The 57,671-nt window shown below is 61.5% G+C and carries 49 protein-coding genes and 1 tRNA gene (2 of these 50 cut by a window edge); 25 read left to right on the top strand and 25 right to left on the bottom strand.

The features are described 5' to 3' along the window. Positions 1–272: the 5' portion of a YbaN family protein gene (locus H6M51_RS03110; RefSeq protein ID WP_185808400.1), read on the bottom strand. Its footprint begins 91 nt before the window's first position; the window shows 272 of its 363 coding nt (coding positions 1–272); its start codon is at positions 270–272; its stop codon lies off the left edge, out of view. A 167-nt stretch (positions 273–439) separates the two neighbouring features. Between H6M51_RS03110 and H6M51_RS03105 the strand changes: the two genes are divergently transcribed. The 3 genes from H6M51_RS03105 (at position 440) to H6M51_RS03095 (ending at position 4,645) form a co-directional block, all read left to right on the top strand. Next, a complete protein-coding gene (locus tag H6M51_RS03105) occupies positions 440–1,693 on the top strand; it encodes an FAD-binding oxidoreductase (protein WP_185808399.1) in 1,254 nt (417 codons plus the stop codon). 285 nt (positions 1,694–1,978) lie between these two features. Continuing rightward, the gene (locus tag H6M51_RS03100) at positions 1,979–3,337 is read left to right on the top strand and encodes a glutamine synthetase family protein (RefSeq protein WP_185808398.1); all 1,359 of its coding nucleotides are present in this window, start codon (positions 1,979–1,981) and stop codon (positions 3,335–3,337) included. Between the two features lie 9 nt (positions 3,338–3,346). Further along, positions 3,347–4,645, top strand: coding sequence for an FAD-binding oxidoreductase (locus tag H6M51_RS03095; RefSeq protein ID WP_185808397.1), 1,299 nt, complete (start codon positions 3,347–3,349; stop codon positions 4,643–4,645). A 74-nt stretch (positions 4,646–4,719) separates the two neighbouring features. On the opposite strand, the gene H6M51_RS03090 is transcribed toward H6M51_RS03095, so the two are convergent. From H6M51_RS03090 to rirA, 3 genes are all read right to left on the bottom strand, one after another. After that, positions 4,720–5,247: a gluconokinase gene (locus H6M51_RS03090; RefSeq protein WP_185808396.1), complete on the bottom strand. Its 528-nt coding sequence runs from the start codon at positions 5,245–5,247 to the stop codon at positions 4,720–4,722. Positions 5,248–5,297: 50 nt separating this feature from the next. Further along, positions 5,298–6,962, bottom strand: a complete 1,665-nt coding sequence (locus H6M51_RS03085; protein WP_185808395.1) for a GMC family oxidoreductase — start codon at positions 6,960–6,962, stop codon at positions 5,298–5,300. A 187-nt stretch (positions 6,963–7,149) separates the two neighbouring features. Next, positions 7,150–7,626, bottom strand: coding sequence for an iron-responsive transcriptional regulator RirA (gene rirA / locus H6M51_RS03080; protein ID WP_185808394.1), 477 nt, complete (start codon positions 7,624–7,626; stop codon positions 7,150–7,152). A 170-nt stretch (positions 7,627–7,796) separates the two neighbouring features. Here rirA and H6M51_RS03075 point away from each other — a divergent pair, with 170 nt between their 5' ends. Beyond that, positions 7,797–8,834 carry a Fe(3+) ABC transporter substrate-binding protein gene (locus H6M51_RS03075; protein ID WP_185808393.1) on the top strand — a complete coding sequence of 346 codons (1,038 nt, stop codon included), beginning with the start codon at positions 7,797–7,799 and terminating at the stop codon, positions 8,832–8,834. Positions 8,835–8,937: 103 nt separating this feature from the next. Here the strand turns inward: H6M51_RS03075 and H6M51_RS03070 are convergent, their stop codons facing one another. From H6M51_RS03070 to H6M51_RS03050, 5 genes are all read right to left on the bottom strand, one after another. After that, complete coding sequence (locus tag H6M51_RS03070) at positions 8,938–9,996, bottom strand: M48 family metallopeptidase (protein WP_185808392.1); 1,059 nt, start codon at positions 9,994–9,996, stop codon at positions 8,938–8,940. Further along, positions 9,986–11,053 carry a YjgN family protein gene (locus H6M51_RS03065; RefSeq protein WP_185808391.1) on the bottom strand — a complete coding sequence of 356 codons (1,068 nt, stop codon included), beginning with the start codon at positions 11,051–11,053 and terminating at the stop codon, positions 9,986–9,988. The genes H6M51_RS03070 and H6M51_RS03065 overlap by 11 nt, the downstream gene beginning before the upstream one ends. A 115-nt stretch (positions 11,054–11,168) precedes the next feature. Then, the gene (locus H6M51_RS03060; RefSeq protein ID WP_185808390.1) at positions 11,169–11,561 is read right to left on the bottom strand and encodes a GFA family protein; all 393 of its coding nucleotides are present in this window, start codon (positions 11,559–11,561) and stop codon (positions 11,169–11,171) included. A gap of 322 nt (positions 11,562–11,883) precedes the next feature. Continuing rightward, positions 11,884–13,380 (bottom strand): CoA-acylating methylmalonate-semialdehyde dehydrogenase, encoded by a 1,497-nt coding sequence (locus H6M51_RS03055; protein ID WP_185808389.1) that lies wholly within the window; start codon positions 13,378–13,380, stop codon positions 11,884–11,886. Positions 13,381–13,485: 105 nt separating this feature from the next. After that, on the bottom strand, positions 13,486–14,391 hold the full coding sequence (locus H6M51_RS03050; RefSeq protein WP_185808388.1) for an NAD(P)/FAD-dependent oxidoreductase: 906 nt from the start codon (positions 14,389–14,391) through the stop codon (positions 13,486–13,488). A gap of 139 nt (positions 14,392–14,530) precedes the next feature. Here H6M51_RS03050 and H6M51_RS03045 point away from each other — a divergent pair, with 139 nt between their 5' ends. The 6 genes from H6M51_RS03045 to H6M51_RS03020 all read left to right on the top strand — a co-directional run bounded on the left by H6M51_RS03045 (position 14,531) and on the right by H6M51_RS03020 (position 19,332). Next, positions 14,531–14,992, top strand: a complete 462-nt coding sequence (locus tag H6M51_RS03045) for an Rrf2 family transcriptional regulator (protein WP_185808387.1) — start codon at positions 14,531–14,533, stop codon at positions 14,990–14,992. A gap of 33 nt (positions 14,993–15,025) precedes the next feature. Next, positions 15,026–15,907, top strand: coding sequence for a LysR family transcriptional regulator (locus H6M51_RS03040; RefSeq protein WP_185808386.1), 882 nt, complete (start codon positions 15,026–15,028; stop codon positions 15,905–15,907). An 80-nt stretch (positions 15,908–15,987) separates the two neighbouring features. Beyond that, complete coding sequence (locus tag H6M51_RS03035; protein WP_185808385.1) at positions 15,988–16,593, top strand: HupE/UreJ family protein; 606 nt, start codon at positions 15,988–15,990, stop codon at positions 16,591–16,593. Positions 16,594–16,751: 158 nt separating this feature from the next. Then, positions 16,752–17,855: a branched-chain amino acid aminotransferase gene (locus tag H6M51_RS03030; protein ID WP_185808384.1), complete on the top strand. Its 1,104-nt coding sequence runs from the start codon at positions 16,752–16,754 to the stop codon at positions 17,853–17,855. A gap of 164 nt (positions 17,856–18,019) precedes the next feature. Then, the gene (locus H6M51_RS03025; protein ID WP_185808383.1) at positions 18,020–18,883 is read left to right on the top strand and encodes a DUF6671 family protein; all 864 of its coding nucleotides are present in this window, start codon (positions 18,020–18,022) and stop codon (positions 18,881–18,883) included. 161 nt (positions 18,884–19,044) lie between these two features. Further along, positions 19,045–19,332, top strand: a complete 288-nt coding sequence (locus H6M51_RS03020; protein ID WP_246780360.1) for a DUF6074 family protein — start codon at positions 19,045–19,047, stop codon at positions 19,330–19,332. Here the strand turns inward: H6M51_RS03020 and H6M51_RS03015 are convergent. The 3 genes from H6M51_RS03015 to H6M51_RS03005 form a co-directional block, all read right to left on the bottom strand. Then, positions 19,319–19,621 (bottom strand): hypothetical protein, encoded by a 303-nt coding sequence (locus H6M51_RS03015; protein WP_185808381.1) that lies wholly within the window; start codon positions 19,619–19,621, stop codon positions 19,319–19,321. The genes H6M51_RS03020 and H6M51_RS03015 overlap by 14 nt on opposite strands. 179 nt (positions 19,622–19,800) lie before the next feature. Further along, a tRNA-His gene (locus H6M51_RS03010) sits at positions 19,801–19,877 on the bottom strand. Between the two features lie 163 nt (positions 19,878–20,040). Further along, positions 20,041–20,481 (bottom strand): phasin, encoded by a 441-nt coding sequence (locus H6M51_RS03005; RefSeq protein ID WP_185808380.1) that lies wholly within the window; start codon positions 20,479–20,481, stop codon positions 20,041–20,043. Between the two features lie 247 nt (positions 20,482–20,728). Between H6M51_RS03005 and H6M51_RS03000 the strand changes: the two genes are divergently transcribed. From H6M51_RS03000 to H6M51_RS02990, 3 genes are all read left to right on the top strand, one after another. Continuing rightward, positions 20,729–24,475, top strand: coding sequence for an ATP-binding protein (locus tag H6M51_RS03000; protein WP_185808379.1), 3,747 nt, complete (start codon positions 20,729–20,731; stop codon positions 24,473–24,475). 35 nt (positions 24,476–24,510) lie between these two features. Then, positions 24,511–25,152: a LysE family translocator gene (locus H6M51_RS02995; RefSeq protein ID WP_185808378.1), complete on the top strand. Its 642-nt coding sequence runs from the start codon at positions 24,511–24,513 to the stop codon at positions 25,150–25,152. A gap of 202 nt (positions 25,153–25,354) precedes the next feature. After that, positions 25,355–26,929 carry an iron ABC transporter permease gene (locus H6M51_RS02990; RefSeq protein ID WP_246780380.1) on the top strand — a complete coding sequence of 525 codons (1,575 nt, stop codon included), beginning with the start codon at positions 25,355–25,357 and terminating at the stop codon, positions 26,927–26,929. 248 nt (positions 26,930–27,177) lie between these two features. On the opposite strand, the gene H6M51_RS02985 is transcribed toward H6M51_RS02990, so the two are convergent. Then, positions 27,178–29,130, bottom strand: a complete 1,953-nt coding sequence (locus H6M51_RS02985; RefSeq protein WP_185808377.1) for an acetoacetate--CoA ligase — start codon at positions 29,128–29,130, stop codon at positions 27,178–27,180. A gap of 74 nt (positions 29,131–29,204) precedes the next feature. Between H6M51_RS02985 and H6M51_RS02980 the strand changes: the two genes are divergently transcribed. Further along, complete coding sequence (locus H6M51_RS02980) at positions 29,205–31,166, top strand: AsmA-like C-terminal region-containing protein (RefSeq protein WP_185808376.1); 1,962 nt, start codon at positions 29,205–29,207, stop codon at positions 31,164–31,166. Positions 31,167–31,251: 85 nt separating this feature from the next. Then, positions 31,252–31,494: a DUF6460 domain-containing protein gene (locus H6M51_RS02975; protein WP_348644384.1), complete on the top strand. Its 243-nt coding sequence runs from the start codon at positions 31,252–31,254 to the stop codon at positions 31,492–31,494. 21 nt (positions 31,495–31,515) lie between these two features. Here the strand turns inward: H6M51_RS02975 and H6M51_RS02970 are convergent, their stop codons facing one another. From H6M51_RS02970 to H6M51_RS02950, 5 genes are all read right to left on the bottom strand, one after another. Continuing rightward, on the bottom strand, positions 31,516–32,337 hold the full coding sequence (locus H6M51_RS02970; RefSeq protein WP_185808375.1) for an ABC transporter permease: 822 nt from the start codon (positions 32,335–32,337) through the stop codon (positions 31,516–31,518). A 10-nt stretch (positions 32,338–32,347) separates the two neighbouring features. Next, entirely contained in the window at positions 32,348–33,253 is a 906-nt protein-coding gene (locus H6M51_RS02965; protein ID WP_185808374.1) for an ABC transporter permease subunit, read from the bottom strand. Positions 33,254–33,263: 10 nt separating this feature from the next. Beyond that, on the bottom strand, positions 33,264–34,418 hold the full coding sequence (locus tag H6M51_RS02960; RefSeq protein WP_185808373.1) for an ABC transporter ATP-binding protein: 1,155 nt from the start codon (positions 34,416–34,418) through the stop codon (positions 33,264–33,266). Between the two features lie 84 nt (positions 34,419–34,502). Next, the gene (locus H6M51_RS02955; protein ID WP_246780378.1) at positions 34,503–35,582 is read right to left on the bottom strand and encodes a polyamine ABC transporter substrate-binding protein; all 1,080 of its coding nucleotides are present in this window, start codon (positions 35,580–35,582) and stop codon (positions 34,503–34,505) included. A 157-nt stretch (positions 35,583–35,739) separates the two neighbouring features. Continuing rightward, positions 35,740–37,167, bottom strand: coding sequence for a short-chain fatty acyl-CoA regulator family protein (locus H6M51_RS02950; RefSeq protein ID WP_185808371.1), 1,428 nt, complete (start codon positions 37,165–37,167; stop codon positions 35,740–35,742). A 241-nt stretch (positions 37,168–37,408) separates the two neighbouring features. Here H6M51_RS02950 and aceA point away from each other — a divergent pair, with 241 nt between their 5' ends. Next, positions 37,409–38,698 carry an isocitrate lyase gene (gene aceA / locus H6M51_RS02945; protein WP_185808370.1) on the top strand — a complete coding sequence of 430 codons (1,290 nt, stop codon included), beginning with the start codon at positions 37,409–37,411 and terminating at the stop codon, positions 38,696–38,698. Positions 38,699–38,860: 162 nt separating this feature from the next. Further along, on the top strand, positions 38,861–39,109 hold the full coding sequence (locus tag H6M51_RS02940) for a hypothetical protein (protein ID WP_185808369.1): 249 nt from the start codon (positions 38,861–38,863) through the stop codon (positions 39,107–39,109). Positions 39,110–39,219: 110 nt separating this feature from the next. On the opposite strand, the gene H6M51_RS02935 is transcribed toward H6M51_RS02940, so the two are convergent. Further along, positions 39,220–40,095, bottom strand: a complete 876-nt coding sequence (locus H6M51_RS02935) for a LysR family transcriptional regulator (RefSeq protein ID WP_185808368.1) — start codon at positions 40,093–40,095, stop codon at positions 39,220–39,222. Positions 40,096–40,184: 89 nt separating this feature from the next. Here H6M51_RS02935 and H6M51_RS02930 point away from each other — a divergent pair, with 89 nt between their 5' ends. Continuing rightward, a complete protein-coding gene (locus H6M51_RS02930) occupies positions 40,185–40,406 on the top strand; it encodes a hypothetical protein (protein ID WP_185808367.1) in 222 nt (73 codons plus the stop codon). 64 nt (positions 40,407–40,470) lie between these two features. Here H6M51_RS02930 and H6M51_RS02925 read toward each other — a convergent pair whose 3' ends face one another. The 3 genes from H6M51_RS02925 to H6M51_RS02915 all read right to left on the bottom strand — a co-directional run bounded on the left by H6M51_RS02925 (position 40,471) and on the right by H6M51_RS02915 (position 44,741). Continuing rightward, positions 40,471–42,981, bottom strand: a complete 2,511-nt coding sequence (locus H6M51_RS02925) for a methyl-accepting chemotaxis protein (RefSeq protein WP_407073539.1) — start codon at positions 42,979–42,981, stop codon at positions 40,471–40,473. Between the two features lie 256 nt (positions 42,982–43,237). After that, positions 43,238–43,387, bottom strand: a complete 150-nt coding sequence (locus H6M51_RS02920; RefSeq protein WP_185808366.1) for a hypothetical protein — start codon at positions 43,385–43,387, stop codon at positions 43,238–43,240. A 172-nt stretch (positions 43,388–43,559) separates the two neighbouring features. After that, a complete protein-coding gene (locus H6M51_RS02915) occupies positions 43,560–44,741 on the bottom strand; it encodes an NAD(P)/FAD-dependent oxidoreductase (protein WP_185808365.1) in 1,182 nt (393 codons plus the stop codon). Positions 44,742–44,865: 124 nt separating this feature from the next. On the opposite strand from H6M51_RS02915, the gene H6M51_RS02910 reads away from it, so the two are divergent. The 6 genes from H6M51_RS02910 to H6M51_RS02885 all read left to right on the top strand — a co-directional run bounded on the left by H6M51_RS02910 (position 44,866) and on the right by H6M51_RS02885 (position 53,989). Next, a complete protein-coding gene (locus tag H6M51_RS02910; RefSeq protein ID WP_185808364.1) occupies positions 44,866–46,302 on the top strand; it encodes a glutamine synthetase family protein in 1,437 nt (478 codons plus the stop codon). Between the two features lie 13 nt (positions 46,303–46,315). Next, on the top strand, positions 46,316–47,602 hold the full coding sequence (locus H6M51_RS02905) for an FAD-binding oxidoreductase (protein ID WP_185808363.1): 1,287 nt from the start codon (positions 46,316–46,318) through the stop codon (positions 47,600–47,602). A gap of 186 nt (positions 47,603–47,788) precedes the next feature. Beyond that, entirely contained in the window at positions 47,789–49,261 is a 1,473-nt protein-coding gene (zwf, locus tag H6M51_RS02900; protein ID WP_185808362.1) for a glucose-6-phosphate dehydrogenase, read from the top strand. Between the two features lie 11 nt (positions 49,262–49,272). Further along, the gene (pgl, locus tag H6M51_RS02895; RefSeq protein WP_185808361.1) at positions 49,273–49,971 is read left to right on the top strand and encodes a 6-phosphogluconolactonase; all 699 of its coding nucleotides are present in this window, start codon (positions 49,273–49,275) and stop codon (positions 49,969–49,971) included. Between the two features lie 126 nt (positions 49,972–50,097). Further along, complete coding sequence (gene edd, locus H6M51_RS02890; protein WP_185808360.1) at positions 50,098–51,915, top strand: phosphogluconate dehydratase; 1,818 nt, start codon at positions 50,098–50,100, stop codon at positions 51,913–51,915. A gap of 277 nt (positions 51,916–52,192) precedes the next feature. Continuing rightward, positions 52,193–53,989, top strand: a complete 1,797-nt coding sequence (locus H6M51_RS02885; protein ID WP_185808359.1) for a methyl-accepting chemotaxis protein — start codon at positions 52,193–52,195, stop codon at positions 53,987–53,989. Positions 53,990–54,036: 47 nt separating this feature from the next. On the opposite strand, the gene H6M51_RS02880 is transcribed toward H6M51_RS02885, so the two are convergent. After that, positions 54,037–54,744 carry an anti-sigma factor domain-containing protein gene (locus tag H6M51_RS02880; protein ID WP_185808358.1) on the bottom strand — a complete coding sequence of 236 codons (708 nt, stop codon included), beginning with the start codon at positions 54,742–54,744 and terminating at the stop codon, positions 54,037–54,039. Continuing rightward, positions 54,741–55,292 (bottom strand): sigma-70 family RNA polymerase sigma factor, encoded by a 552-nt coding sequence (locus H6M51_RS02875; RefSeq protein WP_185808357.1) that lies wholly within the window; start codon positions 55,290–55,292, stop codon positions 54,741–54,743. The genes H6M51_RS02880 and H6M51_RS02875 overlap by 4 nt, the downstream gene beginning before the upstream one ends. Before the next feature lie 260 nt (positions 55,293–55,552). On the opposite strand from H6M51_RS02875, the gene H6M51_RS02870 reads away from it, so the two are divergent. Next, positions 55,553–56,338: a DUF4394 domain-containing protein gene (locus tag H6M51_RS02870; RefSeq protein WP_185808356.1), complete on the top strand. Its 786-nt coding sequence runs from the start codon at positions 55,553–55,555 to the stop codon at positions 56,336–56,338. A gap of 91 nt (positions 56,339–56,429) precedes the next feature. Here H6M51_RS02870 and H6M51_RS02865 read toward each other — a convergent pair whose 3' ends face one another. Beyond that, on the bottom strand, positions 56,430–57,671 hold the 3' portion of the coding sequence (locus tag H6M51_RS02865; RefSeq protein ID WP_185808355.1) for a DUF2778 domain-containing protein. 90 nt of this gene lie beyond the right edge of the window; the window shows 1,242 of its 1,332 coding nt (coding positions 91–1,332); the start codon falls outside the window, past its right edge — the gene reads right to left on this strand; it ends in the stop codon at positions 56,430–56,432.

Below are 57,671 nucleotides of genomic sequence, written 5' to 3'. Positions count from 1 at the left end.
CCGAAAAACACGACGATCCCGTAACTTGCGGCCATCAGCGATACCGAGGCGATCTTTGCCTTTTTCGAGATTGCACCTTCGCGGCGCCAGTCGATCAGCGGCTGCCCGAAACGCGGATGATCCAGCAGCCATTGCTCGAAACGCGGTGAAGAGCGGGCGAACAGCGCTGCCGCCAAGATGATGAAGGGTGTCGTGGGCAGGACCGGCAGGAAGATGCCGATGACACCGATCCCGACCATCAACCAGGCAGCCGCTAGAATGAGCAGGCGCATCAAGTCCCCTTCACTGGCTGCCGTCGCTTCGACCTGAGATATGGCATGATTCGGGATCGGCCAAGGATTTTGAGGATTGCGGCAAATGCGGCGATTTTTCGTTTGCGCCGCAGTAGGCGCAAATGCATTCTTCCCGCCGTAATCCCACCTGCAGGAATTCAACTCCCATGTCCAAGGTCACCCTCGTGCTCGGCGCCGGCATCATCGGCGTATCCACAGCTATCCATCTTGCCCGGCGCGGGCGCGCGGTGGTGCTGGTGGATCGCCGAGGCGCCGGGGAAGAGACTTCCTTCGGCAATGCGGGCCTGATCCAGCGCGAAGGCGTGGTGCCCTATGGCTTTCCACAGGACCTGAGCCTGCTGATCCGCTACGGCTTCAACAACCGGATCGACGCGCATTACCATGCGAGTGCCATCCTCAAGCTCGTGCCCTTCCTGTCGCGCTACTGGTGGCATTCGAACAAGAGCCGCCACCAGGCCATTGCGCGATCCTATGCACCGCTGATCGAGAACTCGGTTACGGAGCACCAGGATCTGATCCAGGCCGCTGGTGCCGACCATCTGATCCGCAAGGACGGCTGGATGGAGATCTTCCGTACGAGGGAAAAGCGCGACGCGGATCTCGCCGAGGCCGAGCGTCTCGCTCGCGAATACGGCGTCAGCTACCGGGCCCTGAGCCGAGAAGAGCTGGCCAAGGAAGAGCCGCATATTCGCGGTGACTTCATCGGAGGCTTGAAGTGGAATGATCCGTGGTCGGTGACCAATCCGCATGGCCTGACGCAGGCCTATCTCAGCTATTTCCAGTCTCTTGGCGGGCGCTTCGTCAAGGGCGATGCGACGACGCTTGCAACCGGGGCCTCGGGCAAAGGCTGGCGCGTTAAGACGGACGACGGTTTTGTCGAGGGCGACGAGGTGGTTCTGGCGCTCGGTCCCTGGTCGGAAGAAGTCACCCGTAAATTTGGCTACCGCTTCCCGCTGGGCGTCAAGCGCGGCTATCACATGCATTATGCACCGGCCGGAAACGCGGTCCTCAACAACTGGACCATGGATACCGAAGCCGGCTACTTCCTGGCGCCGATGGAAAAGGGTATCCGCCTGACGACAGGCGCGGAATTCGCTCATCGTGATGCGCCGAAATCGCCGGTACAGCTCGCGCGCGCCGAAAAGGTGGCACGCGAGATCTTCCCGCTTGCCGAGCGGCTGGACGCCGAACCCTGGATGGGCGCCCGCCCCTGCACGCCGGACATGATGCCGATCATCGGCAAGGCACCGCGTCACGAAGGCATGTGGTTCGCCTTCGGCCATGCGCATCATGGTCTGACACTGGGGCCGGTCACCGGCCGCCTGATCGCCGAGATGATGGACGGCGAGAAGCCGTTCCTCGACACCAAGGCCTGGGGGCCTGAGCGTTTTCGCCCCTGATTACAGTCGTTTCACTGGCCCCCTTCGCAGGGGGCTAGCCTTTTCTGCGCCAAGGTGCTACTCACTCCTCCAGAATTTGATCAAATTGTTTCCCAGCGGAAACGGGCCGGGTCGACAGACGTGCCAGCAGCACGCAGCCGGTCAAGGGGATCAGGAAGAGACGGACAGTGGCATGCGCCGGTGTTTGATCCATAACGCGAAAAGCGTCTATCGTTAGCGGACCAGCATCCGCTCGCGCCCCTTTGCGCGTTTCAAACCCAAACGACATTATCCATACGGTGATCCATGGACATGGCCGAAGAGGCACGCGAATTCTTCGCGGCAAATCCCGATATTGAAGTACTTGAAGCCTTCGTCATCGACGTCAACGGCGTGCCACGCGGGAAGTGGATCCCACGCGAGCGAGCCATCGACGTGCTGACCAAGGGCATGGCCATGCCGCGCTCTGTCTACGCGCTCGACGTCTGGGGCCGCGACGTCAACGCCGCTGGTCTCGCCGAGGGCACTGGCGATCCGGATGGGATCTGCTTCCCGGTTCCCGGCACGCTGTCGCGCGTCACATGGCTTGCGCGCCCCACGGCGCAGGTGCTTCTGCAAATGCATACGCAGGAAGGCGAAAGCTTCTATGCCGATCCTCGTCAGGTCCTCGGAAACGTGCTGGAGCGTTTCAAGGCTGCCAAGCTGACGCCAGTTGTCGCGACTGAACTGGAATTCTACCTCATCGATCCTGTGCGTTCGGCGCTGGATCCTGTTAGGCCGCCCAACACGCGTGACGGGCGCTGGCATACCGGCCAGACGCAGGTCCTTTCGATCTCCGAACTGCAGGATTTCGAAGAGGTCTTTCATGGCATTTCGACGGCTGCCCGCGCACAGAAGGTCCCGGCCGACACGACGCTGCGGGAAAATGGTCCGGGTCAGTATGAGATCAATCTCAACCACGTGCCGGATGCGCTGGCGGCTGCCGACTACGCGGTCCTGCTGAAGCGCATCGTCAAGGGTGTCGCCCGCGCCAACGATCTTGACGCCACCTTCATGGCCAAGCCCTACGGCACCCAGGCCGGTAGCGGCATGCATGTGCATTTCTCCGTGCTCGACGAAAACGGCCGCAACATCTATGTCGGCGAGGACGGCCCTTCGGAGTCGCTCTTCCATTCCGTCGGCGGGCTTCTGGAAAGCATGGGCGAGAGCATGGCGATCTTTGCGCCGCACCAGAATTCCTATCGCCGCCTGCGTCCCTCCGAACATGCCCCGACCTACGCATCCTGGGGTTTCGACAACCGCTCGGCTGCGGTGCGCGTCATCACCGCGTCGAAGCCGGCAACCCGCATCGAACACCGCGTCGCCGGTGCCGATACCAATCCCTATCTCGTTCTTGCGATGATCCTTTCGGCGGCGCTCGCCGGGATGAAGGAGAAGCTCTCGCCGGGTGGTGCGATCTCCGGTGACGACCATGCAGTCAGCCACGAGCCACTGCCGACCAACTGGGACTACGCGCTGCAGCGCTTTGCCAAATCGAGCTTCGCCTATGCGGCGCTCGGGCCGAAATACCGAAGCCTTTATACCGCCTGCAAGCAGCAGGAACTCTCGGAGTTTTCGCTGCGTGTGACCGATGTCGAATACGACGCCTATATCCGGACCGTGTGAGGTGAAGCCATGACAAAGTCGATCGGACCAAATCCCGGCCATGCGGCCTCCTACTATGCAGCCTCTGCCCGCGACAAGCGGGTTCGCCCCAAGCTCGACGGCCAGCATACGGCCGATATCTGCATCATCGGCGCCGGCTTTACCGGCATTTCGGCGGCTCTTGAGCTTTCCGAAAAGGGCTATGCCGTCATCGTGCTGGAAGCCGACCGTATCGGCTTCGGCGCGTCTGGGCGCAACGGCGGCCAGATCGTCAACGGCTATAGCCGCGACCTCGAGACAATTGCCCGACGCTACGGCCAGGACAAGGCCGACAAGCTCGGCGAGATGTCGCTGGAGGGTGGCCGCATCATCCGCGAGCGGGTGGCAAAGTACGGGATCGAATGCGATCTCGTGAACGGCGGCTTCTTTGCAGCCTTCACCGACAAGCAGGTCAAAGAAATGGCCGAGGTGCGGGCGCACTGGATGAAGCATGGCCATGACGGGCTGGAAATGGTCTCCAAGGCCGAGGTTCAGAAGTACGCCAAGACCGACCGTTATGTCGGCGGCATGATCGACCGTCACGGCGGGCATATCCACCCGCTCGACCTGGTGCTCGGCGAGGCAGCGGCGGCCGAGAGCCTCGGTGCGAAGATCTTCGAGAACTCCAAAGTCGTGCACCTCGACACCGGCCCGCAGCCTTTCGTCTGCACCGAGGGCGGCATCGTCAAGGCCAAGCACATCCTCGTTTGCGGCAATGCCTACATGGCCGGTATCGCGCCGAAGGTGACCGAGAAGATGATGCCGGTTTCCAGCCAGGTCATGGCGACCGAGGTGCTGGATGCCAAACTGATCGAGGAACTGCTGCCGTCCAATTACTGCGTCGAGGACGCCAATTACGTGCTCGACTACTACCGGCGCACGGCCGACAATCGCCTGCTTTATGGCGGCGGTATCGGTTATGGCGGCCAGGATCCGAAGAACCTGACGGGCGTCATCCGGCCGAACATGCTCAAAACCTTCCCGCAGCTCAAGGACGTGAAGATCGACTTTGCCTGGAGCGGCAATTTCGCGCTGACGCTGACGCGCATTCCGCATATGGGCAAGCTTTCAGACACCGTCTACTTCTCGCATGGCGACAGCGGCCATGGCGTGACGACGACCCATCTTCTCGGCAAGATCCTTGGCGAAGCCGTGCATGGCCAGATGAGCCGCTTCGACGTCTGGTCGTCCTTGCAGGCTTATCCCTTCCCCGGCGGGCGCATGTTCCGCGTGCCGTTTACCGCGCTCGGTGCCTGGTATTACGGTCTGCGTGACCGGCTCGGCGTGTAAAAAGATATCAGAGGACCGGTACCGGCACCGTCGCCGCCACGCAGATGGCCTACGGGCTTCGCAGGTACTCAACCTCAGGCATCAAGATGGTCGAGGGCGTCGGCAACAATGCCCTCGACCGGTTGATCGATGGATACGGTGACAACACCGGGTTCACCGGTCGGGATTTCCAAGGTGGCAAGCTGGCTCTCCAGCAACGTCAGCGGCATGAAATGGCCGGTGCGCGCGCCCATGCGGCGGCCGAGCAGTTCCCGCGATCCCTCCAGATAGACGAAGGACAAGCGGCCGGCCGTCGCGGCGCGGAGGTGGTCACGGTAGATCTTCTTCAGCGCAGAGCAGGACACGACGATTCCCTCCCCTCGTGCCAAAGCGTCGGCCATGCGTTCGCCGATCACCGTCAGCCACGGCCAGCGATCCTCGTCGGTCAACGGTGTCCCAGCGGCCATCTTCGCGACATTGCTTTGAGGATGCAGCACATCGCCTTCAACGAAGGGGAGCCCGAGGCGAGATGCGAGCATCTCGCCGACGGAGGTCTTGCCGCAGCCACTCACACCCATCACGATCACCGCTCGCGCGGTGGCTGGCTTGTCTTGCAGTGGCATGCGCTTCCTCTTCCTGCACCCTCATCCAAGGGCCGCGACAATAGGAAGGTTCAGGCGAAATGCAATCCACTCTTGCTGGCCGCATCGCGTGGGGCGCCTCGCTGTTTCGCTGGTTGCTGCTCCGCGCGGATGGATGCGGCGATCTTCTCTGCCATCATGATCACCGGAGCATTGGTATTGCCGCCGATCAGGCGCGGCATCACGGAGGCGTCGATGACGCGCAGTCCCGCGATGCCTTTGAGTCTCAAGGCCGGGTCAACGACCGCGGCCTCGTCCGAGCCCATGCGGCAGGTGCCGACCGGATGGTAGATCGTGTCGGCGCGCGCGCGGATAGCGGCATCGAGCTCGCTATCGGATTGGCCGGCGGGGTAAAGTTCTGCGCCGCGATACTTGTTCAGGGCAGGCGCTTCCATGATTTCAGCCATTATCCTGGCTCCCTTGCGCAGGGTTTCGATGTCGCGTGGGTCTGACAGGAAGCCCGGATCTATGAGCGGGGCGACCGAGGGATCGGCGCTTGCCAGACGCACCGTGCCACGCGAATGCGGACGCAGCAGGCAGACATGGCAGGAATAGCCATGCCCCCAATGCATCTTGCGCACGTGGTCGTCGACCATGGCGACCAGGAAATGCAGCTGGATATCCGGACGATCAAGGGCTGAATCCGTCTTCAGGAAGGCACCAGATTCCGCGCAGGTGGACCTCAAGTGGCCCATGCGCTCGGTGCGCCACTCGTTTGCAGCGCGAAGGATGTCGCGTGTTGCCGTAATGCCGAGGCCAAACATGTCGGTATCGGGCGAGCGGAAGATCATGGTGTAGTCGAGGTGGTCCTGCAGGTTCGATCCCACCTCCGGTCGATCCGCCACCACGCTGATGCCGAGCGACGTCAGGTGATCGGCGGGGCCAATCCCGGAGAGCATCAGGATCTGCGGTGACTGCAGCGCGCCCGCGGAAAGCAATACTTCGCGACCGGCTCGGACGATGCGCTCCTCTTTGCCGAAGCGATAGGCGACGCCCACCGCCCTGCCCCGCTCGATGACGATGCGCGTGACATGCGCCTCGGTAACGACCGTCAGATTGCGGCGGGCCATCACGTCGTGAAGATAGGCGGCAGCTGCCGAGCAACGCTCGCCACGCTTCGGGCCGTTCCAGAACTGGGTCGCCTGGTAGACGCCGGCCCCTTCCTGTTGCGGTCCGTTGAAATCGTCATTCTGGCGGTACCCGCTCTGCTTGCAGGCCTTGAGGAAGGCCTGGTTGATGGGGCGCGTCCAGTTCTGGTCGCAGACCTGTAGAGGGCCGCCCCGTCCATGCAGATCGTCGGCACCGCGGATATTGTCCTCCGATTTCCTGAACCATGGCAGGACATCCTCCCATGACCAGCCGTCACAGCCCAGTGCGGCCCATTCGTCATAGTCCTTCGCGTGACCACGGACGTAAAGCATGGCATTGATCAGGCTCGATCCGCCAAGGCCCCGACCGCGTGGCTGATAGCCGCGGCGTCCGTTGAGGCCCGTCTGCGGCACGGTTTCGAAACGCCAGTTGCCGCTCTTTACATGGCCCGGCACGACGGCCGCCGCCGCCATGGGCACGCGCGCGAAAATGCTGTCTCCGCGTCCGCCGGCTTCAAGCAGGCAAACCGTGACCGCCGGGTCTTCGCTCAGGCGGGCGGCAAGCACGGAGCCAGCCGAGCCGCCGCCGATAATCACAAAATCGTACATGCCCTGCCCCCAGAGACCTGCACACCGGCGCCCATTTTCGCCACCCCTCAATTAAGCAGATTTAATCTGCCGTGAACGTAAGCGTAGCAGAGTGCCGCAAGGAAGCAAGGCGGGAGCGAAACCCCTGACCTTCAACGAAAAAACCCGCCTTTCGGCGGGTTTCGACTTCAAGAGATGGACCTGGGCTTCAGGCCGCCGGGGCGGTTGCCACACGGCGCGGCTGAAGGTCGTCAATACCGAGCAGGAAGTTGATCTGCGGGCGCGCCTTGACGAGGTCGTCAATCGTGTATTCGGACAGTACGTCGAAGAACGCGTTCAATGCCTTGCGCAGCGCCGAGTTCAAACCACAGCTGTCGATCAGCGGGCATTCGACGTCACCGTCGTCCTCGAAGCACTCCGCCATGGCGAAACTGTCTTCCGTGACCTTCACCACATCGAACAGCGTGATCTTGTCGGCCGCGCGCCCCAGACGGACGCCACCGTTTCTGCCACGCACCGTTTCGACAAGGCCGGCCTTGTTGAGCGGCTGCAGAATCTTGAACAGAAAGAGTTCCGATACGCCGTAAGCCTTGGCGATTTCCGGGATACGGCTGAGCTGGTCGGTGTTGGCGGCGCAATACATCAGCATGCGCACGGCGTAATTTGTCTGCTTTGTCAAACGCATGCACGATTCCTCTGTTTTGTTGAGGCTTATATAGCGCCTTTTGCAGTTTTGAACAATTCCAAAATACTCAAGTTCTGGGCTCACGTGTCTGTGATTAAAGTCGAGTGTAATTGACAGCTTAAATGAATTCATGAATATACGCCTCAACAATCCACGAGGGAGGCCCTGCCATGACATCCATCCGTACACTCGCGCTCGGTACCGTATCCGTTCTTGCCGTTTCGGCCGGCTCGGCTCTGGCCGATGGCGAAGTCAACATCTACTCCTATCGTCAGCCGGAACTGATCCAGCCGCTGATGGACGCCTTTACCAAGGAAACGGGTATCAAGACCAATGTGCTCTTTCTGGACAAGGGACTGGTCGAGCGCATCACCGCCGAAGGCGCCAACTCCCCGGCCGACGTGATCCTGACCGTTGATATCGCTCGCCTGACCGAAGCCAAGGACGGCGGCGTGACGCAGTCTCTGAACGACGAAGACATCAACAAGCAGATCCCCGCTCAGTATCGTGATCCCGAGGGCAACTGGTTCGGCCTGACGACCCGCGGCCGCGTGCTCTATGCTTCGAAGGACCGCGTCTCCGAAGACAGCATCACCTATGAAGAACTTGCTGATCCCAAGTGGAAGGGCCGCATCTGCATGCGTGACGGCCAGCACGCCTACAACATCGGCCTGTTTGCCTCGATGGTCGCCCATCATGGTGCCGAATACACCGAGAAGTGGCTCGCCGGCCTGAAGCAGAACCTCGTCAAGAAGCCGGATGGCAACGACCGCGCCCAGGCGAAGGCGATCCATGCCGGCGAATGCGATCTGGGCCTTGCCAACACGTATTATCTTGGCCTGATGAAGACCAACGAAAAGGAGCCGGAAGAGAAGGACTGGGCGGCTTCCGTCAAGGTGCTCTTCCCGAACGCGGGTGATCGCGGCACGCATGTCAACATCTCCGGCATGGCGCTGACCAAGAACGCCCCGAACAAGGACAATGCCGTCAAGCTGATGGAATTCCTGGCGTCCGACGAAGCCCAGACCATCTATGCCGAGCAGGTCTTCGAATATCCAGTCGGCCCGAACGCCAAGGTTTCCGAGATCGTTGCCGGCTTCGGCCCCATCAAGGCAGACCCTCTGCCGCTCGCCGAAATCGCTGCAAACCGCAAGACCGCTTCCGAACTGGTCGACAAGGTTGGCCTGAACGAAGGCCCGACGCAGTAAGTCTCGGCAGAAACCACACGAAGCGGAAGGGGCGGTTCATGACCGCCCCTTCTTGCATTTGTGCTTTCGTTGCCGACGCCCGGCGCCAGCTCTCAGCCGCTGATCAGGACCCGCCGGCACCGATTGCCTTTGCGTGATCGTCGATCGCCTTGCGGCGTTCCGCGGTGCCTGGATGGGTGGAGAGGAAGGACGAGTCGCCGTCCAGGCCAAGTTTCTCCTCCAGCCGCGCGAAGAAGCGCCCGATGGCACGGGGATCGCGTCCGGCTTTTGCCATCAGCTCGACCGAGATTCGGTCCGCTTCGTTTTCGGCATCGCGCGAATGGGAGAGCGACATCAGGGCAGCACCATTGGTGAGGATGTCTTCACCGGCTGCACCGACGTCACCGGCGATCAGCATGATCAGGCCTGCCATGCCGGCGGCGCGATAGAGCTGGCGCAGCGAATGCTCTTCCTCCACATGGCCGATCTCGTGGGCGAGAACACCGATAATCAGGTCCATGTCGCCCTCAGCCAGTTCGATGAGTTCGTCGGTGATGACGAGCGTGCCATCCGGCAGCGCGAAGGCATTGGGGCCAATGACGCCGCCTTGGCGGAAATTGAGATTGTAACCTGAGACACCCCGCGAGGAGAGTGCTGCGACTTCGTTGAAGGCGCTACGGATTTCGCTCTGTCGGGCTGCCGGCAGGGCGGTCGCGCTGAACACGGCCTGGTCGAGCGACAGCAGCGTTCCGCTTGCCATCCATTGCGTCACCGCCGGGGGCGTCACCAGAACCGCAACTTCGACGAGGGCTGGCACGGCGTAGCGATAGATCAACCCGGCGAACAGGAATACGGCCAGAACAATTGCCAGCAGGCGCGGGTGGAAACGCTCAAGCTCGTGGACAAAGCCCCGCTTGCCATGCCGTTTGAGCCAGCCGTCGACGGCATCATTGTCTTCGGTCTCAAACAGCGAGCCATCGGCGAAGGTGATGCGACGTGGCACGCGTCCGACACGGGCCGAAATCTCCGTGCGGGCGAGATCGCCCACGGAGACCGGATCACCGCCAGCTGCGAGCCGAACATAGAGCGTCTTTCCCTCGCCGAGCAGCAATGCGGGTTCCGCCCGGCTCGAACCGGGCGGATGCCATCGACCGGAGGCGATGCGCTTGTCGTCAGAAGCCAAAGTCGAACCCTTCGAGATCGAGATACTCCGCCGTTACGGCCGAGCCGGATGCCTGCATCGAGGATACCACATCGTCGAGTTCGCCATCGACCACGATGCCGGAATGCTCGATCACATAGCGGTGCTCGCGCACAGCCGCCCAGGGTCGCATGAGGCTGAGCGTCAGGACGGTGACGACCAGGTTGGAGACGACGATCCAGAAGTAGCGCAGCCGTCCGAGATCGGAGAAGAGGCTGTGGCGGCCATCGAAACGGGCCGCGTTCATCACGACATTGCGAACGCCGATGCGGTAAAAGATTGCGGCAATACCCCAGAGCAGGAAGGTGGGGATGAGCGCTCCGTAGATCGCGAGGATCAGCTGGATCTCCGGGTCGGCCGAGGAATCCTGGACACCCTCAGCGCCATAGAAGGCGAACATGCCGATCACTGCACCGATGGCGCCACCGACCAGCATCAGCAAGAAGGCTGGCAGCCAGACGCGGTAGAGCGCGCCGATCTTCGGATCGGTCTCGAAAGCGCGGTCGCCGTAGCGCAGGTTGTTGAAGATGTAGCGGTAAAGCCAGCGGCTGGCGAAGGGCGCCAGAATTCCGAGCGAGAAGAAGGAGACGAGGCCGCCGACGATGATGGCAAAGAAGGCTCCTCCGGTCTTGCCGACGAAATCGAAGCGGATGTTGCGATAGCTCGTGACGCGCGCGTTGAAACGCAAGCTGCGCATGACGATCCATGGGAGCAGAACCAGCATCAGCAGCGCCAGGATGCCCCCGGCGATCGGGCTGAAGGTCAGGAGCACGTTGTAGGCGATGATGTATCCAAAGACGATGGCCCGGCCGATGAAGATCTGCAGGCCCTTGGCATGGTAGTCGAAGGAGTGACCATCGACGAAGGAGTTGCCGTAGAAATAGCGGTTGCGGCGGACCTTGGCCCAAGCCGAGTAAATGCCGACCGTGATGATGGTCAGCAGGATGTTGACGATCCAGATGCCGAAATACTCGCCGGCGCTGCCGCGGAACTCACCGCGACGCAAATTGCCTGCGCGGCCAAAAACTGCCTCTTGCATGAAAAATATCCCTCATGAAATCACATCGCGTGACGCTATCCCCCGCGTCACATCCGACATTGATCACGAGAGCGTCATGCACTCAAGTGCGCTCGGACACTTGCAAGGCAGCGCCTCAGGCTTCGCGGATCTCGATGCACCACCATTTCGGCCGTCCGCCCTTGTAGGAATGATAGGTGGGCTTGAGATCGGCAGCACTGGTGCGATCGAAGGCGCCGAGCAGGAGAGCCACGGTCGGCTGATCATCGATTGCGCCGAGCGAGGAGCCGCAGGTCGGACAGAAGGCGCGCGAGGAGAAGTCCGACGAGCGCCACGTGGCCGGAACATTGCCGGGGCCGATCCAGCGAACGGCTTCGCGCGGGAACTCGACCCAGGTTGCCGTGAGGCTTCCCGTATGGCGCTGGCACATCTTGCAGGAACAGGTGTGTGGCTTGGCGGCTGGCGCATCGGCCTCGAAACGGATCGCCCCGCAAAGGCAGCCACCGGTATGCAGTTTCTTCTTTGGCATTCTCAGCCCTCCCCCTTGGAGAAGCTAGAGTATCCGGGTTCCGGCTGACAAGAGAACGCCACCCCGTCTTTCGAGGGGGTGGCGCGAAAGTGATCGAATTGCTGGTTCGCTTACTTCATCGTCGGCATGACGAATTCAGCACCGTCCTTGATGCCCGCCCGACGCCCGCAGCAAACGAAGTGCCGCGAGGACGTCGAGACAGGACATCGTCCGGCATCACTTCATGGTCGGCATGACGAACTCGGCACCGTCCTTGATGCCCGCCCGACGCCCGCAGCAAACGAAGTGCCGCGAGGACGTCGAAAAAGGCAATCGTCCGGCATCACTTCATCGTCGGCATGACGAACTCGGCACCGTCCTTGATGCCGGACGGCCAACGGCTGGTGACCGTCTTGGTGCGGGTCCAGAACTTGATCGAGTCCGTGCCGTGCTGGTTCAAGTCGCCGAAGGACGAGGCCTTCCAGCCGCCGAAGGAGTGGTAGGCGAGCGGAACCGGGATCGGCACGTTGATGCCGACCATGCCGATGTTGATGCGGCTTGCGAAGTCACGGGCGGCATCACCGTCGCGGGTGTAGATCGCAACGCCATTGCCATATTCATGCTTCATCGGCAGTTCGAGGGCTTCCTCGTAGTTCTTGGCGCGCACGACCGAGAGGACCGGGCCGAAGATTTCGGTCTTGTAGATGTCCATATCCGGCGTGACGTGGTCGAAGAGGCAGCCGCCGACGAAATAGCCGTTCTCATAGCCCTGGAGCTTGAAATCGCGACCATCCACCACGAGCTTGGCGCCGGCTGCAACGCCGCTGTCGATCAGCGACTTGATGCGGGCCTGGGCTTCCTTGGTGACGACGGGGCCCATGTCGGCCTTGTCATCGGTGTATGGGCCGATGCGCAGGCTTTCGACCATCGGGGTCAGCTTTTCGATCAGACGGTTGGCGGTTTCCTCACCGACAGGGACGGCGACCGAGATCGCCATGCAGCGCTCGCCGGCCGAGCCGTAGCCAGCCCCCATCAGCGCCTGGGCGGCCTGGTCGAGGTCGGCATCGGGCATGATGATCATGTGGTTCTTGGCGCCGCCGAAGCACTGGGCGCGCTTGCCGTTCGAAGCGGCCGTTCCATAGACGTAACGGGCGATCGGGGTGGAGCCGACGAAGGAAACGGCCGAAATGTCCGGATGGGTGAGGATGCCATCGACCGCCGACTTGTCGCCGTTGACGACGTTGAGGATGCCGGCCGGCAGACCTGCCTCGATCATCAGTTCTGCGAGGCGGATCGGAACGGACGGGTCACGCTCCGAAGGCTTCAGGATGAAGGCGTTGCCGCAGGCGATGGCAGGGGCAAACATCCACATCGGGATCATGGCCGGGAAGTTGAACGGCGTGATGCCCGCGCCGATGCCGACCGGCTGGCGGATCGAATACATGTCGATGTTCGGGCCGGCACCTTCGGTGAACTCGCTCTTCGACAGATGCGGGATGCCGATGACGAATTCGCAGACTTCCAGACCGCGGACGATATCGCCCTTGGCGTCTTCGATGGTCTTGCCGTGTTCGCGCGACAGCGTCTCAGCGAGGCTATCCATGTTGTCGTTCAGCAGTTGAACGAACTTCATGAAGACGCGAGCGCGGCGCTGCGGGTTGGTGGCCGCCCACTTGGCCTGGGCAGCCTTCGCGTTCTCGACGGCGGCGTTTAGTTCCTCGGCGCTGGCGAGCGACACTTCGCCCTGCACTTCGCCGGTGGCCGGATTGAAGATGGCCTGCTTGCGGCCCGACGTGCCGGCGACATGCTTGCCGCCGATGAAATGACCTACCTGGTACATGGGTTTCCTCCTGGATTGTTGTGGAGGCAGTATGCGCTTTGATTTGCACAAATCAACGCGATGATTTACGGATCTGTTGTGCACATTTTAAAGCAATCTAGTCTTTCATGGCCAGAGCGAGGCTTCGATCAGGGCTCGATGAGCGGCAATCCCGGCCATGACACCAGAGGCGCTGGCCAGCGTCGCGTTGTGCATGGGGCTTGCCGCATCGCCGGCAGCGAAGACACCCGGCTGGCTGGTCACGCCCATCTGGACCTTGATGTGCAGACCCTGCGGCCCTTCTTCGAGCTCCAAACCGAGTTGCGACGCCAAGGGCGACGAGATCGAAACCTTCGACTGAGCAAACAGGGCATGGATCTCAACCATTCTGCCGTCTGCTAGACGAACAGCCTCCAGACGCTCGCCTTCACCGATCAGTTCCACCACACGCTCGGCCTCCATCACTACGCCCCGGGCGAGCAGCATTGCGTGCTGCTCCTCGTCGAAGCTAATGCCGGGTTCAACGAACATGGTCGTCCGGCCCCAATCCGGCAGCATGCTGCCCTGATGGGCTGCAAGCGGCGAGGAGGCGAGGATGCCGATCGGACCGCCGCCGATCTCGTAGCCGTGGCAATAGGGGCAATGCAGGACCGTCCGGCCCCAACGTTCGGCAAGTCCTGGAATCGTTGGTAGGGTATCGGTCACGCCCAGCGCCAGGATGAGCACCGACGCCTCTATGCGAGCACCATCCGCTATGGTGAGCCTGAAGCCACCCAGGCATCGCTCGGCCGAGGCCGCCTGCCCTTCCAGAAGCGTGAAGTTGGGATAGCGCGCGAGTTGCTGGAGGCCGAGCTCACGAATGTCTGCGGGGGCGACGCCGTCCTGTCCCAGAAAGCCATGCGAGGCTTCGGCAAAGCGATTCCGCGGCTTGCCGGCATCGATCAGCAAGACGCGCCGGCGCGCCCGCGTGAGCTGCATGGCGGCCGAGAGACCCGCGAAACTCCCACCCACAACAACTGCATCATACTTCATCGCACACTCCATCATGTAACTTTTAAAGTTATGTATCTTGTTAAGTTACATGATGCAACCATGTCAAGTGATGTAACTCGACTTGTTGCAAGAGCTGGCATGGGCTATCGATGTCCGAGAGCAAGCCAAGGAGAGACCCATGCGCGGGGATAGCCGCCTGTCCCGCATGCTGCATGTGCTGATCCATCTCGGACGGCGCAGCGAGCCTGCGACCTCCGAACTGATCGCCAAGATGCTGAACACCAATCCCGTGGTCGTGCGCCGTACCATGGCGGGCTTGCGCGAACGCGGCTATGTGCATTCCGAGAAGGGGCATGGCGGCGGCTGGACGCTTACCAAGACCCTGGACGAAATCAGCCTGCTCGATGTCTATGACGCGCTTGAGCGGCCGGAACTCTTCTGCCTGGTCAGCGCGTCGGACCACGCGGGTTGCCTCGTCGAGATATCGGTCAATGAAGCACTTGAGGATGCGCGGCGGGAGGCCGAGGCTTTGTTGCTTTCCCGGTTTGCAACAATCAAGCTCTCGGATATTGCCGGCGAATTCGACCGACGGATGGACATGCTCAGCTTAAGCAGCGGCGCACAGGGCTTCGAGACATGACGCGAGGACCTGCGGAACGGAGGATGCTATGGCATGAACTGGGATGATGTTCGCATCTTTCTGGCCGTCGCCAGAACCGGCCAGATCCTGGCGGCGTCGCGGCGGTTGGGGCTCAACCACGCCACGCTCTCGCGGCGACTGACGGCGCTGGAGACAGCACTCAAGACGCGGCTTTTCATCCGCCGCACGAATGGCTGCGAGCTGACCGCCGAGGGCGAAGCGTTTCTCGCCTCTGCCGAGCGGATGGAAACCGAAATGCTGGAGGTTCAGGCACGCCTCGGGCGCACCGATACGCAGGTGGCGGGCACGGTGCGCATCGGCGCGCCCGATGGTTTCGGTGTCTTCTTTCTGGCCTCGAAACTCGGCGCGCTCATCGAGCGGCATCCGGAACTGAAGGTTCAGCTGGTCCCGGTCCCGCGTTCGTTCTCTCTGTCGCAACGCGAGGCGGATATTGCCGTGACACTGGAGCGCCCCGATCAGGGCCGGCTGGTCTCGTCGAAGCTCGTCGACTACACGCTCGGGCTCTATGCGTCGAAGGCTTACGTTGAAGGGAACGGTTTGCCGAGAACGCCGGAGGAGCTCAAGGCTCATCGCCGGATCGGCTATGTCGAGGATTTGATCTTCACGCCGTCGCTGAACTTCACTGGCGAGGTCATGCGCGACTGGAACGCCGGTTTTGAGATTTCCTCGGCAATCGGCCAGACGGAAGCGGTGCTGGCGGGCGCGGGTATCGGCATCCTGCACAGCTATATCGCCCGCCAGCATGAGAGCCTGGTTCGCGTGCTACCCGAGATCACCATCCGGCGGGCCTACTGGACGACATTTCACGAAAGCGCGCGCGAACTCGTGCGCGTGCGTGCGGTCGTACAATTCCTGCAGGATGCGGTGGAACAGGACCGAGCGATCTTCGGGTGATCCGAGGCCGTGAAGCAGCGCTTTTCTGCCACAGTCGCTCGCGATAGACTGCCGTCATCGCATCACCAATGGATATTCCCATGCGTCAGCCTCTCGTTCCCCTCGGGCTCTATGCGGCCCTGCTCGCCTTTCTCTCCGCCATGCCCGCTCACGCCCATGTTATGGACGGGCCGCTTGGCGGCTTCGGGTCGGGCTTTGGCCATCCGCTCGCCGGTTTCGACCATCTGCTCGCCATGCTGGCGGTCGGTCTCTGGGGCGCGCAGATGGGTGGGCGCTCGGTCTGGACGCTTCCGGCCACCTTCCCGATGATCATGTGCGTGGGCGGGATCATCGGCATGACCGGCGTCCTGCCGGACCAGCCGATCGAATACGGAATTGCGCTCTCGGTCATCGTGCTTGGCGCTGCAATCGCAGCCGCCTGGAAGGCGCCTGAATGGGTGGCGCTGGCGCTGATTGCCGCCTTCGCCCTCATGCACGGCTATCCGCATGGGGTTCTCGCACCCCGCGCCACCGATCCGGCGGCCTTTACCGTCGGCTTCGTCGTCTCCACCGGCGTCATCCATGTGATCGGCATTGCGATCGGTGCGGCGCTGAAGCCGATCGGCGGCGGGCGGCTGGTGCAGGCCATGGGTGCGGCCATTTCGCTGGCCGGCTTCTGGTTCCTGTTTCAGCTCCTGACGGCATGAACCAGCTGCCGACCTTACGGCACAAGCGTTTTGCTGCATCGCGATAGCATGGTTTCTGTTGACAAATCCGGATCAAACCGCACAAACGACGGCACCGGTCACGACCGCCAAGGCGGCGCGGCCCGCGCAACCGTGAACAGCTCAGGCACAGGCTCTCCATGACCACGAATACCGCACTGCTCGACTTCCAGATCGTTCCGAATGCCTCGCCCATGCCGGAAGCCGAGCGGCTCGCGGCATTCGAAAATCTGGGCTTTGGAACGCTGTTCACCGACCACATGGCGGTGGTGCACTGGCATGTCGACAAGGGCTGGCACAGCCCGGAGGTTTCGGCCCGCAAGCCTTTCCAGGTCGATCCGGCCGCGAGCGTCCTGCACTATGCCCAGGAAATCTTCGAGGGCATGAAGGCCTACAAGGGGGCCGACGGTCGCATCACGCTCTTCCGTCCGGAAGAAAACGCCCGCCGCTTCAACAAGTCGGCCGAGCGCATGGCGATGCCGGAAGTGCCCGAAGAGCTTTTCCTGAAAGCTGTTGAGGAACTGGTCAAGATCGACGCCAAATGGGTTCCGGAAGGCGAAGGCAGCCTCTATCTGCGTCCCTTCATGTTTGCCAGCGAAGCCTTCCTCGGCGTTCGCCCCTCGCGCGAATACGTCTTCTGCGTCATCGCCTCGCCTGTCGGCCCCTACTTCAAGGGCGGCAGCAAGCCGGTCACGCTCTGGGTCAGCGAGCATTACACGCGCGCAGCCCCGGGCGGCACGGGCGCTGCCAAGTGCGGCGGCAATTATGCGGCCAGCCTTCTCGCCCAGAAGGAAGCCGCAAGCCGTGGCTGCGACCAGGTCGTCTTCCTCGATGCGGCCGAGCACAAGTGGATCGAGGAACTTGGCGGCATGAATGTCTTCTTCGTCATGGACGACAATACGGTCGTCACACCACCGCTTTCGGGCACGATCCTGCCGGGCATCACCCGCAACTCGATCATCAAGCTTGCCAATGAAAACGGTCTCAAGGTCATCGAGCGCCCGTACTCGTTCGACGAATGGATGGCGGATGCCCGCAGCGGCAAGCTGCGCGAGGCCTTTGCCTGCGGCACGGCTGCCGTCGTTGCCGCCATCGGCACGGTGCGCCATCCGGGCGGCGAATTCGTCATCGGCAATGCCGGCACGGGGTTCGAAACGGAAAAGTTGCGCAACATGCTGACCGGCATCCAGCGCGGCTCGGTCGCCGACACCCACGGCTGGGTGAAGGAAGTGACGCGCCTCTGACGGTCTCGAAGATAGGAGTATTGCGAACCCCGTCATGCCAGCATGGCGGGGTTCCTCGTTTCGGCGACTGTTTCAGAAATTGGAATGGTTCTGTCCGAACAATGAGTTTTTGGAGCTTGCTTGGCTGCGGTATCAGGCAGCGCACGGCCGCTTTGGGATAGGATATGCGGGATAACAGCACAACTTCAAAGGTGGTCCTGCCAAAGCAGCTGGCGATGGCGACCATGCATGGCAAGGAGCAGGCCCTAACGCCCGCCTTTGCCGCTCTGGGCCTGGAGCTTGTCCTGCCTGTTGGGCTCGATACCGACCAATTCGGTACATTCAGCCGCGATCGGCCCAGGGCCGGCACGATGCTGGACGCCGCAAGGGCCAAAGCGGAGGCCGCGATGGAGGCAACCGGGCTTCCTGCCGCTATTGCCAGCGAGGGGTCCTACGGCCCTCACCCGACCGTTCCTTTCCTCGCCGCCGGTCGGGAAATGCTGCTTTTCGTCGATCGGGTCAACGGGTTCGAAGTCGTCGAAATGACGATCGACGAGGAGCCCAGCTTCGGTCACTGCGAGGCAACGTCGATCGAGCAGCTTGCAGGCTTTCTTGATCGTATCGGTTTCCCGCAGCACGGGGTCATTGTCGCACCGGCGGGTCAATTGAACACGCCGGTGGCAAAGGGCATCATGGATCAGGCTGGTCTGACGCTGGCAATATCAACAGCAATAGAGCGCTCGCCGTTACAAATGGCGCATGTCGAAACGGACATGCGTGCCTTCATGAACCCGCGCCGGATGGAGACAATTGCCCGGCTTGGCGTGCGATTGGCCGCGCGCCTGTCGACCCCCTGCCCCCATTGTGAGCATCCCGGCTGGGGACTTGCCAGGACGGAACGCGGCCTGCCCTGCAGCCTTTGCGGCAGTCCGACATCTCTTCCGCGGCAGGATGTCTACGCCTGTGTCTCCTGCGACAACGAGGAGACGCGCGAGCGATCGCCCGGCGGTTCGGCGGACCCCGCCTACTGCCCGCTTTGCAACCCCTGACAGAGCGAGACAGGCGTCAGATGAAACTCTGGGGAAAGATGTCAACCGAAGTTGACAATCAAATTTGCTTTTTATTAATTTCTAATCCACCAAGTCCGTGTTGCCCACCGTGTCGCAGTCGCCATGCATGACGCATACACCTCGCACCGATGGAGCTGACTTTGCAGGCAAACCTCTACGCCCAAAAGCCGTGTACGCTTAACGTCTTTCCCCTGACGCATCGCAGGGAGCTTGTGCTTCAGGCCGCCATCGCGCTGGACCGACTGCACGGCCCGAGCGCGGACCAATACTGGATCTCGCAATGCCGATCGCTCGCATCCCAGCTATCGGCCCTTGGCTGCCCGGAAGACCGGGTCCGCGTCGAAATCATGGCCTTTCAGGAGGCGGTCCTCTCGACCCTCGTCGACATGCAAACTGATCTGACAGCCCAGATCGTCATGCGGGCATAATGGATCCGCTCTCGCCGCCGAAGCGCCGGGAGATCGCGGCTGTTTTGGGATTTCTGATCCGGGCACCGATCACGCCGGGGTGTGACCAGATCACTTCCCCATGCAACACGCCGAAACGGCTGCCGTGGAGGATGAAGGCCTCGCAGCGTGGCAGTTGCAGACCTTCGCCCAGCACCAGCCTGAAGCCTGTGCGGCTCCAGTCGGCGATCGATGTCTGGAAATGGCAGCCGAACATCAGCAGCAAAGCGCTCATCTCGCAGGGTGAACGCAGCTCGTGTCGACGCTCCATGGGACCTCCGTGGCAGAGGACCTAACTGAGCATCATACGGAGGAGCGGGAAACCGGCAAATCCGGAGACCCTTTCATTGACGTTAAGCGAATCGATCGAATTTTATCGATCGCTGCCAATACAAGTCTGCGCGCGCTTCATCGCGCTAGACCAGATCGGATTTGATGAAGGGAAGAGAGTGGTACGGTTGAGTGGAGTTGAACCACTGACCTCAGGTGCCACAAACCTGCGCTCTAACCAACTGAGCTACAACCGCACACGGAGCGTCTAAGACGTCGTGGGGGCTCACATACGAGGAGCCGGGAAAATTTTCAAGCCCTTTTCTGCGCAACCGCAAAATGGTTCTTACCTCATGCAAAGGGCCGGGCGCGATGCCCAGCCCCTCATCCTTGGGAGGATCTTGTCTGTGACCTGAAAATTCAGGCGACCTTCAGCGAGGACATGACCTTCTCGGCAGCTTCCTTGCCCGGCTTGGCAACGGTTTCAGCAACCTTCTTGGCAGTTTCCTGGATGGCCTTGGCCTGCTCGATCGTTACTTCAGCCTGCTTGCGGATGAAGGCGGTCTGCAGCTCGACCAGTTCAGCCATGGACTTCACGCCGAGAAGCGCTTCCATGTGGGAGAGCGAGAGATCGGCGTTGGTGCGCATGGCGTCGATGGCCTTGAGGCCGAGTTCGACGGTGCCGGCCTGGGCGGTCTGGACGGTGGCTTCAACGGTCTTGGTGGCTTCTTCGGTTGCAGACTTCATCTTGGCATAGGCTTCCTTGGACTGAGCTGCGCCCTTTTCGGCGAAGTCACGGAAGCTTTCCTGCATCTTCGAGGGATCGAAGGAGGAGAAAGAGAAGATATCCTTGGTGTTCATGGCGCATTTCCTCTGTCGCGGGATCTCGGCGAACCCATGTGTTTCATTCATGAACCCTATATAGCATCGACTATTGTGCATTGCAATATGATTGTGCGGTGCACAATTAGATTTTCTGCATGTTGGGAAATCCTGCCGGATTAACCTTACCAATTGAAAGGGTCCCGACTTTCTGGACCCGAAGGCACTGCCTAGCTATTAAAAATCTGTTAATTTGCTCGCAGGCCATGAAGCGACAGGTCCAGGAATGCCCGCTCAATACCCTTTCATCGATGTCGCCGTGCACGACCTCATCCGACCGCGTCTGGCGCGAGGCGAGGCGCTTGTGCTGTTTGCGGCGGGTCTGGAGCGGGTTCTGTGGTGCAATGGTGCAGGTGCCCGCTTCTTTGGCGCCGATTCGATCTACGACTTCCTGGAGGAAGGTCCGAATCGCTCAGACATCACCTTCCGTCAGATCGAGACCACCACCCGGCAACTCTCTTCCGTTGGCGACAGCCGAAGCCTGATGCTGCGCATCACCTCCGGCTTCCAGAAGGTACCGGTGACGGCCACAGCGGAGCTTGTCGAGATCCGCAAGGGCGAGCCTGTGCTTCTGCTGGCAGTCCCCGCCCTCAAACGGGTCGAGGGCAATGGCTCTCAGCTTGCGCTCGAACTGATGAGCGGCTTCGACGATCCGGACACCCACATGGCTGTTCTGGATGGCGAAGGTGGGCTCGTGGCTCACTCAGACGGCTTTGCCGGCCTCGGCATCACGCCGCAAACCGCGCGCATGCTGATCAATCTGGTGGAGGCGGATGCAGACCGACTGGTCAAACGCCCGATCCCCACCGGCCGTGGCTATCTGCCGGCGGCCATCGGCAAGATTGCCGATGCGCCTGCACTGCATCTCTTGTTCGCTGTCGAGACAATCCTCGGTCAGATGGATCCAAGCGACGACTTCGCCGAGGATCAACAGGATGATCTACCCGCAGCCGTCGCCGAGCCCATGCGCGCCGACGATACGATCGAGGACGAAGCAGAAGCCGAATTCGGGACAGATGACGATGCCGAATTGGATGTCGTAGCACCCGAGATCGAGAGCATCGAAGATACGCGTGTGGAAACCGAAGCAGCGGCCCGCGTATCCGAGGAACTGCCCTCGCCTGCCGCTCCGTTCGAAAGCGTGATCGCGGCGATTGTCGACATCGAAGAGATCGAGCCGGAGTCGGATGAGCTTGCCGATCGCGACGACGGCCTAGATCGCGAAGGAAGCGAGACAGCCCGCGAAAAGGATGCAGCGTCTGTCGCGGAGGAACCCTCAACGGTTGACGGTTTTGCTCAAGAGGCTGTGATCGAAGAGGTCGCGGAGACAGCCGAGCGCGGCGTGACGGTCCCCTCGCAAGGCCCGGAAATCGCCAGCGCTCCCATTGCTGCACCGGCATTCACGGCGCCGGAACGTGCGCAGGAAAGCGAGAGCTTTGTCTTTCGTCAGGATCGCCGTGCCACGCGCTTCGTCTGGAAGATCGACGCAGAAGGACGGTTCAGCGAGGTGTCCTCGGAATTCGCCCAGGCAGTCGGTCCTCGTGCGGCGGACATCCAGGGTGTCGCGTTCTCCGATCTTGCAGCACTTTTCAATCTGGATCCGGAGGGCAAGATCGTCGAGCTCTTGAAAAAGCGCGACACTTGGTCTGGCAAAACGATCTACTGGCCGGTCCAGGGCACCACGCTCGTCGTGCCCGTAGATCTGGCGGCATTGCCGACCTACACCCGCAACCGTGAATTTGACGGCTTCCGGGGCTTCGGGATCGTGCGCGTCGCGGATGCACAGGAAGATCCCGACGCCATAGGGATGACTTTCTTGCGTGCGGAGCCTGCAGCCGACCCCGCTCTTGAGGAGACGATCCCAGTCGATGCTGATCGGGCGGAGGAACTGGACGAGTTCCTGACAGAACTCAGCGAGGGCGAAAGCCATCCGCCGGAAGATTTCATCGAGGATCAGATAGCCGAAGCTGGCCAGGACACGCTTGACGGCCTGATCGAGGCGCGTGACGAGGACGAGGACACCGAACTCGGCATCAAAGGGCCGAACATCGACGCTGGCGAACCGAGCGCGAAACCGGCGGGTTTCGAGCCGCCGGTGCTCCGGATCATGGAGCCGCGCAAGCCGAACCTGCCGAGCAAGGTCGTTCAGTTGCAGGATCACCGTGCACGCCAGCGCGACAGCCTGACCCCCGGCGAGCAGGCTGCTTTTCAAGAAATCGCCCGCAAGCTCGATCCGCTCGGGCTGCGCGCCAAGGTCGAGGAGTCGCTTGGCCCCTCCGAGCCGCCGGTCCTGCGTTCCGAACCCGCAGCTCCCAAGGCACCAGAGCCGTCCAATCCCATTGCGGCTCCGGTCCCGAGCGTAGCTTCCGGGCCGCAGCCTCCTGCTGCCCCGGCTGAGGTTGTCCTGCCCGACCAGCATGGCGAGCGCACCGCGGTGAAGCGCGAGCGTTGCCTGACAGCCGACATCATCGATCTCATGCCGGTTGCACTTCTGGTGCATGTCGGTGATCGGCTGATCCACGCGAACCCGGAGTTCTTCAATCTCACGGGCTATAAAACGCTCGGCGAGCTCGATGCGGCTGGCGGTTTGGACACGCTTATCCAGCGCCGGGATCTGGAAGAGCCGGGCGACGAGGCCGGTCAGGTGGTGGCGCTCTGCGCCGATGATCGCCTGCTGCCAGTGACAGCGCGGCTGCAGTCGGTGCGTTTTGAAGAGACAAGCGCTCTCATGCTGGCGTTGATCGCACAGCCAGAGGAGCGCTTGCGGCAGGATGGGCCTGCCGAGCCGGAAACCGTTCCAACCGTTGCGGTTGCCGATTCAACGCAGGCACAGGCGAGCGAGATGCAGCGCCTCAAGGTCGAGGTTGACGAACTTCGCTCGATCCTGGAGACCGCGACCGACGGTGTGGTGATCCTCGATTCCGACGGTGACATCCGTTCGATGAACAGGGCTGCCAGCGCATTGTTCAACTTCGACGACATGGAGACACGCGGCAAACCCTTCGTCATGCTGTTTGCCCATGAGAGCCAGAAGTCGATCCTCGACTACCTCAACGGGCTGTCCGGTCATGGCGTGGCAAGTGTCTTGAACGATGGTCGCGAGGTGATCGGCCGTGAAGCCTCCGGTGGCTTTCTGCCCCTGTTCATGACGATCGGCAGGCTGAACTCCTCGAACGGCTACTGCGCCGTGATCCGCGACATCACCCAGTGGAAGCGGACGGAAGAGGAGCTACGCAACGCAAAGCGCGCAGCGGAAACCGCCAACGCCCACAAGACGGACTTCCTTGCCCGGGTAAGCCACGAGATCCGCACTCCGCTCAATGCGATCATCGGCTTTGCCGATATGATGGCCAACGAGCATTTCGGTCCCGTGGGTCATCCGCGCTACGGCGAATATGCCCATGATATCGTGCGCTCGGGCCGGCACGTGCTCGACATCGTCAACGACCTCCTCGACATATCCAAGATCGAGGCGGGCGAGATGGAGCTCGATTTCTCCTCTGTGGGCTTGAACGAAATGGTCCAGGCGGCTGTGTCGATCGTGCAGCCACAGGCGAATGGCCAGCGGGTGATCATCCGTACCGCACTGTCCCAGGCCGTGCCAAATGTCGTTGCCGACGGGCGCTCGATCAAGCAGATCGTGCTCAACATCCTGGCGAACGCGATCCGCTTCACTCCTTCGGGCGGGCAGATCATCGTCTCGACCGCCTATGAGGCGAATGGCAGCGTGGTGCTGCGGATCCGCGATACCGGTATCGGCATGTCGCGCAGTGAACTCGAGCAGGCAATGAAGCCCTTCCGCCAGGTTTCGACCGGCACGCCACGCAATCGTGGAGACGGCACCGGTCTCGGCCTGCCGCTGACCAAGGCGATGGTCGATGCCAACCGGGCGCAGTTTGCGATCTCCTCGACTCCAAACGAGGGTACGCTGGTGGAAGTGACTTTCCCATCACCGCGTGTTTTGGCGGACTGACATCTTCGTCTGACAGCGCGTAGGCGGAACTCGGCATGACGACCTTCAGCATTCTTCTCGGGATCGCAGCGGCCATTGCCATCGGTGCGATGAGCCCGGGACCGAGCTTCGTACTGGTTTCGCGGATTTCTATTGCGAACACCCGATTGCATGGGCTTGCGGCTGCGGTCGGGATGGGGCTCGGCGGGGCGCTGTTTGCGCTTCTGGCCTTAGCAGGCCTGATCGCCCTGCTCGAGCGGGTGGAGTGGCTCTATCTTGTTCTCAAAGTCGTCGGCGGGATTTATCTCGTTTATCTCGGCGTGATAATCTGGCGCGGCGCCCGCGAGCCGATCTCGGTCGGCTCTCCGGATGGGCGGGGCATGCTGTCAACTTCGCATGCCCTGGTGCTTGGGCTCGCTACCCAGGTCAGCAATCCGAAGACCGCCGTGGTCTATGCCAGCATATTTGCAGCCCTGATGCCGCAGAACCCGCCGCTCACCCTGGTTGTAGCGCTGCCACCGGTTATCTTTATCATAGAGGCTGGCTGGTACGCCGTCGTCGCCATCGCCTTTTCAGCGTCTCGCTCGCAAAGGGCCTGTCTCGGCGCCAAGATCTGGATCGACCGGCTGGCGGGAGCCGTCATCGGGTTGCTTGGGGCAAGATTGATCGGCGAAACCCTGGCGCAGTTGCGCCGCTGACAACGGGCGCGACATCGGGCCGGTTTTCATCGCCATCGCTTTCGGATAGAGGAAAGCCATTCGCGCATTCGCAAGGGCCGAGAGCTTGTCCACACTGCCGCAAACGGGCACAGCCCAATCCGTTTCGCCCAAGGGCACACAGGCTCGAAAGGGCATCGGCGCGGCCACGGCTGCTGCCCTTTTGGCAGCCGCCATCGTCTTCATGCCGATTGCCGCCATCTTCGTGATTGGATTTTCGGCCGACCCCGACAACTGGCAGCATATGGTGACAAATGTCATCCCGCGCGCAGGGGTGCGCACCTTCTGGCTGCTGTTCTTCACCGGCCTTGTCACGGCGATCGTCGGCATAGGAACGGCCTGGCTGGTGGCGGCCTGCGAATTTCCGCTGCGGCGCTTCCTGTCGCCGGCGCTCGTTCTTCCGCTTGCGATACCCTCCTATCTTGCGGCCTATGCCTTCGGGGAGTTTCTCGATTTCACGGGGCCCGTGCAGACGGCATACCGCACGCTCTTCGGCTTTACGACCGCGCGTGACTACAACTTCTTCGACGTCAGATCACTGTCCGGCGCCGTTCTGGTGATGTCGGCGGTGCTTTACCCTTACGTCTATCTCGCCTGCCGATCGATGTTCCTGATGCAGGGGCGCGCCGCGGCGGATGTCGCGAGAACACTGGGCTCGAGCCCGCTCAGAGTGTTCGCCCGCATCCAGGTTCCAATGGCCCGGCCCGCCATCATGATCGGGCTGACGCTGGTGATGATGGAGACACTGAACGACATCGGTGCTGTCGAATATCTCGGGGTCCAGACGCTCACTTTCTCGGTCTACGACACCTGGCTCAATCGCGGCAGTCTTGCGGGTGCGGCACAGATCGCCTGCGTCATGCTGGTGATTGTCGCCGGCCTGCTGATCATCGAGCGCATGGCACGCAGACAGCAACGCTTTTCGAGCCACAAGACAACTGCGATCGTTCCCGATGCCATCCGGCTCAGGCTTACCGGTGTGAAAGCCTGGCTTGCTACCATGTTTTGCCTGGTCCCGATCCTTGTCGGCTTCCTGGTGCCGGTCTTTGTCCTCGGAGGCTTTGCCCTTCGCCGCGTCGAAGACTTCCTGGAGCCGCGCCTTCTGGATGCACTGTGGAACTCCACGCTCGTGTCTTCGGCTGCTGCCCTGATCACGGTCATTCTCGCCTTCGTGCTCTCGTATGCCGCCCGCACAGATCGTTCCCGCCTCGCCCGCGGGGCCGGACGGCTGGCTTCGCTGGGCTACGGTATTCCGGGGACGGTTCTCGGCATCGGCGTGCTGATCCCGCTTGCAAGCTTCGACAATGCTCTCGACGGCTGGCTCCGGGACAATCTTGGCATTTCGACGGGCCTTCTCCTGTCTGGTACCGGCTTTGCGATCGTGTATGCCTATACCGTCCGCTTCCTGACGATGGCGGAAGGGACCATAGACGCCGGCTTCCAGAAGCTTTCACCACATCTCGACATGGCCGCGCGGACGCTCGGACGCTCGGGCTTGCAAACGCTGCGCCAGGTGCTCCTGCCCAATCTCAGACCTGCCGTCCTGACCGCCGGATTGCTGGTCTTCATCGAGACGCTGAAGGAGCTCTCTGCGACGATCCTGCTGAGACCCTTCAACTTCAACACGCTGGCAACGCTGGTTTATGAAGATGCCTCGCGCGGCATGGCGCAAGACGCCTCGGTGGCAGCGATCATCATTATCGCGGCGGGTCTCGTACCAGTCATCCTGGTTTCCCGGTCCCTGGACGAGAAGCGCTGACCGGCGCTGCACATGAAAAAAAGGGCGGCCGGGGCCGCCCTTGAGTGAATGCTGTCAAACCGGAGTCGTGAGGCGATCGCCGCTTATCGGAGGCTTCATTCCGTTGCCTCCCGCGTCTGACCGCGCATCTCCAAGTTGGTGCCAGTCTTGCCGAATGCCAGTTAAGGGAATCTTACCGGCCGGCGCCCAGGAGTACCCAACATTTGAGGTATTGCTGCGAAAACGCTGTCTTTTGGGACACTTTTTCGTCAGGTGCGCAGTTGCGGGAGGTTCGCAAAGAGGTCAAGTGCCTGCGGGTTGGCCAGTGCCTCCTTGTTCTTGACAGGGCGTCCATGCACAACCTCACGCACCGCGAGTTCAACGATCTTGCCCGATTTGGTGCGGGGAATATCGTCCACCTGGACAATTTTCGCCGGCACATGGCGCGGAGAAGCGCCGGTGCGGATCTGCGTCTTGATCTTCCTGTCGAGCTCTTCCGTAAGGGTGAGACCGGAAGCGAGGCGGACGAACAGGATGACACGGACATCGTCTTCCCAGTCCTGACCGATACAGATCGCTTCGACCACTTCGTCCAGCAGTTCAACCTGATTGTAAATCTCTGCCGTGCCGATGCGGACACCGCCCGGGTTCAAGGTCGCATCCGACCTGCCATGGATGATGATGCCGTCATGCTCGGTCCATTCGGCGAAATCACCGTGGCACCAAGTGTTGTCGAACCGGTCAAAATAGGCGGCTCGATACTTCGCTGCATCAGGGTCGTTCCAGAACATCACCGGCATCGAGGGGAAGGCCTTGGTGCAAACAAGCTCCCCCTTCTCTCCACGCACGGGCTTCCCTTCGTCATCCCAAACGTCGACGGCGAGACCAAGACCCGGTCCCTGGATCTCTCCGCGCCAGACGGGCTTTAGCGGATTGCCGAGCACGAAACAGGAAACAATGTCGGTTCCGCCGGAAATGGAAGCCAACTGGATATCGTCCTTGATCCCCTCATAGACGAAGGAAAATCCTTCCGGGGACAATGGCGAGCCAGTCGAGGTCATCAGCCTCAGGCTCGACAGATCGTGGGACGTCTTTGGCATCAGGCCGCCTTTGCGTACGGCATCGATGTATTTGGCCGATGTGCCGAAGATCGCGAATTTTTCGGCCGTTGCATAATCAAAGAGAACATTGCCATCGGGATAAAAGGGCGAGCCATCGTAAAGGCACAGTGTCGCGCCGCAGGCGAGACCGGAGACCAGCCAGTTCCACATCATCCAGCCGCAGGTGGTGAAATAGAAGAGGCGCTCGCCGGGCTCCAAGCCGCAATGGAAACGCTGTTCCTTGAGATGCTGCAGCAGCGTGCCGCCGGCCGAATGAACGATGCATTTGGGGACACCTGTCGTGCCCGAAGAGAAGAGAATGTAGACCGGGTGCGCGAAAGGCAGGCGTCGATACTCGATCTCTTTGACCGAGAATTCGGCCATGAACTGCTCGAAGCTGCGACCGTCCGGCAGCCGTTCAAGAAGCGCGGGAGTATCGCCAGCATAGGGGACGACAAGGACCGGTACCTTCAGCTTGTCGGCCACGGCAACAACCTTATCGGCGACGTCCTGACGCTTGCCGTTGTACCAATAGCCGTCACAGGCGATGAAGAGCTTTGGCTCGATCTGGCCGAAACGGTCCAGTACACCCTGGTCGCCGAAATCCGGGGAGCAGGAGGACCAGATGGCTCCAAGCGAGGTGGCGGCCAGCATCAGCGCGACCGTCTCCGGCATGTTCGGCATCATCGCCGCGATGCGATCGCCTTCAACGATACCCATGGCAGACAGCGCCTGCTGCAGGCGCGAGACGGTCGCCGTCAGCCGCGTCCACGTCCAGCGATCGGAGGCCTTGTTCTCGCCCCGGAAGATCAGGGCATCCCCTTCGCCGGCTCGTGCCAGGAGGTTCTCCGCGAAGTTCAGCCTGGCTTCAGGAAAGAAGCGGGCCCTCAGCATCTGGTCCCCGTCGGCAAGCGCCACGCCGCCCTTGTCGCCAATGACGCCGCAATAGTCCCAGACCGCTGACCAGAAAGCCGCGCGGTCATCGACAGACCAGCGATGGAAATCATCGTAATCGGTGAAGTTGCGACCGGCACGACCAGCGCACCACGCCATGAACCGGCTGACGGGCTGTGTCGCCTTGAAGGCTTCAGAGGGTGTCCAAAGGGCTTGCTGTTCAGTCATGCTGATCCTCCTCATCACAGGGGTCATCCTATAGCATGCCGCACTGCAATAAACAGACGGGAGCGGCTTGGAATATGGTCGCAGATTTGCACAAGCAGCCGATTTCCTATATCCGCCCTGAAGTTCACGAACCTCAGGACCAATCGACGGGCATGCGCAAAGCAGAAGTCGGCGACCACTCTCCACGCCCTTCTTCCCGATGGCCGGGCGGCCGCGCTGGTGGAATGATCAAGCTTGTCCTGCTGCTCGGCGCCTGCGTCCTCGCCCTTTCGATTGCCTTGCGCGTCGTCGCACCTCATCTTGTCTCAAGCTCGGTCGTTCGATCTGCCATCGCCTCGTCGATCACCGTATGGGTCGGCCATGAGGTTTCGATCGATGATGTTGCCGACATACGCTTCTGGCCGCAACCCGAGATCACGCTGACTGGCATAACGGTGACCCGTGTCGCCTCGGGCAAGACGGAACAGGTTGGAGAAATCGAACGCCTGTCAGCGCGCTTCGGCCTCATCTCCGCTCTGCTCGGTCGCCCTGACTTCAGCGCGTTCCGCCTGGAAAGACCTCGTCTTCGAGTCTGGCGCGGCACGGACGGTGGGTTGGATTGGAGCGACCGGGGTTTGCTGAGCGACGCGGTGCGCGCCGCTGTCGCTGAGAGCGATGGCGTCCCGGTAGGCAGTGCCACGACACTTGCCGAGATTGGATCGGTCGACATCGTTGACGGCGAAGTCGCGCTGACCGACGTGGCCACAGGCGCGACAATTCTGGTGAGCCACGTCAACGCGGTCGTCGACTGGCAAGGCCTTGCCGCCCCGCTTTCGGGCCAGGGAAGCTTCGAGATCGCCGACAAACCGGTTTCCTTCACGCTGCAGACCCCGACGCCACTGGCCCTGATCGGCGGCGCATTGAGCGCAGTCGACCTGTCTGCGACATTCGCCGGGGTGAGCGCTGAGGTTAAGGGCAGGGTTAGCCTGCGACAGGTCAGCCTGCAGGAGACGGAAGTCGATCTTCGTGTTGCCGATGTTGCTCAGACCAGTGCCGCGCTCGGGTTCAGGCTCGCAGGCACAGAACGTTGGAGGACAGCGTCCCTCGAAACGACGGTGACCCGTGCGGGCGACGAATGGCGGTTCGAGAACGTGGCGTTCGCCGCCAACGGCAGTCGCGGCGATGGCATCGTGACCCTGCACAGCCGACCTGGCGATCGACCTTTGCTGGCCGGTACGCTGGCCATGAATCATCTGCAACTGGATGATTTGTTGCAGGCCCTGTCGATCAAGGTAGGCGATCGTGCGGACGTCCGTCTGCCGAGCCTGACGCAGTGGACCGACATGGATCTCCGCCTGTCCGCAACGACCGCCAGCTTTCGCGACTTTCCTTTGACGGACCTCGGCGCAAGCCTTGTTGGCCGCGGTGACATGCTCAATCTCGTGATCGGCGATACCCGCTTTCTCGGTGGCACGATTTCCGCACGGATGAGCGGAGCAGGGTACGGCTTCGACAAGGGAGCGGATGTCTCGGTCTCTATGGAACGAGTTGATCTGGGCACGCTCACATCAAAGCTGGTGATCGATGGCGGCCCGACGCTGTCGGGCCTGGGATCGGCCAGCTTCAACGCCAAACTGGTTGGAACGGGATGGCAGCGCAACATTGAAGCTATGTCCGGCAAGCTGACCATCGCATCCGATAACGGTGAAATCCTCGGCTTCGATGTCGCGGGGTTGCGTCGGTTGGCCGCCGACAGCGCTTACTTCCAACTGAGTGCAGCAGGTGATGAAAGCTTCGAATACCGCACCCTCGATATCGCCGTGCGTTTCTCGGAGGGATCGGCAGAGGTGGAAAAGGCGCAGATCGTCGGCACCAATCAGGCGCTCACTCTGACGGGCATCATTCCTTACAGTCGCCAGGCGCTGGCCCTGACCGGGCAACTGTCCGGCAACCCGGGGGGAAGCCCGGGGCTGCCTCCGCTCCGTTTCTTCATCGGTGGCGCCTGGAGCGACCCGGTGATCTCCCCCGTGCCGTCCGTAACAAGGTCAGACCAATAATACCCCGTGCGGTCCTCGTCTTCTCACTGTTCCATTCGAAAACCCAAATACTACAATGGGCGAATCATGGCTTGGGGGACTGTGGGTGCAAACAGTGCTGTCGGGATTTCTGAAACTGGCTCTGGCGTCGCTGCTGGCAGGCAGCCTGCTTTCCGTTTTCGACATTACGCCGCGCTCGGTCCTGGATTTTTTCGGTCTGACCGCAGAAGAGCTTCGCGATGGCGTCATCGCGGCATTTGCCTGGGCCGCCCCTCGCATGCTGATGGGGGCCGTGGTGATCCTGCCGCTATGGTTCGTCACCTATCTGCTGATGCCGCCCCGAAGCTGAGTTGTCATCGTCCACCTAAGCTCAGGCTGTGGCTCCTCGTGCCGCGACATGCTCATCCCGCTGGCGTTGCAGTTCGCGCTGCTTCGTCCCGATCGAGGCGATGATGACGCCGATCGTGACGATGCCGATCAGGATCGTGCAGATAGCGTTGATTTCAGGCGTTACACCGAGACGAACCTGCGAGTAGATCTTGATCGGCAGCGTCGTGGCACCCGGACCAGTGGTGAAGCTGGCAATCACAAGATCATCGAGTGAGAGGGTAAAGGCCAGCATCCAGCCGGAAATGACGGCGGGCAGGATCAGCGGCAATGTGACCTTGAAGAAGGTCTTGACCGGAGGGCAGCCGAGATCCTGGGCTGCCTCTTCCAGGCTCATGTCGAATGTCAAAAGGCGCGACTGCACGACGATCGCCACGTAACACATGGTGAAGGTCGTATGAGCGATGACAACGGTCATCAGGCCGCGATCGACGCCGATGGCGACAAAGAGGAGGAGCAGAGAAAGGCCCGTGATGACCTCCGGCATGACCAGCGGCGCATAGACCATGCCGGAAAAAAGCAACCGCCCACGAAAGCGCGTAAAGCGAACGAGTGTCAGGGCAGCGAGCGTGCCGAGCACGGTACCGAGCGTGGCACTCAGGAGGCCGACCTGCAGTGTCACCCAGGCGGCACTCATCAGGCCGTCATTGCGCCACATCTCGCCATACCACTTCAGCGAAAAGCCACCCCAGACGGTCACCAGCTTCGACTCGTTGAAGGAGTAGATCACCAGGATCAGGATCGGAATGTAGAGGAAGGCGAACCCGAGAGTGAGGATGGTTGCGTCGAATTTTCCAGGTCTCATCGGTCCGCCCTCACACTTTCTGCTGCTGGTTCTGGAAGATCGCGATGGGAACGACCAGAATGAGCAGGAGCAGGACAGCTACGGCAGACGCCAGCGGCCAGTCGCGGTTGCCGAAGAATTCGGTCCACAGCGTCTTGCCGATCATCAGGGTATCGGCGCCTCCGAGCAGGTCGGGGATGACGAACTCACCCGTGATCGGGATGAAGCAGATCATCGAGCCGGCGATGACGCCGGGGATCGACAACGGGAAGGTGATCTTCCAGAAGGCCTTCCAAGGTGGGCAGCCGAGGTCGCTTGCCGCCTCGAGGAGTGTACCGTCCATCTTCTCCAGGGCCGAATAGAGCGGCAGGACCATGAAGGGGAGATAGGAATAGACGATGCCGATGAAGACGGCGATCTCTGTTCGGAAGATCTGTACCTGGCTGCCTTCATCCATAAGCCCGAGCGACTGCAGGAGCACGGTCAACAGACCTTCCGGCTTCAGGATACCGATCCAGGCATAGACGCGGATCAGGAACGAGGTCCAGAAGGGCAGGATCACGAGCATGACCAGCGTCGGCCGGATGGTGACAGAGGCCCGCGCCATGGCAAGCGCCATGGGGTAGCCGATCAGCAGCAGGAGAAAGGTCGAGATCAGCGCAATCCGCAGCGACGACAGGTAGGCATTGACGTAGAGTGGGTCCTCGGTGAGGAAAATGTAGTTCTCGAAGTCGAGCTGCGAGATGAAGTCACCGATAGCGGAGAAGCCCTCCAGCACCGGCGTATAGGGTGGCATGGCGATCGTCGTGTCGGACAGCGAGATCTTCACGATGATCAGGAATGGCGTCAGGAAGAAGAGCGCCATCCAGAGATAGGGGATGAGGACGACCAGCCAGCGGGCTGATCCCGGCTTGGAGGTGGCGACGGTATCGGCCATGGTCGCCTCCTCAGCGTGTCAGCACAAGGCCGGCATCCGCCGACCAGGACAGCCAGACCATGTCGCCGAAGGTGATCGGTCGGTCCACGAGACGAGCGACATTGGCCTGAGCGGCGCGGAACATGCGCCCATCGTCGAGACGCACGATGAACACGGAGAAATCGCCGAGATAGCCGATGTCCCAGACTTCGCCATGCAGCGCATTGGCAGAACCGTCTTCGGGCTGCGACGTGGAGATACGCACCTTTTCTGGCCGAATAGCGAAAGCGACGCTGTCGCCCTTGTTGGCTTCGCAGGCTTGCTCCACCACAATCTTCAAGCCGTCGCTGTCGATACGGACCAGATCCTCGGTGCCGTTGCTTTCCTTCGACTCGAGCTTGGCTTCGAGGATGTTGATGTCTCCGATGAAATCGGCGACGTAACGAGAATTCGGTGCCTCGTAGATTTCGGCCGGGGTGGCCACCTGCACCAGAATGCCCTTGTCCATGACAGCGATGCGGTCGGAGACGGTCATGGCCTCTTCCTGGTCGTGCGTGACGATGAGGAAGGTCAGGCCAAGCTTGGTCTGGATGTCCATCAGTTCGAACTGCGTCTCTTCGCGCAGCTTGCGATCCAGCGCGCCGAGCGGCTCGTCGAGCAACAGGACCTTGGGACGTTTGGCAAGCGAACGGGCCAGCGCCACGCGTTGGCGCTGGCCGCCGGAGAGCTGGTTCGGCTTGCGCTTGGCAAACTGTTCGAGCTTGACCAGTTTCAGCATTTCCTGGACGCGGGCATCGATTTCGGCCTTGGGCAGATTGTCCTGCTCGAGACCGAAAGCGATGTTCTTCTCCACCGTCATATGCGGGAAGAGCGCGTAGGACTGGAACATCATGTTGGTCGGGCGCTTGTAGGGTGGCACCCCGGAGAGATCCTGTCCCTGCAGCAGGATGCGGCCCGAGGTCGGCTGCTCGAAGCCGGCCAGCATGCGCATCAACGTGGTCTTGCCGCACCCCGAAGGCCCAAGCAGCGAGAAAAACTCACGCTCATAGATATCGAGCGTCAGATTGTCGACCGCGACGAAATCGCCGAAGCGCTTCGTGACGTTTTCGAAGCGGATGAAGGGAACGGCATCCGGATCAGTCCAAGGAGAGAATTTACGCTTAACAGGCCCCAGTGTCTTCGCCATTACCAACCCAGCCGTTTTTCTTGTTGCCCCAGTCCCTAAGAAATTCGCCGGGCGTTTGTGGCGCCCGGCGAATGATACTCTTCATCAGCTGCCGGTCTTGATCTGTGTCCAGACCCGGTTCAGGACGCGTTGCTCGCGCGGGCCATAAGGCGAGATCGTGAACAGCTTGGCCATGACATCATCCGGCGGATAGACGGCCGGATTGTCCTTCACGGCCGGATCGAGCAGTTCCTTCGATGCCAGATTGCCGTTGGCATACTGGACATAGTTGGAAGCCTTGGCGATGACGTCTGGACGCATCATGTAGTTGATGAACTCGTGGGCTTCGGCAACATTCTTGGCGTCCGCCGGGATCGCCATGTTGTCGAACCACATGTAGGTGCCTTCCTTCGGGATCACATAATTGATCTCGACGCCGTTCTTGGCTTCTTCGGCACGTGCCTTCGCCTGCAGAATATCGCCCGACCAGCCGATCGTCATGCAGACGTCGCCGTTGGCGAGGTCATCGATATAAGCCGAGGAGTTGAAGGTGCGCACAGAAGAGCGGATCTTCTGGAAGACTTCGCCGCCGGCCTCAAGGTCAGCCGCTTCCTTGCTATCGGGATCCTTGCCGATGTAGTTCATCGCAATGGCAAAGGTTTCGTCGGAGGCATCGAGGATGTTGATGCCGCATGCCTTCAGCTTCTCGGCATTTTCCGGCTTGAAGATCGCATCCCAGCTGTCGACCTTGAAATCAGCGCCAAGGACTTCCTTGACCTTGGCGACATTGTAGCCGATGCCGGTGGTGCCCCACATGTAGTTCACGGCATATTCGTTGCCCGGATCATATTTGGCGAGGCGCTCCGTAACCATCGGCCAGAGGTTCGACCAATTCGTCAGCTTCGACTTGTCCAGCTTCTGGAAGACGCCGGCCTGGATCTGGCGCGAGAGGAAGGGGGCCGTCGGCACAACCACGTCGTAACCGGAGCCGCCAGCCAGCAGTTTGGTTTCGAGAAGCTCGTTGGAATCGAAGACGTCGTAGACGACCTTGATGCCGGTCTCCTTGGTGAAGTCTTCAAGGACAGATTCGTCGATATAGTCCGACCAATTGTAGACGTTGACGACGCGTTCCTGCGCCTGGACAGCCGATGCGATGAAGATTGTCGCCAGGCCTACCGACGCCATCCGGATGAAATGAGTCTTCATTTTTTCTCCTGTTCCAGCCCTGGAGGCACGGGCCCCCGATGCCATTCCCATTGTTTTTTTAAGAGACTAGAAAGGAATTGGACGGGCGACAAGCGAAATTCTTCGCAGTCGCGAATGCTTTATCAGCAGTTCCTGATCATTGAAAATCGAAGGCCGAAAGGCCAGTCACCATCTCGTCGAGGCCGAGGGGACGGGTCAGCGGCGGCTCGGCGCGGGCAAGACAGCCGGATCTTTCGCACAGCCGGCAAGCGGGTCCGATGGCAATTGCCGGCAGGGAGCGATCCGGCAGGGCAGCGGAATAGGCCACGTCATCGCGGCTCGCCGCATCACAACCGATGAGGAGTGCTGTGCGACGGATGCGCTCCCCGAAACTTGCCTGCGGCCCCTCCAGCGTCCGCGACATGGTCAGGAAGGCCGCACCGTCCGGCATCTCCACCTGCTCGACCAGCACCTGACCCGGCTGAGCGAAGGCCGCATGGACATTGAGCTTGGGACAGCCGCCGCCAAATTTTGCCTGTGGAAAGCCTTGGGCGCCGGCGCGACGGAAGCGGTTTCCCGCGTTGTCGATCTCCATCATGAAAAAGGGAACGCCGGTGGCACCCGGTCGCTGCAACATGGTGAGCCGGTTAGCCGCCTGCTCGAAGGAGACGTTGAAGCGGGCGCGCAACACGTCGATGTCGTAGCGAGCTCGGATCGCGGCCGAGAGAAAAGCGCCGTAGGGCATCATCAGCGCATGGGCGGCGTATCGCGCCAATTCAAAACGGGCAATCCGGCGCGCTTCGCCGGATGACAATTCCAGCGCCTCAAGTTCGGCCTGCACGTGATCGCCCACGGCAAGCAACGCCACTTCCATGGCGACCTCGCGCAGCTGGTCGAAGGGCGAGAGCCGCTCGGAAAGGAACAGGCGCATGGAATGGCGATCATAGCGGCGGCGCAGCGAGGGCATTGTCTGCACCGGCAGGGCGCGAACGACAATACCGTGCGTGGTGCGCAGCCACGCCTTGAGCGCGACCACAAGCTCATCGCCAGGCGCCAGCCCAAGCGTGGCGTGGAAGCCCTCTGCCGCCTCATCGAGCCTTGCAAAGTAATTGGGCCGGCGCTCGAAGACTTCCCGCACCTCGTCGATCGGCAGCCTCGCTCCCGAAAGCGAGGTTTCATGCCCCTCGCGCGCCAGGAGGTCCGCGAGATCCGACAGGCGGGCGGCCTGTTCGCGATAGGCACGGTAGAGCTTGACGATGCCGCTTGCCGCATTCGGAGCGGCCTCCGCCACCTCGATCAGTTCCTGATCTCCGGGAAGTTCCCCAGACAGGAGGGGATCGGCGAAGACCTCGCGCAGCTGGCTTGTCGAACTGCCCGCCTCACCCTGCAGTTCGTCGAGGTCGACCTTGTAGACAGAGGCCAGCTTCAGAAGGAGCTGAACCGTGAGCGGACGCTGATTGCGCTCAATCAGATTGAGATAGGAGGGCGAGATCTCGAGCGCCTCGGCCATCGCCGTCTGGGTCAATCCGAGGCCGTTGCGAATGCGGCGGACGCGAGGACCGGCGAAAATTTTGCGCTCTGCCATTTTACAGCTCCTTTACAAGACGAAGTGCAGTTTCGGCGCTCAAATTCTATGACTAGTTTTACAATTTTACACAGGCGCCCTGTCAAAGACAAGACAGCCTAACCTCTTTCATCTCTTTGTTTTATCGAATTTTCTGGCCGAATTTTGCAGTGCGGTGTAAATCTAGTCACATCAGAAGCGGCCAGGCAGACTATCCAGTTTCGGCATTGCCTGCTTCTTGCAGTGAACAGGGAGACCCGACATGACTGAATTTTACAATCTCGTTCCCAATGCACCCAAGGGCCGTTTCGACGGCATCGATCGTCCCTACACTGCAGCCGACGTGAAGCGCCTGCGCGGCTCGGTCGAGATCAAGTACACGCTCGCCGAGATGGGTGCTAACCGGCTTTGGAAGCTGATCAACGAGGAGCCCTTCATCAACGCGCTCGGCGCGCTCTCCGGCAACCAGGCCATGCAGATGGTCCGTGCCGGCCTGAAGGCCATCTACCTTTCCGGTTGGCAGGTTGCGGCCGACGCCAACACGGCGTCATCAATGTATCCGGACCAATCGCTCTATCCGGCAAATGCCGCTCCGGAGCTTGCCAAGCGCATCAACCGCACACTCCAGCGCGCCGACCAGATCGAAACCCAGGAAGGCAAGGGGCTTTCGGTCGACACCTGGTTCGCCCCGATCGTTGCCGATGCGGAAGCCGGTTTCGGCGGACCGCTCAACGCCTTTGAAATCATGAAAGCCTTCATCGAAGCCGGCGCGGCAGGCGTTCACTTCGAAGATCAGTTGGCCTCGGAAAAGAAGTGCGGCCATCTTGGCGGCAAGGTTCTGATCCCGACGGCGGCCCATATCCGCAACCTGACGGCTGCCCGTCTGGCCGCCGACATCATGGGGGTCCCGACGCTGATCGTCGCCCGTACCGATGCGGAAGCCGCAAAGCTCCTGACCTCAGACATCGACGAGCGTGACCAGCCCTTCGTCGACTATGATGCCGGCCGCACGGCGGAAGGTTTCTATCAGGTCAAGAACGGCATAGAGCCCTGCATCGCCCGTGCGATTGCCTACGCACCCTATTGCGACATGATCTGGATGGAGACCGGCAAGCCGGATCTCGAACAGGCCCGCAAGTTCGCCGAAGCCGTGCACAAGGTCTATCCGGGCAAGAAGCTCGCCTATAACTGCTCGCCTTCCTTCAACTGGAAGAAGCACCTCGACGACGCGACGATCGCCAAGTTCCAGCGCGAACTGGGTGCCATGGGCTACAAGTTCCAGTTCATCACCCTCGCCGGCTTCCATCAGCTGAACTATGGCATGTTCGAACTGGCGCGCGGCTACAAGGATCGCCAGATGGCGGCCTATTCGGAGCTGCAGGAGGCGGAATTCGCCGCAGAGGTCAACGGCTACACCGCGACCAAGCATCAGCGCGAAGTCGGCACCGGTTACTTCGACGCCGTCTCGCTTGCCATCACCGCCGGCCAGTCTTCGACGACCGCTATGAAGGAATCGACCGAAACCGAGCAGTTCAAGCCGGCGGCTGAGTAAGGATCGCACCCTTCCCTTGAAGGGGAGGGTCGGCACGCAGTGCCGGGGTGGGGTGACCGTCGCAACCGTCCAAGGATCACCCCCACCCGCAGCTAGGCTCAAGACCTCCCCCTCAAGGGGGAGGTGACTTCAAGAACCCCCAACACCAAGAGGAGAAATGCCATGACACCCCAGACCCGAGTCAAAGAACGCGCAGAAGAGCAGTCTTCGGCCATGACCGCCGACCAGCAGGCCACGATCCGCATGCTGGCAAATGACCTGCACCGTCTCAACCATACGATCATGAAGGCCGTCGATGCCGGCGTCTCGGTCGAACTCGTCCGTTCTGCCCGCCATCACGGTGGCGACGGCAATTGGGGTGATCTCCTGATCCCTGTCATCGTGACCCAGGGCAGCCACCAGGCAGCCTGAGCCACGCGCAGACATCCCCCGTCCGGCCCCTGACCTCCGGACCGGTTCCCGCACGATGATCGCCTCTGGGGAGGAGCGCCGGTCGTCGTGCGGGGTTTTTCGTTTTATGCTCAGCCGCTGGTGCTGGGGCGCCTGCCCGCCAGAAGATCACGGTGGGACTTCAAGAGCTTTGCAAGCCGATCGGCGACGGCCCGGATATCGGTGCGGTGGCGGTCGTCATTGTTCATCACGATCCACTGGCGATGGCGCAGCTCCGGGATATCTTCGCCTGCACGCTCGAGCGTCGGATCGAGATCCCCGACAAAGCACGGGAGAACGGCGAGCCCTGCCCCTGCCCTTGCCAGATCTCTCAGCGATCGCGGGCGGTTGACCGTGATGGCAATGCGCTCGGCAGCCTGCTGGCGCGGCCAGCGCAGATAGGCGGAAACGGCGTTTTCATCATCCACCGCGACCCAGGGCTCAGGCCCCATCCACTTCTTGTTGCGCGCCTTGTAGGCCGCATAGGCAACTTCTCCTGCCGGGATTGCGGCGAGGTTCGGCTCCTCCGGCTCGAAGGCGCGAATGCCGATGTCGCTCTCGCGATGCGAAAGCCGGGCACGCTGCTCGGCAACATGCAGATCAATGCGGAATTCGTCGCGCGGCGTACGGATCACTGCCATGTTCTGGCAAAGCAGCCAGGCGATCCAGGTGCCGAGACTGATGCGCACCAGTGACTGGCCCGCAGTGCCGCGCCGCCATTCCTCGACCCGCCGGCTGCCCGCTTCAAGCTCGACCAGATGCTCAAGAAGCTGGCTGCCGTCACTGGTCAGTCGATAGCCCGTCTGGCTGCGGAGAAAGAGTTCGCGCCCCAGTGCCTGTTCGAGCTCGACCATGCGGCGTCCGAGCGTGGCCGCACTTAGTCCGGTGGTTTCGGCAGCCGCTGTCAGGCCGCCGTGGCGGGCCACTGCCAGAAAAAGCTGATAGGCATCCCACGCTACGTCTTTCATGGATGAAAGATATAGCACGTTCATGGCTGTTCATACAGCCAGATTTGGCGAATAAAAGAAAGGACGGCATCAACGAGAGGAGATCCGTCATGCATGAAGTTCACGCTGCCCTCGCCATTGTCGCATTGCGCCGGCAGTTCAGAAAATCCGACCGTCTATCTGAGGACGAATTCTATGCGTCCTACGGCGAGGCGCCGTGGCAGAGGCTGGCTAAATTCAGTCATGCAGTTGTCGACCGGCTCGCCCGCAACGAGCAAACAGCGCAACAGCCGTCGGCCTACCATCCTGAGTGCCGCCTTTCGAAAGCCTGACGCAAGAAGCCCGGCGCTTGGCGCCGGGCTTCTTGCTTCTGACCACGATGTTGTGTCGAAAGCTTCAGGCCGCGCGACCCACGGACTGCTTGCGATCGGCCTCGATGCGGAACTGCTGGAGGAGATCGCGCAGAGCGTCCGTCTGGGCGGAAAGGTCCTGGGTTGCGGCCGTCGCCTCTTCGACCATCGCTGCATTCTGCTGGGTCATCTGGTCCATGCGACCGACGGCACCATTTACCTCGTGCAGCGCGCCCGACTGTTCGCGGCTGGTCTCGGCGATCATTTCGATATGCTCGCTGATCGTCGCGATCTGCCCGCCGATGCGCGACAGGACCGTGCCTGTCTGCTGGACATGGGTGGAGCCGCTTGCCACCTCTTCGGCGGATCGATTGATCAGCGCCTTGATTTCCTTTGCCGCACCCGCGGAGCGCTGGGCCAGCTCACGAACCTCCTGCGCGACAACGGCGAAACCCTTGCCGGCTTCACCTGCGCGGGCGGCCTCGACGCCAGCGTTCAGCGCCAGCAGGTTTGTCTGGAACGCGATCTCGTCGATAACACCAATGATGTTGGAGATCTGGCGCGACGCTTCTTCGATGCGGCCCATGGCCGAGATCGCGCTGCCGACGACCACAGCGGATTCATCGGCATTCTTCTTGGCTTCGCGGACGACACCATTGACCATTTCCGCACGCTCGGACGACGAGCGAACGGCAGCGGTGATCTCGTCGACGGCGGCTGCGGTTTCTTCCAGAGATGCGGCTTGTTGTTCGGTTCGGCGCGCAAGATCCAGTGCTGACTGCGCCATCTGGCGGCCGTTGTTCTGGATCTGGTCAACATTGCCGGAGATCTGGTGCATCGTGTCGCGCAGACGGGCCAGCGACAGGTTGAAGTCGTTGCGAAGTTGCTCGAGACGACCGTGGAAGCGGCCTTCGATCTCGAAGGAGATATCGCCATTGGAAAGACGCTCGAGAGCCTGAGCGAGCTTGCCCACGGCATGTTCGATCTGCTGGTCGAGAGCCTGCTTTTCCTCGTCATTGCGGCGGCGCTCGGCTTCGGCCTCCATCTGCTCGCGCTGACGTTCGGCTTCGATCTCGAGCTTGGTGCGGGCATTGGTCTTGAAGACGGCAAGGGCCCGGGCCATGGCGCCGATTTCGTCGCCGCGCTTATCGCCGGAAATCCCGGCCTCAAGATCCCCTTCCGCCAGGCGCTGCATGCTTGTGGTGATGCGGGTGATCGGCCGCTGCAGGGTCAGCACCAGAGCGATGCCGCCGATGACCGCCAGCACGACGCCCGCGATCATGGTGCTGATCGACAGGCGGTTGGCTTCCTGGCGCTCCGTGCCGGCGACATCCTTCTGCAGGTCGGCAAAGGAGGTGAGCGAGGCCCAGATCGCGTCCATGGTGCGGCTTGCTTCATCGAAGCTTGCGATGCGTTCGGCGCTCGTCTTGACGAGGGCTTCGGTATCGGCGGTCAGGGATGCCAGGAGCGGCGTGATGGCTGCCGCCAGGCTGTCATAGAAGGCCTTGTCGGCGATGCTGCCGCCGAGAACGGCGAGGTTGTCACCGATCAGCTTAATCTGACGCAGGATCGGTTCGCGTGTCTTGTCGTCCTTCACATTGAGGAAGGTCGCGGTCATGATGCGCAGATCATAAACGTCGGCGATCAGGGTGCGGCTGCCGACGAGAACATCGGCAGCCTGTACGGCGCCTGTCTCGACAGCTGCGAATTTCTGGACCGACTCGGCGTATTTGGTCGTGGCGCTTTCCTGCAGAATGGCCTGGAAACCGCGGAACCGCGCGAGGATGCTACCCATGGCACGCCCCGCCTCCATGCTGGTGTCGCCGGCTGCGACGATCTTCTTGATCTCGTTGATCGCCGCTTGCAGTTCCTTTCCCATCCCCTTGTGCTCGGGAGGAAGCGCATTGGCAATCTTGCGCTGCGTCTTCACCAGCTCCGCCACCTGCGTCTGCAGGTACGGGAACTGCGCCTCCGGCAGGCCGGCGGAGAAATACCCCTTGCTCACCTCCGCCAACTGGCGGGCAGCTGCAGACAGGCGATCTGCCTCCTTCAGCGCGCTTTTTGCATCGTTTTCCCCACCAAGCGCAGCACGCTGCAGCTTCTGCGCCTCATCGGATACCCGGATCTGCTGCGCCATCAGTCCCTTCAGGTGCTCCTGGATGGCTGCGGCCAGCGCCACTTCGGCCTCATGCAACTGCCAGAGCGTGGCGATCTTCTCGTTGACGGCGCCCGTTCCAGCGATCGCTTCGTCGAGGAAGTTACGGCCCGTGCCGTCGGCGCCTATCTCGGCGATGTTCTGGTTTAGCGTCAATTGTTGCGACGCCAGCTGATCGAGGACGACGCTCCGTGTCTCTTCCGATGTCTGGTTGAGAAAGCGTGCCATGGCGCCCGTCACGTTTTTGAAGCCGTTCAGCGAACGCATGGTGCCGTTGGAGATCTCCATGCGTTGCTGCAGGAGCCCGGATGCGTAGAGGCCCATGAGACCGACTGCGGTGATCGACAGAACGAAAGGCAAGACGAAGGCCATAACCTTCGTCGAGATGGAAAAACGCGACAAAATCCGATCGATCAAAATAGTTCCCCCAAAAAGAAGGCGGCGCTTGCGGCGCGCCCGCTTAAAAATGTGAGACTGCGCCGATAGTTATCTGCGCCGCCCATACTCCACTCCAAGGAAAAGAGTTGCAGCAAAGTCTCAAGACGGAGTTAAAAACAGGGGGGCTGCTCTTGCTCTTCGACACGGGCCAGCAGGCGTCGACCGGCCGTAGGCTTCCCTTAAGGAAGCCGTGATCTTCGATGGGATGGAAAAGCTCGTCTCAGACGAGAAGACCAAAGGCAAGCGCGGCAATGGCGCTGGCTGCGTAGAGGCAAACGATGCTCAGGTGGCGCAGACGGGCGCGCTCTTCTTCACGGGTGCTGGCGACTGCAATGGCGATGGCACGGGGCTTGCGAGTGTCACGGTTCATGGGCGCGGTCCTTGATGCGGCCAGATAAGATCATGCCTTTGCGGGCTTCAGCCGGCCAGACCTCATGTCGCGATATCAAAGGATATCACACCGGCATTCGAGCAGGATGACCGACGCATGTTAACAAGCCCTGAACTACCGGTATAAGCTTGTCTGGAGCGTGAGACTTTGCTCAGGCGGACTCGCCGACCGCATGGCCTGAAGCCCAGGCCCACTGGAAGTTATAGCCGCCGAGCCAGCCGGTGACATCGACGCATTCGCCGATGAAGTAGAGCCCCGGCACCGCTTTCGCCTGCATCGTGCGGCTGTCGAGTGCAGTGGTATCGACGCCTCCCAGCGTGACTTCCGCCGTACGGTAGCCTTCGGAGCCGGCCGGCTTGATCGGCCAGCGGCGGATGCGCTCGGCGAGTGCCATAAGTGCCTTGTCAGGCAGGTCGGCCAGCGGGCGTTCGAGTTTTGCGGCCTCCGCCAGATATTGAGCGAGGCGCTTGGGCAGGTGTTGGGCCAGGACCGTCTGCACCTGCTGGCGGCCGTTTTCGCGTTTGGCGGCCTTCAGGAGCTCGACAAAATCGGCATCGGGCTCAAGCGAGAGGGTGATTTCGTCCCCTTCCCGCCAGTAGCTTGAGATCTGCAGGATGGACGGACCGGAGAGGCCCCGATGGGTGAAGAGCAAGGCCTCCCGGAAGTGCGTCTTGCCATGGCCGACGTCGGCATCGACGGCCACGCCGGAGAGTTCCGAAAGTTCACCCAGCAGGTTCGGCTCCAGGGTGAGCGGCACGAGCGCCGGCCGCGTTTCGGTGACTGGAAGACCGAACTGCTCGGCGATGCGATAGGCAAAACCTGTGGCACCCATCTTCGGGATCGACTTGCCGCCGCAGGCAACCACCAGGCTGTCTGCGGCGATCGGGCCTTCGCTCGTCGACAGGCGGAAACCGTCGACACCCTTTTCGACCTCCGAGATCTCGCAGGCGAGCCGGAGATCGACATGCACGGCCCGCATCTCTTCGAGCAGCATGCGGATGATGTCCCTGGCGCTCTCATCACAGAAGAGCTGGCCGAGGGTCTTTTCATGCCAGGCGATCTTGTGGCGGTCGACCATCGCGATGAAGTCTGATGGCGTGTAGCGGGCGAGCGCCGACTTGGCGAAATGCGGGTTCTGCGAGAGATAGTTCTTCGGCCCGGCATGGATATTGGTGAAGTTGCAGCGGCCGCCGCCAGAGATGCGGATCTTCTCGCCCGGCGCCTTGGCGTGGTCGAGGACGATGACGGATTTGCCACGCCGGCCGGCGGTCAAGGCCGCCATCATGCCGGCGGCACCGGCTCCGATGATCGCGACGTCAAACTTTCTGGCCATTGGCTTGTGCTCCCGGGAATTCGTCGTCTGTCTCGACAAACTTATGATCAAAGTCAACGCGTCCCCCTCGCCAAAGGCCAAACTCCGGCTATGATGACCATCATCAACAGCCAACCGGTGAGACATGCCCGCGAAGAAATCCATGCTGAGACCCCAGAGCGCGCCCTCCAAAAAAGCGGTGGTTCCGCCGGACCCTGGATCGAAGCGCGGCGTCTCGAACTGGAAGGAAGCGGCGACGTGGCTAAGAGCCCGCGGCATCGAGGACATTGAGTGCATCACCCCCGACCTCGCCGGTGTGCCGCGCGGCAAGATGATGCCATCGTCGAAGTTCACCTCCAATACCTCGCTGGCGCTGCCTTCAGCTCTCTATCGCCATACGATCTCGGGCGAATATCCTGACGAAACCGAGAACTTCCGCTACGAGCCGCGTGACAGCGACCTGAAGCTCGTGCCCGATCTCTCGACGCTTTCCGTTGTGCCGTGGGAGAGCGATCCGACGGCGCAGGTCATCTGCGACATCGTCAATGTCGATGGCGAAAACGTATCCTACACTCCGCGCAACGTCTTGAAGAACGTGCTCCGGCTCTACGAGGAGAAGGGCTGGAAGCCGGTCGTGGCACCGGAAATCGAGTTTTACCTGGTCGCAATGAACGATGACCCGGACTATCCGCTTCATCCGCCGAAAGGCCGCTCGGGCCGTTCGATCGTCGGTGGCCAGGGTTACTCGATTGCCGGGATCAACGAGTTCGACGAGTTGATCGACGACATCTACCACTTCTCGGAAAAGCAGGGGCTCGAGATCGACACCCTGATCCACGAGGAAGGCCCGGCGCAGCTCGAGATCAACCTGCGCCACGGCAATCCGATCGAGCTTGCCGATCAGGTCTTCATGTTCAAGCGCACGATCCGCGAGGCGGCGCTGAAGCATGGGATCTACGCGACCTTCATGGCCAAGCCAATGCAGGGACAGCCGGGATCTGCGATGCACATCCACCAGTCGGTGGTCGACATCAAGACCGGCAAGAACGTCTTCTCGAAGCCTGACGGCTCGGCATCGCCCGAGTTCTTCCACTTCATCGGCGGCATGCAGAAATATGTGCCGAATGCGCTGGTGATGCTGGCACCCTATGTGAACTCCTACCGTCGCCTGACGCCCGACATGGCGGCACCGGTCAACAATGCGTGGGGCTATGACAACCGCACCACGGCCTTCCGTGTCCCGGTTTCGGATGCCGCCGCCCGTCGTGTCGAAAACCGCCTGCCAAGCTCGGATGCCAATCCCTATCTCGCGCTCGCGGCTTCGCTGGCCTGCGGCTATCTGGGGATCGTCAAGGAGATCGAACCGACGGCCGCGGCCGAGGGCTCCGAGAACGAGGGTTCGGTCGATCTGCCGCGCGGCCTGCTGGAAGCCGTCGCATTGCTCGAAAGCGAGCCCGACTTCAACGAGGTCTTCGGGTCGGAGTTCATCGGACTCTATGCAGGCGTCAAGCGCGGTGAGTTCGAGACATTCATGCAGGTGATCAGCCCGTGGGAACGCGAATTCCTCCTGCTCAACGTGTGAGGGAGGACGATCCATGGCATGGCAAAGCCCGATTGCACCGGGGATCTCCTGGTATCAGGCAAGCGTGGGCGAGCGGCCGGAATATCCGGCCCTCGACGGCTCTATAACAACTGACGTCGCGATCATCGGCGGCGGTTTCACCGGCCTGCAGGCCGCCTACAATCTTGCACGCCTCGGTGTCTCGGTCGTTCTGATCGAAGGCAGCCGCTTCGGTGACGGGGCTTCTGGGCGCAATGGCGGCCAACTCGGCACCGGACAGCGCGCCTGGCCGGGCGAACTGGAGGCCGAACTCGGCTTCGAGCGCTCCAAGGCGCTGTTCGACATGGCGGAGAACGCCAAGCGCTACCTGCTCGATTTTTCCGAGCAGCACGGCATCGATATTGAGTATCTGCCGGGTCAGATGAACGTGGCGCACAAGCGGGGCTGGGAATCGGATTATCGGCACGATGCCGAGATCATGGCAGTCCGCTACGGCTATCCGCATATCTCCTTCATGGATCGCGAGGAGACTCACGAGCGGGTAGGCTCGACGCGCTACCACTACGGTGTGCGCGATACCGGCACCGGGCATATCCATCCGCTGAAACTGCTGGTGGGGCTGGCAAGGGTTGCAGCCGCGGCGGGCGCCCATGTCCATGAAATGACGCGGGCAAGCGCGCTCCGCCAGGCGGGTGGCAAGACATTGATCGACACGCCGAAAGGCACGATCACGGCGGATCGGGTGTTGATCGCGACCAATGCCTATATCGGCAATCTGGAGCCGGTGACGGCAGCCCATGTCATGCCGATCCGCTCCTTCATCGGCGCAACCGCGCCACTCGACCGGTTTCCGCAGGTGCTCAAGGGCTCGGAAGCGGTCGCAGACAGCCGGTTCGTGGTGCGCTACTTCCGCAAGAGCCGCGATGGTCGCCTGCTGTTTGGCGGGCGCGAGGCCTACACGGCTGACAGTCCGCGCGACATTTCCAGCCATATCCGGCGGCAGATTGCCGAGATCTATCCGGATCTGCGCAATGTCGAGATCACCCATGCGTGGGGTGGTTCGGTCGGCATCACCCTGCCGCGCAAGCCGTTTGCCCGGGATGTGATGCCCGGCGTGACCTCGGTTGCCGGCTATTCCGGCCACGGCGTGATGCTCTCCAACTATTCCGGCAAGATGTATGCGGACATGGTGGCGGGCAATGCACGGGAACTCGAACTCTTCAAGGATCTGAAGATACCGCCCTTTCCCGGCGGGGCGAAACTGCGCAAGCCGCTGCTCTTCCTGGCGCTGACCTGGTATGCGCTGCGCGACCGCTTCTGAAACGCATGCAGATCCCGGCCAAGTTGCGCTTGCTCGCATCCCGACAGGTGTGTTCCATTGTCGCAGAACACGCTTTGTGCATTCTGCCAAGGGCATCCAAAGACAAAATCCATCCCGGCGGGGTGGCTTTTTTAAATCGATTAGATTAGAACGCGTCCAACCAGATTGCCGAACGAGAGATGCCGCATGAGCAGCCAGATCATCCCCGTTGAACCCTTTGACTACGTCGTCTTCGGCGGCACAGGCGACTTGGCAGAACGCAAGCTCTTGCCGGCGCTGTTTCATCGACAGTTGGCGGGCCAGCTGACGGAGCCGACCCGCATCATCGGCGCTTCGCGCACGGCGATGACGCATGAGGAATATCGCAAGTTCACGCTCGACGCGCTGCAAGAGCATCTGAAGGCGGAAGAGCTGGAAGAGAGCGAAGTGGCAAGGTTCCTCGCCCGGGTCTTCTACGTCTCGGTCGACGCCAAGTCGGACCAGGGCTGGGAAGATCTCAAGAAGCTCCTTGACCAGGGCAAGGACATCGTCCGCGCCTTCTATCTGGCGGTGTCGCCCTCGATATTCGGCGACATTGCCGACAAGATCCGCGACCACAAGCTGATCACCAAGTCGACGCGTATCGTCGTGGAAAAGCCGATCGGCCGCGACCTCGCTTCGGCGCAGGCGCTCAACGACACGATCGGCAAGGTCTTCAAGGAAGAGCAGATCTTCCGCATCGACCACTATCTCGGCAAGGAAACGGTGCAGAACCTGATGGCGCTGCGCTTTGCCAACGCGCTCTATGAGCCGCTGTGGAACTCCGCGCATATCGACCACGTGCAGATCACGGTGGCCGAATCCGTCGGCCTCGAAGGTCGGGTCACCTATTACGACAAGGCCGGCGCGCTTCGCGATATGGTGCAGAACCATATTCTGCAGCTCCTCTGCCTTGTCGCCATGGAAGCCCCCTCCTCGCTCGACGCCGAAGCCGTACGCGACGAGAAGCTGAAGGTGCTGCGCTCGCTGAAGCCGATCACACCCGCCAATGTCGAGAAGCTGACGGTGCGCGGCCAGTATCGCGCCGGCGCTTCTGCGGGCGGTGCGGTCAACGGCTACCAGGAAGAACTCGGAGCGGCGTCGGACACGGAAACCTTCGTCGCGATCAAGGCCGAAATCAACAACTGGCGCTGGGCCGGCGTGCCCTTCTATCTGCGCACCGGCAAGCGTCTGGCGACGCGCATGTCCGAGATCGTCATCGCCTTCAAGCCGATCCCGCATTCGATCTTCGGCGACGCCGCCGGCCGCATCGAGGCCAACAAGCTCGTCATCCGCCTGCAGCCGGACGAAGGCGTGAAGCAGTGGCTGATGATCAAGGATCCGGGTCCGGGCGGCATGCGCCTGCGCCACGTGTCACTCGACATGAGCTTTGCCCAGGCCTTCGACGTCCGCAATCCCGACGCCTATGAGCGTCTTCTCATGGACGTCATCCGCTCCAACCAGACGCTGTTCATGCGCCGCGACGAAGTCGAGGCAGCGTGGAACTGGTGCGATCCGATCCTGAAATCCTGGGAAGAGATCGGCCAGAAGGCGCAAGGCTATACGTCCGGCACATGGGGCCCCAGCCAGGCCATCGCGCTGATCGAGCGTGACGGTCGCACCTGGCACGAAAACGACTGAGGCCGGAAGCGATGGCGCATCAGATGAAGACATTCGAGACGGGGGCCGCACTCGCAGCCGGTCTCGCCGATGCCGTTGTGGCAGCACTTTCCGCCGCAATCGCCAGACAGGGCGAGGCCACGCTTGCCGTTTCCGGCGGCTCGACGCCGAAGGCGTTCTTCGAGGCGCTTTCGACCCGAAACCTCGACTGGCCGAAGGTCAAGGTCACCCTGGTCGATGAGCGTTTCGTGCCTGAGGACAATCCACGGTCAAACCATCTGCTGGTCAAGACGCATCTTCTGAAGAATGCGGCTGAAGCGGCCGAATTCGTCCCGCTCTACCGTCCGGAAGCGACGATCGAAGAGGCTGCTGTCACGGCCTCCGGCATCGTACCGGGAATGACCAAACCCTTCGACGTTGCGATCCTCGGCATGGGCACGGACGGGCATACCGCCTCGTTCTTTCCCGGCGGCAACCATCTGGAAGCCGCGCTCGATCTGGAGCAGCCGCGCCGCGTCATGACCATGGAAGCGCCGGGCGCGGGAGAAGCCCGCCTGACGCTGTCCTTCTCCGCGCTGCACGATGCCGGCCTGCTGGTCGTGCATATCGAAGGCAACGAGAAGAAAGCCGTGCTGGACAAGGCATTGGCCGGCACGGACGAGACAGACATGCCGATCCGGGCCGTTCTAGAACGGGCCCGGACGACGCCCGACATCTATTGGGCGCCCTGAGGGTAAAGCCCTCGCCTGCCGGAGGGTTCCGGCGGGTTGATGCTGAGATGACGAGTTTCCCGGCCGAGGAGGCCTTTGCGTGATGTGCGCCTTCAAGCGCCCGCGCCAGATGAGGAGCCATATCCAATGAGTGCAGATCGCCGTATCGAAGCCATCACCAAGCGGATCGTGGAGCGTTCGAAGCCGACCCGCGAAGCCTATCTCGATCGTACACGCCGGGCGATTTCCAAGGGCGTGCATCGCGCAACGCTATCCTGCGGCAACCTCGCCCATGGCTTTGCCGTCTGTTCCCCCAAGGACAAGGAGGCACTTGCGGGCGACGTGGTGCCGAACCTCGGCATCATCACCGCCTATAACGACATGCTCTCGGCGCACCAGCCGTTCGAGACCTATCCGGCCCTGATCCGTCAGGCAGCGTCGGAGGCGGGCGGCGTGGCGCAGGTGGCCGGCGGTGTGCCCGCCATGTGCGACGGCGTCACCCAGGGTCAGCCGGGCATGGAGCTGTCGCTCTTCTCCCGTGATGCCATCGCCATGGCAGCCGGCATCGGCCTCAGCCACAACATGTTCGACGCGGCCATCTATCTCGGCGTCTGCGACAAGATCGTACCGGGCCTGATGATCGCGGCACTCACCTTCGGTCACCTGCCGTCGATCTTCGTTCCGGCCGGACCGATGACCTCGGGCCTGCCGAACGACGAGAAGTCGCGCATCCGCCAGCTCTATGCCGAAGGCAAGGTCGGCCGGGCGGAACTGCTCGAAGCGGAATCGAAGTCTTATCATGGCCCGGGCACCTGCACCTTCTACGGAACAGCCAACTCCAACCAGATGCTGATGGAGATCATGGGCTTCCACCTGCCCGGCGCCTCCTTCATCAACCCGGGCACGCCGCTGCGCGACGCGCTGACGAAAGAAGCGACCAAGCGGGCGCTGGCGATCACCGCGCTTGGCAACGAGTTTACACCGGCGGGCGAGATGATCGACGAGCGCTCGATCGTCAACGGCGTCGTCGGCCTGCATGCGACCGGTGGCTCGACCAACCACACGATCCATCTGATTGCCATGGCACGTGCGGGCGGCATCCAGCTCACCTGGCAGGACATTTCGGAGCTCTCCGACATCGTGCCGCTTCTCGCCCGCGTCTATCCCAACGGGCTTGCCGATGTGAACCATTTTCACGCTGCCGGCGGCATGGGCTTCCTGATCAAGCAGCTTCTCAAGGCAGGCTATCTGCATGACGACGTGCGCACGGTTTATGGCCAGGGGCTCGCCGCCTACACGATCGATCCGAAGCTTGCGGATGACGGCACCGTGCATCGCGAGCCTGCCGCGGAGGTCAGCGCCGATCCGAAAGTTCTCACCACCATCGACAAGCCGTTCCAGGCCAATGGCGGGCTAAAGATGCTGACGGGAAATCTCGGCAAGGCGGTCATCAAGATTTCGGCTGTCAAGCCGGAGCGCCATATCGTCGAAGCCCCCGCGATCGTCTTCAATGATCAGCAGGAATTGCAGGATGCCTTCAAGGCCGGCAAGCTGGAAAAGGACTTCGTTGCCGTCGTGCGCTTCCAGGGGCCGAAGGCGAACGGCATGCCGGAACTGCACCGCCTGACCCCGCCGCTTGGCGTTCTCCAGGACCGCGGCCTCAAGGTGGCGCTCGTCACCGACGGTCGCATGTCCGGCGCCTCGGGCAAGATCCCGGCAGCGATCCACCTGACGCCCGAGGCTGTCGACGGCGGCGCGATTGCCAGGATCAAGGACGGCGACATTGTCCGGCTCGATGCCATTGCCGGCACGTTGGACGTGCTGGTAGATGCTGCGGAGTTCAACGCGCGGCCACTGGCCACCGCCAATCTTGATGACAACGAATTCGGCATGGGCCGCGAACTTTTCGCAAGCTTCCGCCGGATCTCGGGTCCGGCCGATCAGGGCGCAAGCGTACTCTTCTGAAACGATCAATACTCATTTGAGACCAGGGCCGCGCTTCGACGCGGCCTTTTTTGTACCAAGCGGGATCAAGTATTGGACTTTGGTCTTGGATTCATCATTCGACCGACCGAATTAACGAATTCGCTACTGCTAATTTTGTATACCCTTATGCAGAAAGACACGCGAAATCAATAAGATATACAAATCGACGACACTGCGCCCGATTGTCAGCCATTTGTCTACATTAGCGATCGCGCCCTGATACAGCATCACGAAGTGGCCAAAGGACCAACGCAATATGTTCGGACTGTCCAATAGCAACCGCGCGCAACTCGAATCTCTGGAAGTGATTACTGCCAATATCATGATTGCGGATGAGAAGCTCAATATCCGTTATATGAATACTTCGGTGAAGGAACTGCTCAAGGAAGCGGAGAGCGACCTGAAGAAAGAACTCCCGCGCTTCGACTTCGACAAGCTTATTGGCAGCAATATCGACATCTTCCACAAGAATCCGGGCCACCAGCGCAACATGCTGGCGAGCCTGCAGAACCAGCACAAGGCGACCATCTGGGTCGGCCAACGGGCCTTCGATCTGATCGTGACGCCATTGAAGAGCGGCTCCAAAACCACGGGCTTCGTCGTGGAATGGGCAAACGCAAAAGAGCGGCTGCAAAACCTCGACTTCCAGAACCAGATGGAGGCCATCAGCCGCGTGCAGGCCATCATCGAGTTCACGCCAGAGGGCGAGGTGGTCTCGGCAAACCAGAATTTCCTCGATGCGCTCGGCTACCGGATGGACGAAATCAAGGGCAAACATCACAGCCTCTTCATCGATCCCGACTACGCCAGGACCTCCGACTATCAGGACTTCTGGACGGCGTTGAGAGCCGGCAAGTTTCAGGCTTCCGAATTCACCCGCTACGGGAAAGGCGGCAAGAAGGTCGTCATCAACGCCTCCTACAATCCGATCCTCGATGACCGCGGTCGCGTGACCAAGGTAGTCAAGTTCGCAACCGATGTGACGGAGCGTGTAACCGCGGTGGACACCATCGGCGACGCGCTTGGACGTCTTGCCAAGGGCGATGTCAGCTTCAACATAGATAAAGCCTTCGCTCCGGATTTCGAGTCGCTGCGGACCAATCTGAACGAAGCGGTGAGCCAGCTTGCGACGACACTCGGCGCGGTCGCCCAGTCGACGGATCTGATCGACAGCGGCAGCCGCGAGATCAGCTCGAGCGCCGAGGACCTGTCGAAGCGCACCGAACAGCAGGCGGCTTCACTGGAGGAGACGGCTGCGGCGCTCGACGAGATCACCGTTAATGTCAACAACGCCTCTAAGCGTGCTGAAGAGGCCCGCCACGCCACCCAGGCCGCCGATACGAGCGCAACCCGCTCCGGCCAGATCGTCGCTGAGGCCGTGGGGGCCATGGCGCGCATCGAACAGTCGTCGAACCAGATCTCGAACATCATCGGGGTGATCGATGAGATCGCGTTCCAAACCAACCTTCTGGCGCTGAATGCCGGCGTTGAAGCGGCTCGCGCCGGCGAAGCCGGCAAGGGCTTTGCGGTCGTCGCCCAGGAAGTGCGGGAACTCGCCCAGCGCTCGGCGCAGGCGGCCAAGGAGATCAAGGAGCTGATCCGCAATTCATCCGATGAGGTGAAGAACGGCGTGAAGCTGGTCAGCGAGACCGGCGAGGCCTTGAAGACGATCCAGGACAATATCGTGGCGGTCAACGATCACATGCAGGCCATTGCGAGCTCGGCTCGCGAACAGGCAACCGGCCTCTCCGAGGTCAACTCGGCAGTCAACCAAATGGACCAGGTCACCCAGCAGAACGCCGCCATGGTGGAAGAGTCCAACGCTGCCAGCGCCACCTTGGCCACAGAAACACAGCGGCTTCGTCAGTTCATCTCCCGCTTTACCCTCGGCAGGCATTATACCGGCCAGCAGGGTGCGGCGTCAGCATCCCATGGTGCCGCACGCGCTCACACGCCGTCCACCCCGGCAGCAGCACCCCGGCGCGCACCGGCACGCCCGGCCCAGACGCATGGAAATGCCGCTCTCAAGCAGGACGAGTGGCAGGAATTCTGAGCCGAGAGGCTTGGATCGCGCCCGCATGACGTGGGCGCGACACTGTTTCACGGACGAGGCATCTTGGCAAAACCCTTGCCCAGGATCGGACCGGTCGGCTTGCCCGTCGGCGATCCACCGAGCGGCTCCACGGTGATTTCGTAGAGTTGCTCTTCGAGCGGGCCAGGCAGATCCGGACCCTTGACGGTGGACGTGCGCCAGCCGTCGAGCACGCCGAGCGACACCGGTCCCGTATCGCTCGACGGCAGCGTCCAGAGCTGCAGCGACCGGTCTGCTGCCACGGACACATCTGAGAGCGGGATCACCTTGGCCGTGTCATTGCCGAAATCCTCGATCATCACCACCGGCTCGCCCTGTTCATTCATCAGGACGGCAATGACCTGTGGCTCCGCGCTGCGGAGAAGGGTGTAGGACAGGGCGCCGACGAGCAGGAGTGAGGCGGCCGCAGCTGACAGACCGAAACCTCGCCACCAGGAGAGGCCATTGTCATTGACAGCTGTTGGCGGAGCGGTGGCGCTCTTCTTTCGTTCCTGCGCGCCGAGCTGTCGTTCAATCCTCGCCCAGAGATCGGGAGAGACGCTCGCCGTCGGGCCGACGAGATCGAGCTCCAAAAACTTATCACGCGACACCGCAACGGCACGGGCGAGGCTCTCGTCCTGTTCCATTTCGGTTTCGGTCGAACGATGCTCGTCCTCGTCCATCAGTCCGAGAACATAGGCATCGGCGCGTTCGGCTAAAGTGTGCCATGTGCTCATGCCATGCACTCCCTCAACGCCACCAGCGAGCGGCGGATCCAGGCCTTGGCGGTTCCGAGCGGCAGCCTCAGGCGGCCGGCGATCTCACCGTGGCTGTAGCCGGAGACGTAAGCCATCATGACCGTCTTGCGACGCAGCCCGTCGAGCCGTCCGAGGCAGGCCCGAAGGCGACTTGCTGTATCGAGCTGATCGAAGAGATCGTGATAAAGAGCATCCGCGCTCTCGTCCTGCAGCCGCTCGAGGCTGTCCGTCTCGGTCAAATCCTCACGCCCTCCATCCCGGAGCGCATTCAGCGAGCGTGACCGAACAATTGCAAAGATCCATCCGCGCGCGGAGCCGCGCGACGGATCGTACTGCCAGGCCTTGTTCCAGATTTGAAGAAAGGCCTCCTGAACGATCTCCTCCGCCAGGTCGTGACGACGCAAGATCCGCTCAGCCACCGTGACCATACGCGCGGCCTCGCTTTCGTAGATCAAGGCCAGGCCCTTGCGATCCCCTGCGGCACAAGCTTTCAGCGCCGCACCGAGCTTATCTTGCTCATTCTCCATCCAGCTTCCTTCCAAGAACCTGCGCGGAAAGTAGCTCACCCGTCTGATTTGGCAACCTGTACGACATGCACCCGCTGAAGAACTGCCACTCGTTATCGGCACTTCCATGAGTTTCTCCTTCATTTCAGAGACACGCGAGGACGATTTCTGGATGCAGAAGAAAAAAACTTCTGACGCCTGCATCCAATCGGCATCTGCCGCGTGTCTTGAGATCAGGAGGCACCAGACCGGTGTCGCCGCCATTCAATTGGGAGAGTTTCATGACCAGCATCCGTATCCTCAGCCTCGCTGCCGCAACTGCACTCACGGCCTTCGGAGCGCAGGCCGCTCAGGTCGTCGGTCTCGCAGGCGACAAGACCCTCGTGATGTTCGATACCGCCACGCCCGATGCCGTGAAGTCGATGGACGTGACCGGCGTCGACCGTCTGGTCGGCATCGACTATCGCCCGGGCAACAAGACGATCGTCGGCGTTACCGCAGAGAACGCGATCGTCACCATCGATACGTCCACGGGTGCCGCGACCGAAGTCGCCAAGATGGACAAGCCGCTAACGATCGGTGACGCACCCGTCATCGTCAACTTCAACCCGGCAGCGGATCGCCTGCGCTACATGACAGGCACGACCAATCACCGGGTCCATCCCGACACAGGCGCCGTAACCGTCGACGGCAGCCTTGCCTTCGAAGAGGGCGATATGCACAAGGGCGAAACCCCGAACATCGTCGCTGCGGCCTATACGAACTCGACCGGCAAGCCCGAAAAGACCGCGATGTACAACATCGACGCGACGATCGGCGCGCTCATCCAGCAGACCAAGCCGAATGACGGCACGCTGAAGGCGATCGGGAAGCTCGGCATCGAAGGCAGCCCGAAGACCTACGCCTTCGACATCGAAGCCGGCGCCGACGGCAAGAACACCGCCTGGCTGGTCGCCGACAGCGCGCTCTACACGGTAAACCTGGAAACGGGTGCAGCCACGAAGGCCGGCGACATCTCGGGCGCCCCTGCTGCGATCAAGTCGATCACCGTGATCCCGGCGATGTAAGCCAAAAGGTCACCGCGATCTCGTGTCGGGGCAAGACCCGGCACGAAAACCAGAAGGCCTCCGGGACAATGTCGCGGAGGCCATTCTTCTGTCAGAGCATCGCCATGTATTTTGGCAGATCGCGCATGCTAGGCACGACGATCAAGGTCTGTACGTGCCCGCGTTTGTAGGCGTTCAGGAAGCGATTGTAGTCCTCGAAGACCACGCAGCCTGAGCTGTCGCCACGACGCCGCAGCAGGAAGGTGTGGGTCAGGAAACCGTCGCGATTGTACATCTTGGCATCACCGACAGGGTTCATGCGGATCGCTTCGACACCGTGGAAGCGGGCTTCGCGCATACGCAGCTTGTAGACGTTCGGGGGCGTCGGCCCCATGTTCTTGACGTGCACGTATTTCGGATTGTCGCGCATGTGGCCGCGGCCGGAATGGGCGCGCAGCTTCTCGCCGTTCGGCATGTGGACGACGGCATCCTCGATGACGTAGACGGCAATGCGGCTGCCCGGACCGGGCAGGCTGTTCTTGCGGCTGAAGATGCCCCCTGCTCCGTCGTCCGTGGTGATCGGATTGTCCGGCTTGGCATAGGCGAGCATCCCGAACAGGGTCTTCTTTTTCGGCTTCTCCGGCGTTTCGGCCGCAACCGGTGCCTCGGGCGCCGGCACGCGCTCGACGCGCGGCTTCGCCTTCGGCTTCATACCCGGCACCGGACCATCATCCGGCAGGGCGCCGTGATCTTCGGTCTGCGGCTCCGACAGCAGTTCTTCAAAGGGCTCCTGGCGCGGGTCGGCAGCGGCCATCGTCTCGGAGGCGCTTGGCGTTGCAGCATAACCGAGAGCGACGGTTGGCGCGGTGGAGCCGTCGCGAGCGATCGAGGCGGTCATGGCCTTGTCGATATCGTCGACACCGCTGCGGCGCTCATGGGCGGCCGTTACAAGTGCTGCCTGCTGTCGGCCGGCTTCGGCCTGCACGAGTGCGTCACGCAGGACCGCGAGTGCCTGCGAGTCCGTCACGCTTTCGACACGGGCCAGCAGCAGACGGTCGGACTTGTCGACCTCGGCAAGCCGCATGGCGGCGGGCAGCATCAGCAGGCTCAGATGATCGGTTGCGGCGATCGCTTCGGCGAACCGGTTCCGCATCTCGTCGAGCGCGGCGAGATCGCCTGAAGGTTTAGCTGTCGCCCGCGGGGCGAGCGGCTTCGACAGGGCAAGATCCGGCCTCGGCAGACTGTGGCCGGCGATCGCGGGAGCTTCGATGGTGGAGGAGGAGAGGCCCTTGAAGACAGCAAGGCTTGCGGTGCCCCAAAAGAGGCAAGCCAGTCCAATGCCCAAGACCGTCGG

Source organism: Rhizobium sp. AQ_MP (assembly GCF_014237835.1).
In the GTDB taxonomy this organism is placed as follows: domain Bacteria; phylum Pseudomonadota; class Alphaproteobacteria; order Rhizobiales; family Rhizobiaceae; genus Allorhizobium.
Note: the sequence above shows the minus strand (reverse complement) of the source record. Positions and strands in the feature narration are given on the sequence as shown.

What these genes read in the sequence shown, in the direction of transcription:
- H6M51_RS03105 (WP_185808399.1), top strand. Translation starts at nt 440, where the DNA reads ATGTCCAAGGTCACCCTCGTGCTCGGCGCCGGCATCATCGGCGTATCC.
- H6M51_RS03100 (WP_185808398.1), top strand. Translation starts at nt 1,979, where the DNA reads ATGGACATGGCCGAAGAGGCACGCGAATTCTTCGCGGCAAATCCCGAT.
- H6M51_RS03095 (WP_185808397.1), top strand. Translation starts at nt 3,347, where the DNA reads ATGACAAAGTCGATCGGACCAAATCCCGGCCATGCGGCCTCCTACTAT.
- H6M51_RS03090 (WP_185808396.1), bottom strand. Translation starts at nt 5,247, where the DNA reads ATGCCACTGCAAGACAAGCCAGCCACCGCGCGAGCGGTGATCGTGATG.
- H6M51_RS03085 (WP_185808395.1), bottom strand. Translation starts at nt 6,962, where the DNA reads ATGTACGATTTTGTGATTATCGGCGGCGGCTCGGCTGGCTCCGTGCTT.
- rirA (WP_185808394.1), bottom strand. Translation starts at nt 7,626, where the DNA reads ATGCGTTTGACAAAGCAGACAAATTACGCCGTGCGCATGCTGATGTAT.
- H6M51_RS03075 (WP_185808393.1), top strand. Translation starts at nt 7,797, where the DNA reads ATGACATCCATCCGTACACTCGCGCTCGGTACCGTATCCGTTCTTGCC.
- H6M51_RS03065 (WP_185808391.1), bottom strand. Translation starts at nt 11,053, where the DNA reads ATGCAAGAGGCAGTTTTTGGCCGCGCAGGCAATTTGCGTCGCGGTGAG.
- H6M51_RS03060 (WP_185808390.1), bottom strand. Translation starts at nt 11,561, where the DNA reads ATGCCAAAGAAGAAACTGCATACCGGTGGCTGCCTTTGCGGGGCGATC.
- H6M51_RS03055 (WP_185808389.1), bottom strand. Translation starts at nt 13,380, where the DNA reads ATGTACCAGGTAGGTCATTTCATCGGCGGCAAGCATGTCGCCGGCACG.
- H6M51_RS03050 (WP_185808388.1), bottom strand. Translation starts at nt 14,391, where the DNA reads ATGAAGTATGATGCAGTTGTTGTGGGTGGGAGTTTCGCGGGTCTCTCG.
- H6M51_RS03045 (WP_185808387.1), top strand. Translation starts at nt 14,531, where the DNA reads ATGCGCGGGGATAGCCGCCTGTCCCGCATGCTGCATGTGCTGATCCAT.
- H6M51_RS03040 (WP_185808386.1), top strand. Translation starts at nt 15,026, where the DNA reads ATGAACTGGGATGATGTTCGCATCTTTCTGGCCGTCGCCAGAACCGGC.
- H6M51_RS03035 (WP_185808385.1), top strand. Translation starts at nt 15,988, where the DNA reads ATGCGTCAGCCTCTCGTTCCCCTCGGGCTCTATGCGGCCCTGCTCGCC.
- H6M51_RS03030 (WP_185808384.1), top strand. Translation starts at nt 16,752, where the DNA reads ATGACCACGAATACCGCACTGCTCGACTTCCAGATCGTTCCGAATGCC.
- H6M51_RS03025 (WP_185808383.1), top strand. Translation starts at nt 18,020, where the DNA reads ATGCGGGATAACAGCACAACTTCAAAGGTGGTCCTGCCAAAGCAGCTG.
- H6M51_RS03015 (WP_185808381.1), bottom strand. Translation starts at nt 19,621, where the DNA reads ATGGAGCGTCGACACGAGCTGCGTTCACCCTGCGAGATGAGCGCTTTG.
- H6M51_RS03005 (WP_185808380.1), bottom strand. Translation starts at nt 20,481, where the DNA reads ATGAACACCAAGGATATCTTCTCTTTCTCCTCCTTCGATCCCTCGAAG.
- H6M51_RS03000 (WP_185808379.1), top strand. Translation starts at nt 20,729, where the DNA reads ATGCCCGCTCAATACCCTTTCATCGATGTCGCCGTGCACGACCTCATC.
- H6M51_RS02995 (WP_185808378.1), top strand. Translation starts at nt 24,511, where the DNA reads ATGACGACCTTCAGCATTCTTCTCGGGATCGCAGCGGCCATTGCCATC.
- H6M51_RS02990 (WP_246780380.1), top strand. Translation starts at nt 25,355, where the DNA reads ATGCCGATTGCCGCCATCTTCGTGATTGGATTTTCGGCCGACCCCGAC.
- H6M51_RS02985 (WP_185808377.1), bottom strand. Translation starts at nt 29,130, where the DNA reads ATGACTGAACAGCAAGCCCTTTGGACACCCTCTGAAGCCTTCAAGGCG.
- H6M51_RS02980 (WP_185808376.1), top strand. Translation starts at nt 29,205, where the DNA reads ATGGTCGCAGATTTGCACAAGCAGCCGATTTCCTATATCCGCCCTGAA.
- H6M51_RS02970 (WP_185808375.1), bottom strand. Translation starts at nt 32,337, where the DNA reads ATGAGACCTGGAAAATTCGACGCAACCATCCTCACTCTCGGGTTCGCC.
- H6M51_RS02965 (WP_185808374.1), bottom strand. Translation starts at nt 33,253, where the DNA reads ATGGCCGATACCGTCGCCACCTCCAAGCCGGGATCAGCCCGCTGGCTG.
- H6M51_RS02960 (WP_185808373.1), bottom strand. Translation starts at nt 34,418, where the DNA reads ATGGCGAAGACACTGGGGCCTGTTAAGCGTAAATTCTCTCCTTGGACT.
- H6M51_RS02955 (WP_246780378.1), bottom strand. Translation starts at nt 35,582, where the DNA reads ATGGCGTCGGTAGGCCTGGCGACAATCTTCATCGCATCGGCTGTCCAG.
- H6M51_RS02950 (WP_185808371.1), bottom strand. Translation starts at nt 37,167, where the DNA reads ATGGCAGAGCGCAAAATTTTCGCCGGTCCTCGCGTCCGCCGCATTCGC.
- aceA (WP_185808370.1), top strand. Translation starts at nt 37,409, where the DNA reads ATGACTGAATTTTACAATCTCGTTCCCAATGCACCCAAGGGCCGTTTC.
- H6M51_RS02940 (WP_185808369.1), top strand. Translation starts at nt 38,861, where the DNA reads ATGACACCCCAGACCCGAGTCAAAGAACGCGCAGAAGAGCAGTCTTCG.
- H6M51_RS02935 (WP_185808368.1), bottom strand. Translation starts at nt 40,095, where the DNA reads ATGAAAGACGTAGCGTGGGATGCCTATCAGCTTTTTCTGGCAGTGGCC.
- H6M51_RS02930 (WP_185808367.1), top strand. Translation starts at nt 40,185, where the DNA reads ATGCATGAAGTTCACGCTGCCCTCGCCATTGTCGCATTGCGCCGGCAG.
- H6M51_RS02920 (WP_185808366.1), bottom strand. Translation starts at nt 43,387, where the DNA reads ATGAACCGTGACACTCGCAAGCCCCGTGCCATCGCCATTGCAGTCGCC.
- H6M51_RS02915 (WP_185808365.1), bottom strand. Translation starts at nt 44,741, where the DNA reads ATGGCCAGAAAGTTTGACGTCGCGATCATCGGAGCCGGTGCCGCCGGC.
- H6M51_RS02910 (WP_185808364.1), top strand. Translation starts at nt 44,866, where the DNA reads ATGCCCGCGAAGAAATCCATGCTGAGACCCCAGAGCGCGCCCTCCAAA.
- H6M51_RS02905 (WP_185808363.1), top strand. Translation starts at nt 46,316, where the DNA reads ATGGCATGGCAAAGCCCGATTGCACCGGGGATCTCCTGGTATCAGGCA.
- zwf (WP_185808362.1), top strand. Translation starts at nt 47,789, where the DNA reads ATGAGCAGCCAGATCATCCCCGTTGAACCCTTTGACTACGTCGTCTTC.
- pgl (WP_185808361.1), top strand. Translation starts at nt 49,273, where the DNA reads ATGGCGCATCAGATGAAGACATTCGAGACGGGGGCCGCACTCGCAGCC.
- edd (WP_185808360.1), top strand. Translation starts at nt 50,098, where the DNA reads ATGAGTGCAGATCGCCGTATCGAAGCCATCACCAAGCGGATCGTGGAG.
- H6M51_RS02885 (WP_185808359.1), top strand. Translation starts at nt 52,193, where the DNA reads ATGTTCGGACTGTCCAATAGCAACCGCGCGCAACTCGAATCTCTGGAA.
- H6M51_RS02880 (WP_185808358.1), bottom strand. Translation starts at nt 54,744, where the DNA reads ATGAGCACATGGCACACTTTAGCCGAACGCGCCGATGCCTATGTTCTC.
- H6M51_RS02875 (WP_185808357.1), bottom strand. Translation starts at nt 55,292, where the DNA reads ATGGAGAATGAGCAAGATAAGCTCGGTGCGGCGCTGAAAGCTTGTGCC.
- H6M51_RS02870 (WP_185808356.1), top strand. Translation starts at nt 55,553, where the DNA reads ATGACCAGCATCCGTATCCTCAGCCTCGCTGCCGCAACTGCACTCACG.